56 protein-coding genes and 1 pseudogene (1 of these 57 cut by a window edge) are annotated in these 56,158 nt (G+C 72.6%); 30 read left to right on the top strand and 27 right to left on the bottom strand.

The window, feature by feature from the left end; all coding sequences use genetic code 11:
* Positions 1-185, bottom strand: the 5' end (the start) of a protein-coding gene (locus RM446_RS20380; RefSeq protein WP_311546983.1) for a metal-dependent hydrolase family protein. 1,045 nt of this gene lie to the left of the window's left edge; only the first 185 of its 1,230 coding nucleotides appear in the window; its start codon is at positions 183-185; the stop codon falls past the left edge of the window.
* 84 nt (positions 186-269) lie between these two features.
* Between RM446_RS20380 and RM446_RS20375 the strand changes: the two genes are divergently transcribed.
* The 4 genes from RM446_RS20375 to RM446_RS20360 all read left to right on the top strand — a co-directional run bounded on the left by RM446_RS20375 (position 270) and on the right by RM446_RS20360 (position 4,401).
* On the top strand, positions 270-1,184 hold the full coding sequence (locus RM446_RS20375; protein WP_311546982.1) for a MurR/RpiR family transcriptional regulator: 915 nt from the start codon (positions 270-272) through the stop codon (positions 1,182-1,184).
* Between the two features lie 115 nt (positions 1,185-1,299).
* Positions 1,300-2,733, top strand: coding sequence for a sodium:solute symporter family protein (locus RM446_RS20370; protein ID WP_398695587.1), 1,434 nt, complete (start codon positions 1,300-1,302; stop codon positions 2,731-2,733).
* Position 2,734: 1 nt separating this feature from the next.
* Positions 2,735-3,460, top strand: coding sequence for an HAD-IA family hydrolase (locus tag RM446_RS20365; RefSeq protein ID WP_311546980.1), 726 nt, complete (start codon positions 2,735-2,737; stop codon positions 3,458-3,460).
* 104 nt (positions 3,461-3,564) lie between these two features.
* Positions 3,565-4,401 (top strand): alpha/beta fold hydrolase, encoded by an 837-nt coding sequence (locus RM446_RS20360; RefSeq protein ID WP_311546979.1) that lies wholly within the window; start codon positions 3,565-3,567, stop codon positions 4,399-4,401.
* 68 nt (positions 4,402-4,469) lie between these two features.
* Here RM446_RS20360 and RM446_RS20355 read toward each other — a convergent pair whose 3' ends face one another.
* From RM446_RS20355 to RM446_RS20320, 8 genes and pseudogenes are all read right to left on the bottom strand, one after another.
* A complete protein-coding gene (locus RM446_RS20355) occupies positions 4,470-5,138 on the bottom strand; it encodes a bifunctional DNA primase/polymerase (RefSeq protein WP_311546978.1) in 669 nt (222 codons plus the stop codon).
* A 97-nt stretch (positions 5,139-5,235) separates the two neighbouring features.
* Positions 5,236-6,219 (bottom strand): porphobilinogen synthase, encoded by a 984-nt coding sequence (gene hemB / locus RM446_RS20350; RefSeq protein WP_311546977.1) that lies wholly within the window; start codon positions 6,217-6,219, stop codon positions 5,236-5,238.
* A gap of 15 nt (positions 6,220-6,234) precedes the next feature.
* On the bottom strand, positions 6,235-7,920 hold the full coding sequence (locus tag RM446_RS20345) for a bifunctional uroporphyrinogen-III C-methyltransferase/uroporphyrinogen-III synthase (RefSeq protein ID WP_311546976.1): 1,686 nt from the start codon (positions 7,918-7,920) through the stop codon (positions 6,235-6,237).
* 167 nt (positions 7,921-8,087) lie between these two features.
* Positions 8,088-9,029 (bottom strand): hydroxymethylbilane synthase, encoded by a 942-nt coding sequence (gene hemC, locus RM446_RS20340; RefSeq protein WP_311546975.1) that lies wholly within the window; start codon positions 9,027-9,029, stop codon positions 8,088-8,090.
* 2 nt (positions 9,030-9,031) lie between these two features.
* On the bottom strand, positions 9,032-10,501 hold the full coding sequence (locus RM446_RS20335; protein ID WP_311546974.1) for a glutamyl-tRNA reductase: 1,470 nt from the start codon (positions 10,499-10,501) through the stop codon (positions 9,032-9,034).
* 106 nt (positions 10,502-10,607) lie between these two features.
* Positions 10,608-11,300, bottom strand: a complete 693-nt coding sequence (locus tag RM446_RS20330) for a redox-sensing transcriptional repressor Rex (protein ID WP_311546973.1) — start codon at positions 11,298-11,300, stop codon at positions 10,608-10,610.
* 242 nt (positions 11,301-11,542) lie between these two features.
* Positions 11,543-11,803: pseudogene (locus RM446_RS20325) on the bottom strand (glutaredoxin family protein); the annotation flags it as partial.
* Positions 11,804-11,847: 44 nt separating this feature from the next.
* A complete protein-coding gene (locus RM446_RS20320) occupies positions 11,848-12,108 on the bottom strand; it encodes a MoaD/ThiS family protein (protein ID WP_311546972.1) in 261 nt (86 codons plus the stop codon).
* A gap of 107 nt (positions 12,109-12,215) precedes the next feature.
* Here RM446_RS20320 and RM446_RS20315 point away from each other — a divergent pair, with 107 nt between their 5' ends.
* From RM446_RS20315 to pstB, 7 genes are all read left to right on the top strand, one after another.
* Positions 12,216-12,983 (top strand): winged helix-turn-helix transcriptional regulator, encoded by a 768-nt coding sequence (locus RM446_RS20315; RefSeq protein WP_311546971.1) that lies wholly within the window; start codon positions 12,216-12,218, stop codon positions 12,981-12,983.
* 266 nt (positions 12,984-13,249) lie between these two features.
* Complete coding sequence (locus RM446_RS20310; RefSeq protein ID WP_311546970.1) at positions 13,250-14,410, top strand: hypothetical protein; 1,161 nt, start codon at positions 13,250-13,252, stop codon at positions 14,408-14,410.
* A 110-nt stretch (positions 14,411-14,520) separates the two neighbouring features.
* Positions 14,521-15,528, top strand: coding sequence for a mycothiol synthase (gene mshD / locus RM446_RS20305; RefSeq protein ID WP_311546968.1), 1,008 nt, complete (start codon positions 14,521-14,523; stop codon positions 15,526-15,528).
* A gap of 296 nt (positions 15,529-15,824) precedes the next feature.
* Positions 15,825-16,937: a phosphate ABC transporter substrate-binding protein PstS gene (gene pstS, locus RM446_RS20300; protein WP_311546967.1), complete on the top strand. Its 1,113-nt coding sequence runs from the start codon at positions 15,825-15,827 to the stop codon at positions 16,935-16,937.
* Between the two features lie 235 nt (positions 16,938-17,172).
* Positions 17,173-18,144, top strand: a complete 972-nt coding sequence (gene pstC, locus RM446_RS20295) for a phosphate ABC transporter permease subunit PstC (RefSeq protein ID WP_311546966.1) — start codon at positions 17,173-17,175, stop codon at positions 18,142-18,144.
* On the top strand, positions 18,141-19,250 hold the full coding sequence (gene pstA / locus RM446_RS20290; protein ID WP_311546965.1) for a phosphate ABC transporter permease PstA: 1,110 nt from the start codon (positions 18,141-18,143) through the stop codon (positions 19,248-19,250). The genes pstC and pstA overlap by 4 nt, the downstream gene beginning before the upstream one ends.
* Positions 19,251-19,304: 54 nt before the next feature.
* Entirely contained in the window at positions 19,305-20,084 is a 780-nt protein-coding gene (gene pstB, locus RM446_RS20285) for a phosphate ABC transporter ATP-binding protein PstB (protein WP_311546964.1), read from the top strand.
* Positions 20,085-20,267: 183 nt separating this feature from the next.
* Here pstB and RM446_RS20280 read toward each other — a convergent pair whose 3' ends face one another.
* Together RM446_RS20280 and RM446_RS20275 are read right to left on the bottom strand one after the other, a co-directional pair.
* Entirely contained in the window at positions 20,268-21,272 is a 1,005-nt protein-coding gene (locus tag RM446_RS20280) for an inorganic phosphate transporter (RefSeq protein ID WP_311546963.1), read from the bottom strand.
* 39 nt (positions 21,273-21,311) lie between these two features.
* A complete protein-coding gene (locus RM446_RS20275) occupies positions 21,312-21,929 on the bottom strand; it encodes a DUF47 domain-containing protein (protein WP_311546962.1) in 618 nt (205 codons plus the stop codon).
* 549 nt (positions 21,930-22,478) lie between these two features.
* On the opposite strand from RM446_RS20275, the gene RM446_RS20270 reads away from it, so the two are divergent.
* The 3 genes from RM446_RS20270 (at position 22,479) to purM (ending at position 25,619) form a co-directional block, all read left to right on the top strand.
* The gene (locus tag RM446_RS20270; RefSeq protein WP_311546961.1) at positions 22,479-22,979 is read left to right on the top strand and encodes a sterol carrier family protein; all 501 of its coding nucleotides are present in this window, start codon (positions 22,479-22,481) and stop codon (positions 22,977-22,979) included.
* Between the two features lie 10 nt (positions 22,980-22,989).
* A complete protein-coding gene (gene purF, locus RM446_RS20265) occupies positions 22,990-24,465 on the top strand; it encodes an amidophosphoribosyltransferase (RefSeq protein WP_311546960.1) in 1,476 nt (491 codons plus the stop codon).
* A 98-nt stretch (positions 24,466-24,563) separates the two neighbouring features.
* The gene (gene purM, locus RM446_RS20260) at positions 24,564-25,619 is read left to right on the top strand and encodes a phosphoribosylformylglycinamidine cyclo-ligase (RefSeq protein WP_311546959.1); all 1,056 of its coding nucleotides are present in this window, start codon (positions 24,564-24,566) and stop codon (positions 25,617-25,619) included.
* 141 nt (positions 25,620-25,760) lie between these two features.
* Here the strand turns inward: purM and RM446_RS20255 are convergent, their stop codons facing one another.
* The gene (locus tag RM446_RS20255) at positions 25,761-26,021 is read right to left on the bottom strand and encodes a DUF3073 domain-containing protein (RefSeq protein WP_311546958.1); all 261 of its coding nucleotides are present in this window, start codon (positions 26,019-26,021) and stop codon (positions 25,761-25,763) included.
* Between the two features lie 395 nt (positions 26,022-26,416).
* Here RM446_RS20255 and RM446_RS20250 point away from each other — a divergent pair, with 395 nt between their 5' ends.
* The 3 genes from RM446_RS20250 (at position 26,417) to RM446_RS20240 (ending at position 29,781) form a co-directional block, all read left to right on the top strand.
* A complete protein-coding gene (locus RM446_RS20250) occupies positions 26,417-27,352 on the top strand; it encodes a hypothetical protein (RefSeq protein ID WP_398695567.1) in 936 nt (311 codons plus the stop codon).
* A gap of 675 nt (positions 27,353-28,027) precedes the next feature.
* On the top strand, positions 28,028-28,231 hold the full coding sequence (gene bldC, locus RM446_RS20245; RefSeq protein ID WP_017621302.1) for a developmental transcriptional regulator BldC: 204 nt from the start codon (positions 28,028-28,030) through the stop codon (positions 28,229-28,231).
* A 266-nt stretch (positions 28,232-28,497) separates the two neighbouring features.
* Positions 28,498-29,781: an ROK family transcriptional regulator gene (locus RM446_RS20240; RefSeq protein WP_311546957.1), complete on the top strand. Its 1,284-nt coding sequence runs from the start codon at positions 28,498-28,500 to the stop codon at positions 29,779-29,781.
* Positions 29,782-29,933: 152 nt separating this feature from the next.
* Here the strand turns inward: RM446_RS20240 and RM446_RS20235 are convergent, their stop codons facing one another.
* On the bottom strand, positions 29,934-30,293 hold the full coding sequence (locus RM446_RS20235) for a YkvA family protein (protein ID WP_311546956.1): 360 nt from the start codon (positions 30,291-30,293) through the stop codon (positions 29,934-29,936).
* 166 nt (positions 30,294-30,459) lie between these two features.
* Here RM446_RS20235 and RM446_RS20230 point away from each other — a divergent pair, with 166 nt between their 5' ends.
* The 4 genes from RM446_RS20230 (at position 30,460) to RM446_RS20215 (ending at position 34,383) form a co-directional block, all read left to right on the top strand.
* Positions 30,460-31,356 carry an N-acetylmuramoyl-L-alanine amidase gene (locus tag RM446_RS20230; protein WP_311546955.1) on the top strand — a complete coding sequence of 299 codons (897 nt, stop codon included), beginning with the start codon at positions 30,460-30,462 and terminating at the stop codon, positions 31,354-31,356.
* A 193-nt stretch (positions 31,357-31,549) separates the two neighbouring features.
* Positions 31,550-32,146 (top strand): hypothetical protein, encoded by a 597-nt coding sequence (locus RM446_RS20225; RefSeq protein ID WP_311546954.1) that lies wholly within the window; start codon positions 31,550-31,552, stop codon positions 32,144-32,146.
* A 163-nt stretch (positions 32,147-32,309) separates the two neighbouring features.
* Complete coding sequence (locus RM446_RS20220) at positions 32,310-33,086, top strand: DivIVA domain-containing protein (RefSeq protein WP_311546953.1); 777 nt, start codon at positions 32,310-32,312, stop codon at positions 33,084-33,086.
* A gap of 541 nt (positions 33,087-33,627) precedes the next feature.
* Positions 33,628-34,383 carry a M48 family metallopeptidase gene (locus tag RM446_RS20215; RefSeq protein ID WP_311546952.1) on the top strand — a complete coding sequence of 252 codons (756 nt, stop codon included), beginning with the start codon at positions 33,628-33,630 and terminating at the stop codon, positions 34,381-34,383.
* Between the two features lie 76 nt (positions 34,384-34,459).
* Here RM446_RS20215 and RM446_RS20210 read toward each other — a convergent pair whose 3' ends face one another.
* Positions 34,460-35,098, bottom strand: a complete 639-nt coding sequence (locus RM446_RS20210; protein WP_311546951.1) for a TetR/AcrR family transcriptional regulator — start codon at positions 35,096-35,098, stop codon at positions 34,460-34,462.
* Positions 35,099-35,524: 426 nt separating this feature from the next.
* On the opposite strand from RM446_RS20210, the gene RM446_RS20205 reads away from it, so the two are divergent.
* Positions 35,525-35,797, top strand: coding sequence for a DUF6504 family protein (locus RM446_RS20205; protein WP_311546950.1), 273 nt, complete (start codon positions 35,525-35,527; stop codon positions 35,795-35,797).
* An 84-nt stretch (positions 35,798-35,881) separates the two neighbouring features.
* On the opposite strand, the gene RM446_RS20200 is transcribed toward RM446_RS20205, so the two are convergent.
* From RM446_RS20200 to RM446_RS20155, 10 genes are all read right to left on the bottom strand, one after another.
* A complete protein-coding gene (locus tag RM446_RS20200; RefSeq protein ID WP_311546949.1) occupies positions 35,882-36,193 on the bottom strand; it encodes a hypothetical protein in 312 nt (103 codons plus the stop codon).
* A gap of 78 nt (positions 36,194-36,271) precedes the next feature.
* Positions 36,272-36,742, bottom strand: coding sequence for an NUDIX hydrolase (locus RM446_RS20195; RefSeq protein WP_311546948.1), 471 nt, complete (start codon positions 36,740-36,742; stop codon positions 36,272-36,274).
* 42 nt (positions 36,743-36,784) lie between these two features.
* Positions 36,785-37,417, bottom strand: coding sequence for a class I SAM-dependent methyltransferase (locus RM446_RS20190; RefSeq protein WP_311546947.1), 633 nt, complete (start codon positions 37,415-37,417; stop codon positions 36,785-36,787).
* A gap of 109 nt (positions 37,418-37,526) precedes the next feature.
* Entirely contained in the window at positions 37,527-37,898 is a 372-nt protein-coding gene (locus tag RM446_RS20185) for an STAS domain-containing protein (RefSeq protein WP_311546946.1), read from the bottom strand.
* A gap of 342 nt (positions 37,899-38,240) precedes the next feature.
* The gene (meaB, locus tag RM446_RS20180) at positions 38,241-39,281 is read right to left on the bottom strand and encodes a methylmalonyl Co-A mutase-associated GTPase MeaB (RefSeq protein WP_311546945.1); all 1,041 of its coding nucleotides are present in this window, start codon (positions 39,279-39,281) and stop codon (positions 38,241-38,243) included.
* A gap of 34 nt (positions 39,282-39,315) precedes the next feature.
* Positions 39,316-41,544, bottom strand: a complete 2,229-nt coding sequence (scpA, locus tag RM446_RS20175; RefSeq protein WP_311546944.1) for a methylmalonyl-CoA mutase — start codon at positions 41,542-41,544, stop codon at positions 39,316-39,318.
* A complete protein-coding gene (locus tag RM446_RS20170) occupies positions 41,541-43,457 on the bottom strand; it encodes a methylmalonyl-CoA mutase family protein (RefSeq protein WP_311546943.1) in 1,917 nt (638 codons plus the stop codon). The genes scpA and RM446_RS20170 overlap by 4 nt, the downstream gene beginning before the upstream one ends.
* 145 nt (positions 43,458-43,602) lie before the next feature.
* Positions 43,603-45,156, bottom strand: a complete 1,554-nt coding sequence (locus tag RM446_RS20165) for a hypothetical protein (RefSeq protein WP_311546942.1) — start codon at positions 45,154-45,156, stop codon at positions 43,603-43,605.
* Between the two features lie 115 nt (positions 45,157-45,271).
* The gene (locus RM446_RS20160; protein ID WP_311546941.1) at positions 45,272-45,898 is read right to left on the bottom strand and encodes a YigZ family protein; all 627 of its coding nucleotides are present in this window, start codon (positions 45,896-45,898) and stop codon (positions 45,272-45,274) included.
* A 129-nt stretch (positions 45,899-46,027) separates the two neighbouring features.
* A complete protein-coding gene (locus tag RM446_RS20155) occupies positions 46,028-47,590 on the bottom strand; it encodes an SLC13 family permease (protein WP_311546940.1) in 1,563 nt (520 codons plus the stop codon).
* 220 nt (positions 47,591-47,810) lie between these two features.
* On the opposite strand from RM446_RS20155, the gene RM446_RS20150 reads away from it, so the two are divergent.
* Together RM446_RS20150 and RM446_RS20145 are read left to right on the top strand one after the other, a co-directional pair.
* Positions 47,811-47,942, top strand: a complete 132-nt coding sequence (locus tag RM446_RS20150; RefSeq protein WP_311546939.1) for a hypothetical protein — start codon at positions 47,811-47,813, stop codon at positions 47,940-47,942.
* A 63-nt stretch (positions 47,943-48,005) separates the two neighbouring features.
* The gene (locus RM446_RS20145; protein WP_311546938.1) at positions 48,006-48,620 is read left to right on the top strand and encodes a superoxide dismutase family protein; all 615 of its coding nucleotides are present in this window, start codon (positions 48,006-48,008) and stop codon (positions 48,618-48,620) included.
* Positions 48,621-48,688: 68 nt separating this feature from the next.
* Here RM446_RS20145 and RM446_RS20140 read toward each other — a convergent pair whose 3' ends face one another.
* Together RM446_RS20140 and RM446_RS20135 are read right to left on the bottom strand one after the other, a co-directional pair.
* A complete protein-coding gene (locus RM446_RS20140; protein WP_311546937.1) occupies positions 48,689-49,420 on the bottom strand; it encodes a YidC/Oxa1 family membrane protein insertase in 732 nt (243 codons plus the stop codon).
* 670 nt (positions 49,421-50,090) lie between these two features.
* Positions 50,091-50,396: a hypothetical protein gene (locus tag RM446_RS20135; RefSeq protein ID WP_311546936.1), complete on the bottom strand. Its 306-nt coding sequence runs from the start codon at positions 50,394-50,396 to the stop codon at positions 50,091-50,093.
* A gap of 247 nt (positions 50,397-50,643) precedes the next feature.
* Here RM446_RS20135 and RM446_RS20130 point away from each other — a divergent pair, with 247 nt between their 5' ends.
* The 4 genes from RM446_RS20130 to RM446_RS20115 all read left to right on the top strand — a co-directional run bounded on the left by RM446_RS20130 (position 50,644) and on the right by RM446_RS20115 (position 53,208).
* Positions 50,644-50,964: a phosphatase gene (locus tag RM446_RS20130; protein ID WP_311546935.1), complete on the top strand. Its 321-nt coding sequence runs from the start codon at positions 50,644-50,646 to the stop codon at positions 50,962-50,964.
* A gap of 232 nt (positions 50,965-51,196) precedes the next feature.
* Positions 51,197-51,964: an alpha/beta fold hydrolase gene (locus tag RM446_RS20125; protein WP_311546934.1), complete on the top strand. Its 768-nt coding sequence runs from the start codon at positions 51,197-51,199 to the stop codon at positions 51,962-51,964.
* Between the two features lie 186 nt (positions 51,965-52,150).
* Complete coding sequence (locus RM446_RS20120; protein ID WP_311546933.1) at positions 52,151-52,843, top strand: fluoride efflux transporter FluC; 693 nt, start codon at positions 52,151-52,153, stop codon at positions 52,841-52,843.
* Complete coding sequence (locus RM446_RS20115; RefSeq protein ID WP_311546932.1) at positions 52,840-53,208, top strand: fluoride efflux transporter FluC; 369 nt, start codon at positions 52,840-52,842, stop codon at positions 53,206-53,208. Before RM446_RS20120 ends, RM446_RS20115 begins: the two co-directional genes overlap by 4 nt.
* Before the next feature lie 88 nt (positions 53,209-53,296).
* Here RM446_RS20115 and RM446_RS20110 read toward each other — a convergent pair whose 3' ends face one another.
* A complete protein-coding gene (locus tag RM446_RS20110; RefSeq protein WP_311546931.1) occupies positions 53,297-53,941 on the bottom strand; it encodes a class II aldolase/adducin family protein in 645 nt (214 codons plus the stop codon).
* Between the two features lie 333 nt (positions 53,942-54,274).
* Between RM446_RS20110 and RM446_RS20105 the strand changes: the two genes are divergently transcribed.
* Both RM446_RS20105 and RM446_RS20100 read left to right on the top strand, forming a co-directional pair.
* Entirely contained in the window at positions 54,275-55,801 is a 1,527-nt protein-coding gene (locus RM446_RS20105) for an aldehyde dehydrogenase family protein (protein WP_311546930.1), read from the top strand.
* Positions 55,802-56,004: 203 nt separating this feature from the next.
* Positions 56,005-56,158, top strand: a 154-nt coding sequence (locus RM446_RS20100) for a lycopene cyclase family protein (RefSeq protein WP_311547031.1), incomplete at its 3' end; no start/stop codon positions are given.

The following is a 56,158-nucleotide window of genomic DNA, read 5'->3' as shown; positions in this document are numbered from 1 at the left end:
TCGACGAGGCCGGGCACCAGGTGCCGCCCGGCGGCGTCGATCTCGTCGGCCGACTCCGGCGCCCGGAGCGCCCTTCCCACCTCCTCGACGCGGCCCTCGTGCACCAGCACGTCGGCCCCGCGCGCTTCGCCTGTCGCGGCGTCGCATACCACGCCGCCACGGATGATGAGAGTGTTCGAGGTCATGAGTTCCCTTCCCGCAGCCCTGCCGGGCTCTCGGCTGTCCGCATCCTGCCAAGCGCCGCCTTTGAATGCAATAGTTGTTGCATCATGGTGGACATGAGTAGCGGCGAGAGCGGGACGGGAGCGGCGCGCCGGCAGGCGCTGCCCGGCTGGCTGACGTCGCGCCTGGAAGGCAGGCGGCCCGCCGCCGGCGCCCGGCGGGTGCTTGCGGCGATCGCCACCCAGCCTCGGCAGATGTCCTATGCCAGTACCTCGGCGGCGGCCGGCGCGGCCGAGGTCAACGTCGCGACGGTGGTGCGCACCGCTCAGCAGCTGGGCTTCAGCGGCTGGCCGGCGCTGCGGTCGGAGATCCGCTCGCGCTACCTGTCGGGGCTGTCGGCCTCGGAGGTGCTCAGCGAGCACAACGAGGACGCCGGACAGGGCCCGGCGTGGTCGACGCTGCGGCGGGACCTGCACAACCTGCAGGACCTCGCGCGGCTGCTGGACGAGGAGCAGATCGAGCGGGTGGCCGGGCTCATCAACCGGGCGGGAACGACGCTGGTCCTGGGCTCGGGCAGCTTCGGGGCGCCCGGCCTGCAGCTCTCCCACCTCGCGCAGACCATCGGCCACGACGTCCGGTTGCACCGGATCGGCGGGACCGCCCTGTTCAACGCGGTCTCGCTGCTGCGGCGGGGCGACTGCCTCGTGGTCTTCCAGCTCTGGCGCACTCCGCACGAGCTGCTGCACGCCATGCAGGTGGCGGCCGAGGCGGGGGTCTCCGTCGTCCTGGTCAGCGACCAGGTCCGCGAAGACCTGACCGAACTCGCCGACGAGCTGGTGGCGATGCCCAGCGAGGGCGCCAGCATGTTCCCCTCGCTCGTGGCCGCGACCACGGTCGTGCAGTCGGTCGTCGCCGCCCTTGTGGCCGGCGATCCGGCCGCCGCCGCGGACTGGAGCGACGGGGTCGAGCGGCTCTGGTCGCGCTACGGCCTCTTCCCCGATTCCGAAGATCGTCTGCAATAACTATTGCGTTCTGGCGGTCGGAGCGGGTTTCATGGCTCCACCCGACGACGGGTTCCCCCTGGCCAGCCGGGTCACGCGCCCGCCCGGCCGTCCTTCGACCGCCCCGGAGGCGTCCATGCAGACGACCCATGTGCTCGTTCTCGTTCTCTACCTGCTCCTCATGGTGGGGATCGGCGCCTGGTTCAGCCGTTCGAAGGAGGTCTCCACCGGGGACGACTTCGTCTTCGCCGGCCGGAACCTGCCGCGCCCGGTCATGATCGGCACGCTGCTGGCCACGTGGGTGGGTTCGGGCACGATCATCGGCGGTGCCAGCTTCGCCTACAGCTACGGCCCCCTCGCCTCGATCTTCTTCCTCGCGGGCACACCGGTGGGCATCGCCGTGCTCTACGGCCTGGCGAGCCGCATCCGCCAAGGGGCGGCCTACACCGTCCCCGAACTGCTGGAGCGCCGCTACGGCGTATCGGTCCGGATGATCGCGGCCGTCATCACCGTGCTCGCCTACACCGGCATCACCGCCTACCAGTTCACCGGCGGCGGCCAGATCATCAGCGTGATCACGCCGCTCTCCCCCGAGCAGGGCGCCGTGGTCGTGGCGCTGCTGGTGACCTTCCTGGCGGTGGGCGGCGGCCTGAAGTCGGTCGCCTGGAGCGACTTCCTGTCCGCGCTGATCATCGTGGCGTGCCTGCTCGCCGCACTTCCGCTGGTGCTCGGCACAGACCTCGGCGGCGTCGGCGAGTACTGGCGGGACCTGCCCGACGACTACCGGACCCTCAGCGGCGGCCTGGGCGCACTGCAGCTGCTCGGCTACTTCCTGCCGCTGTTCCTGCTGATCCTCGCCGACCAGAACATGTACCAGCGGCTCGGCGCCGCCCGCGACGGGGCCGAGGCGCGCAGGTCGACCGGCGGGTTCTTCCTGTCCAGCTTCCTGGTGACCGTGCCGGTCGCACTGCTGGGTTCGGCGGCGTTCGTCCTGATGCCCGGCATCGAGCCGGACTCCGCGGTGCTGTCGCTCGCCGGCGAAGGGTACCTGCCCGTCCTCATGGGCGGCCTGCTGCTGGCCGGCGCACTGGCCTTCATCATCACCACCGGCTCCTCGTTCCTGCTCTCCGGCGCCGGAAACGTCGTCTACGACGTGACCCGGCGGCTGCTCGGTGTGCAGATGGACGACCGGCGGCGGCTGCTGGTCCACCGCCTGGCCGTGCTGGGGATCGGGGCGGTGGCCTACGTGCTCGGCCGGTTCTTCCCGACGGTGCTGGAGCTGCAGATGTACTCCTACACCGTCTACGGCGTGGCCCTCGCACCGCCCGTCCTGGCGATCTTCCTGTGGCGGCGCGCCAGCAAGTGGGGCGCGCTGACCGCCATGCTTCTCAGCACCGTCGTCACCATCGTGTGGGAGCAGCTGGGGCAGCCCTACGGCGTGAACTCGGTGCTCGTCTCCCTGCCGGTGTCGCTGGTCACGCTGGTCGCGGTCAGCCTCGTGCTGCCCGACAGCGGTGTCCCTCGGACCGAGATGGCCGCCGACGCCGAAACCGCCGACCCGAAGGACTGAGATGACCCTCGACCTGACCGCGTTCCGCGTCCTGAGCTTCGACTGCTACGGCACGCTCATCGACTGGGAGCAGGGCATCACCGCCGTCCTGGCGGACTGGGCCCGCGAGCAGGGCCTGGACCACGGCGGCGAGGAGCTGCTGGAGAGCTACGCCGGCCACGAGGCGGCGGTGATGCGCGAGCACCCGGCGTGGCTCTACCCCGACGTGCTCGCCGAGTCCTTCGTCCGCACGGGATCCTCCGCGGGCGCCGAGGTCGGCCGCGACTGGGCCCGCAGGCTCGGCGGCTCGGTCGGCGACTGGCCCGCCTTCTGCGACTCGGCCGAGGCCCTGGCGCGGCTGCGCCGCCACTACGACCTGGTGATCGTGAGCAACGTGCACCGCGAGGGGTTCTCCGGCAGCGACAAGCACCTGCGCGGCGGCTTCACCCGGATCGTCACGGCCGAGGACGTCGGCGCCTACAAGCCCGCCGACCCCCACTTCGAGGCGCTGGACGCGGTGCTCGACGAGCTCGGCTGTGGGCGCGAGCGGCTTCTGCACGTGGCTCAGAGCCTCTTCCACGACCATGTGCCGGCCCGCCGCCGAGGGCTCGCGTCGGTGTGGATCAACCGGCGCCACGACCGGCCCGGCTGGGGAGCCACTCCCGAGCCCGCCGACGAGTGGCGCTACGACGCCGAGTTCCCCTCCATGGCGGCCTTCGCCGACGAGGCCGACCGGCAGCACGCGTAGCGGCCGGGGCGGCACACGCCGGGGAACGAGCCGTCCGGACTACCCGCCGCACATTCCTGTATCCCTGGAGTGAACACGCCGCACACCCGGGAGGGGCGATCACCATGGGACGCATCAAGGTCGGCAGTGAGAACAGCACCGACATCGAACTCCACTACGAGGACAAGGGATCCGGTCGGCCGGTGGTGCTGATCCACGGCTACCCGCTGGACGGCGACTCCTGGGAAGGACAGGTACCGGACCTGCTGGACGCCGGATACCGGGTCGTCACCTATGACCGGCGCGGCTTCGGCAAGTCCAGCCGCCCCGCGACCGGATACGACTACGACACCTTCGCCGCCGACCTGAACATCCTCCTGGAGACCCTCGACCTGCGCGACGCGGCCCTGGTCGGGTTCTCCATGGGCACCGGCGAGGTCGCCCGCTACCTGGCCTCCTACGGCTCCGCGCGCGTGGCGGAGGCCGCCTTCCTGGCCTCGCTGGAGCCGTTCCTAGCGATCACCGACGACAACCCCGACGGCGCCGCCCCCATGTCCTTCTTCGAGGGTGTCGCCGCCGCGGCCAAGGAGGACCGCTACGCCTTCTTCACCGGCTTCTACCAGGACTTCTTCAACCTCGACGAGAACCTCGGCGACCGCGTCAGCGAAGAGGCCGTCCGCAACGCGTGGAACGTCGCGGCCGGCTCCGGGCCCATCGCCGCGGCCGCCGCCCCGCTGACCTGGCCCACCGACTTCCGCGCCGACATCCGCCGGATCGACGTGCCCGCCCTGATCGTCCACGGAACCGCCGACCGCACCCTGCCCATCGACGCCACCGGGCGCCGCTTCGCGAGGGCGCTGCCCGACGCACGCTACATCGAGATCGAAGGCGCGCCGCACGCGCTGCTCACCACACACACCGCTGAGGTCAACGACGCCCTCCTGGGGTTCCTCGGCCGGTGATCCGCGGGTGCCGGGCGCGGGGCCGCCGCGCCCGGCGCCGGCCCGCCGCAGCGGTCGGCCGCCCCGACCTAGGACGGCAGGAACTCCTCGCAGGAGTCGGAGAGGATGTCCAGCACGGCGATGGGGTCGGGCAGCGACGGCGCGCCGGCGGCGTCCGGTGCCTCCGGTGCGCGGATCCAGGCGACGGGGTTGCCCGAGGGAAGCCGCGAAGGGGCGGCCAGCACGTAGCTGTCGCGGCAGTGCCAGCGCAGCCCGGGGGTCTCCTCGATGCTCTCCGGTACGCAGTCCAGGTGGCAGGACCACCACTCGTCCTCGTCGGCGGGCGAGCGCGTCGCCACGAAGAACAGGTAGCGCTGGGCGTCGACGGCGGCCACCGGACCCGCTTGCAGCCCCGCGCGCCCCATCCGGGCCAGTGCCATGACGCCTGCACCCGCCGGCACGTCGAAGACGTCGAAGACCCGGCCGGTGGGCAGGATGACGTTGGCGCCGCTCGCGGCGCTCCACCACCGGGTGATGACCTCGCGGTCGGTGGTGGCCTCCAGCCCCCACGTCGCCGAGACCGGGTGCGCTCCGGGGTCGGGGCAGCCCACGCGGTCGCAGCCGCAGGCACGCCCGCTCGACCCCGACGGCGCCGCGCCGCGGCACACCGGCCATCCCAGGGCCGCGTAGCTCAGCGCCGCACTGAGCATGCCGTCCGACGAGCGCCGGCGCCTACGCCGCTGCAGGACCTCCGCCACGATTGCTCCCCGTTCGTCTGATCGCCGGTCGATTCCCGTGGTGCTTCCCGCATCCCCGGCCTCGACCGCGATCCGGGGGAAACGGTGTGTCCCCCGCTCAGCGGAGCAATCGTGCGGCCTCGGTCGCCCAGTAGGTCAGGATCTGCCCGGCACCTGCGCGGCGGTAGGAGAGCAGCGTCTCCAAGATCACCCGCTCGCGGTCCAGCCAGCCCTTCTCGACGGCCGCCTCGATCATCGCGTACTCGCCGCTGACCTGGTACGCCGACACCGGTACGTCCACCCGGTCGGCCACGGCGGCGACGATGTCGAGGTAGGCCAGCCCGGGTTTGACCATGACCATGTCGGCCCCCTCAGCGATGTCCAGCTCCGCCTCGCGCAGCGCCTCGCGGGCGTTGGCGGGGTCCTGCTGGTAGCCGCTGCGATCGCCGAACTGCGGCGCCCCCTCGGCCGCCTCGCGGAACGGTCCGTAGAAGGCGGAGGCGTACTTGACGGCATAGGAGAGGATCGCGACGTCGGTGTAGCCGGCTCCGTCCAGCGCCGCGCGGATGGCGGCCACCTGGCCGTCCATCATCCCGCTGGGGCCCACGACGTCCACGCCGGCGGCCGCCTGGGCCACGGCTATCGCGGCGTAGCGCTCCAGGGTGGCGTCGTTGTCGACCTCTCCGGAGGGGGTGAGCAGCCCGCAGTGCCCGTGCGATGTGTATTCGTCCAGGCACAGGTCCGCCATGACGACGACGTCTCCGCCGAGGTCGGAGGAGAGGTCGCGCAGGGACCGCTGCACCACCCCTCCGGGGTCGTCGGCCGCCGAACCGCGCTCGTCCTTGAACTCGGGGATGCCGAACAGGATGATCCCGCCGACGCCGGCCTCAGCTGCCTCCCGGGCTGCCTTGCGCACGCTGTCGCGGGTGTGCTGCACGACCCCCGGCATGGACGAGACGGGGTTGGGCTCGCTGATGCCCTCTTTGACGAACATCGGCAGGATGAGTTCCTCGGGCCGCACGCGGGTCTCGGCGACCAGCCGGCGCAGTGCCGGTGTGCGGCGCAGGCGGCGCGGGCGCGCCACCGGGTACTGGGCGTTCATCCTAAGCTCCCCTGGTCACACGGTCTTGCGGCGCCGACCGCGGCGCTTCTGGCTGGGCTTGAGAGCGGGCTTGCCCGCCGCGACGGCTTCGGCTCGCTGTGCCGCACCGTACTCCGCCAGAGCCTCCGCGAGGGCCGAAACCGAGGCTTTCGGCGCCGTGACGTCCACACGCAGCCCGAACTCCCGGGCCGTCTTAGCGGTCTCCGGGCCGATGACCGCGATCACCGTGGTGTTGTGCGGCTTGCCGGCGATGCCGACGAGGTTGCGCACCGTTGAGGACGACGTGAACAGCACCGCGTCGAAGCCGCCCCCCTTGATCGCCTCGCGGACCGGGGCGGGCGGGGGCGCCGCGCGCACGGTGCGGTAGGCGGTGACGTCGTCGACCTCCCAGCCGAGGCCGGACAGCCCCGACGACAGGGTCTCGGTGGCGATGTCGGCGCGCGGCAGCAGCACCCGCTCGATCGGGTCGAGCTCGGCGTCGTAGGGCGGCCACACCTCGACCAGTCCAGCGCCGGACTGGCTCTCCGTCGGCGGCATGAGGTCGGGCTGGATGCCGAACTCGCGCAGCGACGCCGCGGTCTGCTCGCCGACGGCGGCGACCTTGACCCCGGCGAAGGCGCGGGCGTCGAGGCCGTACTCCTCGAAGCGCTCCTTGATCGCCTTGACGGCGTTGACGGAGGTGAACGCCACCCACTGGTAGCGGCCGGTGACCAGGCCGCGCACCGCGCGCTCCATCTGCTGAGGCGTGCGCGGCGGCTCGACCGAGATGGTGGGCACCGACTCGGGAACCGCACCGAAGCCGCGCAGCTGGTCGGCCAGCCCGGAGGCCTGCTCTCTGGTGCGCGGCACCAGCACCCGCCAGCCGAACAGAGGGCGACCCTCGAACCAGGAGGGCTCCTTGTCGCCGGTCACACCCTTGCCCATCAGAAACAGCGCGGGGGCGGTGACGTTGTGGCCCTTGGCGTCGGCGGCCTTGATGTCGGCGGTCAGCCGCTGAAGCGTCGAGGAGACCGTGGTCTGCTCGGTCGTGGATCCCATGCGCACGACGGCGACCGGGGTACTCGCGGGCTTGCCGGCGGCGATGAGCGTCTTGCACAGCCGCTCGAGCCCGGGCCCGCTGTGGCGCGCGTCGGTGCCGTCGGGAGCGTCGGGGAACATCACGACGAGGCTGGCGTCGCCGTGGGCGAGGCGCTCCCAGTCGAGGCCGGTGTCGCGCCCGTCGACGATGCGGGCCTCGCCGATGTCCTCGGGCAGCAGCGGGACGCCGGCGAAGGCGGGGACGGCGGTGGCGGCGGACAGCCCCGGCACGATCTCGTACTCGACGCCGGCCTGGCGGCAGGCCGACGCGAGGTCCGCGCCGCGGCAGCCCAGCAGCGGGTCGCCGCTGTAGAGCCGTACCACCCGCTTGCCCTCGCGGGCGTGGCCAACGGCGACGGCGTCGATCTCGCCGCCGCACTCGGCCGGGTCGATGACGGAGACGTCCTCGGAGCAGTGCCGCAGCAGGGCCTCGCGGTGCTTGGCCAGCTCGGGGCCGGGCTCGCGCAGGTTGACGACGACGTCGGCCTTGGCGAGCGCCGCCGCGCCCCGCAGAGTCAGCAGCTCGGCATCGCCCGGACCCGCACCCACCAGGGCCACGTGCCCGCGCCGGGTCGGACCCGATCCGTTCGGCGGCGGCTCCTCGTTACCACTCTGCGGATTCACTGTGCGATCGCTCCTTGCTCTTGCCCTCCGGCGCCCGCGTGGAGCGCCGCGCCGCAGGGCCGCCCCGTCGCCGGGGGCCGGTCGGGCGGCGCCGTCCCCGCGCTGCGGCGGCACGGCCCGCGTGGTGCCCTGCGGACTCCTACTCTCGTCCTCTCGTTCCTCGGCCGCTAACCCTCCGCCGCGTCGGCGACGATCCGGTCGGCCCCTTCGCCGATCATCTCGCGGGCGAGCTCGCGCCCCAGTGAGGACGCGGCCGCGACCGCGTCGCCGCCCGTGTCGACCGAGCGCTCGCGCCGCACCTCCTCGCTGCCGTCGGGTGCCACCACGGCGGCGCGCAGACGCAGCCTGCCGTCGTGGACCTCGGCGTAGGCACCGACGGGGGCGGCGCAGCCGGCCTCCAGCTCGGCCAGCACCGTGCGCTCGGCGGTGACGGCCGCACGGGTGGCGGCGTGGTCGACGGCGGCGAGGTAGGCGAGGTCGCCGTCCGCGCGGGAAGCCAGGCACTCCACCGCGAGCGCCCCCTGGCCGGGGGCCGGAAGCATCTGCTCGGGCCCGAAGACGTCGGTGGCGTCGTCGAGGCGGCCGACCCGCGCCAGCCCGGCGTAGGCCAGCACGACGGCGTCGACCTCGCCCTCGGCGATCCGGCCCAGGCGGGTCCCGGCGTTGCCGCGGATGGGAACGTAGGTCAGGTCCGGGCGCAGCGCCGCGAGCTGGGCGACGCGGCGCGGCGAGCCGGTGCCGACGACCGAGCCGGAGGGCAGATCGGAGAACTTGCGTCCGTCGCGGGCGCAGAGCGCGTCGCGCGGGTCGTCGCGATCGGTTATGGCGGCGAGCGCGAGCCCTTCGGCCGGGGCCGTGGGCAGGTCCTTGAGAGAGTGCACCGCGAAGTCGATGCCGCCCGAGAGCAGCTGCTCGCGCAGGCTGTTGACGAAGACGCCGGTGCCGCCGAGCTGGGTGAGGTGGGCCTGGGTGACGTCTCCGTAGCTGGTGATCAGCTCCAGCTCCACCCGCCTGCCCGTGCGCTCGGTGACGGCGTCGGCCACGGTCTGCGACTGGGATGTGGCCATCGGGCTGCGGCGAGTGCCGAGACGGGCCGGGCGGTCGCTCACGGTCACCCCTCCCGCCCCTGCTCGCCGGGCGTGCGCTCGACGCGGCTGACGGCGTCGGCCGTGGCGGGGTCGAGGTCGAACAGCTCGCGCAGCGCGGCCTCGTAGGAATGGCCGTCGGGGCCGGCGGCCAGCTCCTTCACACGCACGGTGGGCTGGTGGAGCAGCTTGTCGACGACGCGGCGCATGGCGTAGGTGACCTCGCCGCGGGTCTTGTCGTCGAGCTCGGGCAGGCGGCCCTCCAGGCGGCTCAACTCCGACTCCATGAGCGTGCGGGCCTTGTCGCGCAGGGCCACAACGGTCGGTGCGACGAGCTCGGCGCGGCGCACGCTCTGGTACTCGTCCACCTCCTCGTCGACGATCCCGCGCACGAGCGAGATGACGCCCGCGCGCTCGGCCGACTCGTCGCCGCGTTCGGCGACCGCCTGGCGGAGGTCTTCGATGTCGACGAGGTCGACGCCCGCCAGCTCGCGCACGCCGGGATCGATGTCGTGGGGCAGCGCGAGGTCCAGGAACACCAGCGGGCGCGCGGTGGATCGGGCCCGCTCGACCCCCTCGCTGTCGAGCACGAGCCCCTGGGCGCCGGTGCAGGAGATCACCAGGTCGACGTCGGACAGGACCTCGGCTGCGGAGTCGAAGGGCACGGCGCGGCTGCGGATGGGCTCGTAGGCCTCGGTCAGGCACTCGGCCAGGCGCTCGGCGCGCTCGTGCGTGCGGTTGGCGACGGTCACCTGTCCGGCACCCTGGCGGGCCACGGTGTTGGCGGCGAGCGCACTCATCGACCCGGCGCCCAGGACGAGCACACGCAGGCCGGTCAGCGGTCGGGGGTGCGGCGTCGCGGCGCCGACCTCGTCGGCGGGGTCGCCGGACTCGGCGAAGCCCGCGGCGGGGCAGGCGGCGGCCGCTGCCTCCGACGCGGAGGCCGCCTCGGGGGCGGGCGCGCCGATCCGGCGCAACGCGACGTCCAGGCCCAGGCCGACCATGTCGGCGCCGGCGTGGTCGAGGTGGGTGTCGGTGTGGGCGCGCTTGCCCACACGCAGCGCCCGCTGACCGAGGTCGTTGAGGACGCGGCCGAGGGTGCCGGCCTGCTGGGCGTCCTTGATCGCGTTGCGCACCTGGCCGAGGATCTGGCCCTCGCCCACGACCATGGAGTCCAGCCCGCAGGTGACGGAGAAGAGGTGCTGGACGGCGCGTTCCTCGTAGTGGACGTAGGCGTGCCGGGTCAGTTCGCTGAGGGGGACGCCGGTGTGCCAGGAAAGGAGCTCGGTGACAGCCGCCATGGCCGGGTGGAACTTCTCGACGTCGGCGTAGATCTCGGTGCGGTTGCACGTCGAGACCATCAGCACCTCGTTGACCGAGGGCGCCGAGGCCATCTCGGACATGACCTTCAGCCGCGCCTGCCCCTCCAAGGCGACGCGCTCCAGTAGCGCCACGGGTGAGCTTCGGTGGCTCACTCCTACGGCGAGGACACTCATCTGCACTCCAATGCGGGCTGCATCGCGCTGCTCCGTACCTGCGGCGCCTCCCGCACGAGCGGGCGCGCCCTCTGCTGTGGCCCTGCTGCCCCCGGATCCGCCGCGTTCACGCAGGTCCCTTCCCGAACGGGTCAAGGCCGGCGTATCCGTCGGCCTTGCGCTGTTCGTGGAAGGCCAGGATCTGCAGCTCGATCGACAAGTCGACCTTACGCACATCGACGCCCGGAGGCACATTGAGTACCACCGGCGCGAAATTGAGCACACTGGTCACTCCGGCCTGGACGAAGCGGTCGCAGACCTCCTGGGCCGCCCCCGCCGGCGTCGCGATCACCCCGATCGCGACGTTCTCTCTGCCGACAACGTCCTCCAGCATGTCGATATGCCCGACCGACAGCCCCGCCACGGTGTCCCCGAGCGCGCCGGTATCGGCGTCGAGCAGGGCCGCGATGCGGAACCCGCGGGTACCGAACCCCCCGTAGTTGGCCAGTGCGCGGCCCAGGTTGCCGACTCCGACGATGGCCACCGACCAGTCCTGGGTGAGACCAAGCTCACGCGATATCTGATAAATGAGGTACTCGACCTCGTATCCGACGCCGCGGGTCCCGTATGAGCCCAGGTGCGAGAGGTCCTTGCGCAGCTTGGCCGAGTTCACGCCGGTGGTCTCCGCCAGGTGCTCGGAGGAGACCGTGAGGATGCCGCGGTCGTCGAGCGCCTGGAGCGCGCGCAGGTACACGGGAAGGCGTGCGACGGTCGCCTCCGGGATTCCCCGCTCGCGGGGCCGTGGTTCAGGGGGGGTCACTGGCGTGCGCTCCTGGACGGCGATCGTCGCTGCCGGATCGAACGGCCCGGCCGCCATGGGCCGCGGCGGCCCCGCGGGCTCGGTCGCCATCCCCGGCCGGACTGGACTTGCGCCCTCAGATTACGCCCTTGTGAATACGCGCACAAAGTGGGGTGCCAGCCCTCGGGAGGGACCGTGTCGGCCCACCTCCCCGGGCTTGTACGCAGACGGGACTCCGCCGCCGGCGGGCCGTACGCGCGGGTCAGCGCCTCGCGCAGCCGCCGCTCGTCGACCCGCCAGAAGTCGTGCCGAGCGCCGTCGACGAAGGTCACCGGGATCTTGTCCCAGTAGTCGTCGCGCTCGGCCTGCGGTGCCGCGTCGAGGTCGCGCACCTCCACCGAGGCGCCCACCTCGGCGCAGACGCGCTCGATGACCCCGAGCGCCTCATCGCAAAGATGGCAGCCGGACCTGCCCAGCATGGTCACCGTGCGCCCGGCGGCCGCGCCGCCCGCGCCATCGGCCATTCCCCTCTCCCTTCTCGCCACTGTGTCCGCGATCCCGCCGGCGCTCAGCCGCCGGCGAAGGGCGGCAACACCTCGATGACATATCCCTCGTTCAGCGGCACTCCGGCGTGTGGACGCGCGCCCACGGGGTATTCGTCGACAACGAACGACGAGCGGTCGAGCACCCGCAGCAGCCGCTCGTCATCGCTATGGGCGGTACGCACCGACTCCAGCACTTCGGCCAGGGTCGAACCGGTCACCGGCTCCTCGGACTTTCCTGCGGCTTCTTTGGCCGCGGCCCAGTACCGGATGGTTCCGTTCGCCATCGGTTGATTATCCTTGTTGGTCTCGGAGGCAATCACTTCATTATTTCTCCGCCGGGGGCAATGGGGCCTTCGACCACCGCATTGCGCGGGTTGACGGGAAGAGACGCATGAGTCATCTGCTCCTACTCACGAACTCCAACGAACCGTCGGATCATGTTCTGCCCGCCCTCGGACTGCTGCTGCACTCGGTCCGGGTCTCGCCGGCCGAGGCAGGGGCGCTGCTCACCACCGGGCCCGACCGCTCGTCCAACCAGCCCGTCGACGCCATTCTCGTCGACGCCCGCAGCGACCTCGCATCGGCGCGCAACCTCTGCCGCCTGCTCGACACCACAGGGCTCGACTGCCCGCTGATCGCGGTCCTCACCGAGGGCGGCCTTGCCGCGCTCACACCCGACTGGCAGGTGCGCGACTTCCTGCTCACCACGGCAGGTCCCGCCGAGGTGGAGGCACGGCTGCGGTTGGCCGTCGGCCAGGCCGACGTCGGCTCCGACGACCCCGACGAGATCCGCCGCGGCGACCTGGTCATCGACGAGGCCACCTACATCGCCCGCCTGCGCGGCCGCATCCTCGACCTCACGTTCAAGGAGTTCGAGCTGCTGAAGTTCCTCGCCCAGCACCCGGGCCGGGTCTTCACCCGCGCGCAGCTACTCCAGGAGGTGTGGGGCTACGACTACTTCGGCGGCACACGCACCATCGACGTGCATGTCCGGCGGTTGCGCGCCAAGCTGGGCAGCGAGTACGAGTCGCTGATCGGCACCGTGCGCAACGTCGGCTACCGCTTCGTGCCCGACACCGCGGCCCGCTCGTCGACGGGAGCGGAGACCGCGGCGCATCCGGAGGAGGACGCCGCCGCTGCGGCCGCGCCCCACGGCTGACCGGGCGGCGGCGTGCGCCCGGTGCCGCCGCCCGGCGGGCGGCGGCACGGGACGCGGACGGGCGCCGGCGGACGGCGTGGCCGATGCGCCCGGCCGTGCCCGGAACCTGCGGACGCGCCGTGAATCGTCGCCGCACCGGTCTCGTCCCGACGCTCCCGATTGTTTAGGATGCGAGGCAGTCGGCGTGCAGTGACCGCTCCCATGCTCCCCGTGGTCACCGTGCCGATCTCCGCCACCGCGGCGTCCCGACCAAGGAGGCCACGCCCATGCCCAGCGGAAAGCGGCTCCCGCCCGCCCGCTACGCCCTGCCGTTGCGCCTGGCCGCCGCGATCCCCCTCGGCACGCTCTTCGTCGGCTCCGGCCTGGTGGGACTGCCCGGCCCGGCCGCGGCCGCCTCCGACCCCGCAGCGCCCGTGCTCTCCTTCGACCCCGCGGCGGTGGCGGTCGAACCCGGCGAGACCGCCGAGACCGTCCTGCGCATCGATCCGGGCGATGCCGAAGGCACGGTCTGCCTGTACGACCTGATCCTCAGCAACGCCGGTTTTTCGGCTTCGGGCCCCGACCGGGCGACGCCCCCCGCCACCGCTGAGATCAGCGGACAGACCGGGAAGCAGGCCGACGTCCGCGCGTCGATCGCCTACACCGAGGTCGAGGAGAACGCGCCCTGCCCCGAGGAGCCGGACGAACTGCTGAAGTCCACCACCCAGGACGCATTCGCGGTGACCGTCGAGTCGGAGTCGCCCGACCCTTCTCCCACCACGTCGCCCGACCCCGAACCCACTCCCTCACCGACCGGCTCGCCCGACCCTTCGCCGACCGGCTCGCCCGACCCCTCACCGACCGGCTCGCCCGACCCCTCACCGACCGGCTCCGCCGACCCCTCACCGACCGGCTCCGCCGACCCCTCCCCCAGCCCCACGGGCCCGGGCCCCACCTCCAGCGCGACGGGCGGGAACCAGGACGGTGACGGCGGCGGCCCGGAGCCGGAATCCGGCGACGGCGGTGGCGGCGGCTCCTCGAACGGAGGATCGGACGGCTCCTCCGGGAGCGACTCCGGGGGATCCGGGGGCGGCGGCGCCACGGCCCCGCCGCACAGCCCGGTGAGCACCGGCGGCGAATCCGACCCCGGCGCAGGCGCCGGGGCCGACCTGCCGGAGCTTCCCACAGGCGCCCCCGACCTGCCCGGGCTCGACTCCCCTTCGGAGGACGGCCCTCTGGCCGACCTGCCCTCGGTCGAGCCCGGCGAGCGCGACTCCGCAGGCACCACCGAGGTCGCCGCGCGCGAGCAGGCCCCCGCCTCGATGGTCACGCCCGCCGTGCTCGTGCTGTTCCTGGTCCTGCTGCTGCTGTTCTCCACGCCGCTGGCCCCTTCCCGGCGCGTGCGCATCGGCCCGAGCACCTACAAGGGCCGCCGCCGCAGGCACTGACCGCCGCGGGCCGCCGGTCCGGATCGATCCCCGCTCGGCGGACGCGCCGCAGAGGTTCCCACCCGCCGGGCGGGCCGCGCGCTCGGCCGCCCCGGGACTAGGCTCGTGCCATGACCCACGTGCGCACCACCGAGTCCCTGTCGCCCGATGAGGCCGCGGCCGTCGTCGCTCTGGCCGAGGCGGCCGGCGCGCACGACGGTGTGGCGCCGCTCTCCGAGCAGACCCTGCTGCGGGTCCGGCGCGGCGCACCCGCTGGAGCCGCGCGCTTCCACCTGGCCGCGGAGGCGCCCTCGACCGCCGACCCCGCCGCCGGCGGCGGTCCGGCGGGGGGCCTGGCGGGCTTCGCCTTCGCCGCGCGCACCGACGGCGAGCCCGACTCCGCCGAGTTGGTGGTCGCGCCCCAGGCGCGGCGCCGCGGGAACGGCGCCGCGCTGCTGCGCTCGCTGGCCGACGACGCACCCCGCGACGGGCTGCGCGTATGGGCGCACGGCCGCACGGAGGGCGCCGTGGCGCTGGCCCGCACAGCGGGCTGGACCCAGGTGCGCGGGCTGCTGAAGATGCGCAAGCGGATGCGCAGCGACGAGCGCGGTCCTGCCGAGGCGCAGCCCCGCGGCGGCGCGGCGCTGCACGAGCCGGTGCTGCCCGACGCCGTCGGCCGCCAGGTCGTGGTCCGCACGTTCCGGCCGGGCGACGACGAGCAAGCCTGGCTGAAGGCCAACGCCGCCGCGTTCGCCGACCACCCGGAGCAGGGCGGAATGACCCTCGCGGACCTGCGCGAGCGCGAGGAAGAGGACTGGTTCGACCCCGCGGGCTTCTTCGTCGCCGAGGACACCGCCACGGGGGCCATGGCCGGGTTCCACTGGACCAAGGTGCACGCCGACGGCGCCGGGCTGGCCGACGAGGCGGTGGGCGAGGTCTACGCGGTCGGAGTCGACCCGGCCTGGCAGCGCACCGGGTTGGGGCGCGCGCTGACGCTCGTCGGCCTGCGCCACCTGCACGAACGCGGCCTGCCGTGGGTCCTGCTCTACGTCGACGAGGAGAACCGGGCCGCCGTCCGGCTCTACGAGTCGCTGGGGTTCTCCGTTTGGGACGCCGATGTGATGTACGCCGCACAATGAGCCGAGCGCACCGCACACCCGCTTCTACCTGCGATGCCGCAAACACAGGGTGATGGGTCGCACATCCGCGGTGATGCTTCCTGATCACACTCGGCGTGTCGGCGTGACCTGAATGCGGTTCACCCCATAGCCATCGGCGATCCGCCGTTCCTTCGTGCAGTCTCACGCCCCAGTTCACCCTGCGTTCACCCTACTTGGGAGATCTGGTCACTTCGCGTGCCTACCTTCGCATTTGGCGAGGTCATCGACTGGGCTCGCCCAATGGTGACGAAGTCCAGAGGAAGGACATCGGGGCTGTGAAGCTCTCCAAGTACAGCCAGTTCGCGGGGATCGCCCTCGCCGGCGCTCTTGCACTCACCGCCTGCGGCAGCGACCAGGCGGTCGACCCCCAGAACCAGCAGGCCGCCGGTGACGTGGACTGCGTCGACGGCGGCGGCACACTCTCGGGGGCGGGCGCCAGTTCCCAGGAGAATGCGATGGCGGCGTGGAAGGCGGCATGGGAGGGCGCCTGCGCGGAATCGATCGTGCAGTACGACTCCGTGGGCTCCGGCGCCGGCCGCGAGCAGTTCATCAGCGGCGGCGTGTCCTTCGCCGGCTCCGACGCGGCGCTGGACGAGAACGAGACCAAGGACGCCACCGAGCGCTGCAACGGCTCCGAGGTCGTCAACCTCCCCGCCTACATCGCGCCCATCGCGGTTGCGTTCAACCTCGACGGCGTCGACTCGCTCGACATGAGCCCCGAGGTCATCGCGCAGATCTTCGACCAGAAGATCACCAAGTGGAACGATGAGGCGATCGCCGAACTCAACCCCGACGCCGACCTGCCCGACCAGGAGATCGTCCCGGTCAACCGCGCCGACGAGTCGGGCACCACCGAGAACTTCGCCGCCTACCTCTCCGAGGCCGCCGGCGGCTCCTGGCCGCACGAGGTCAGCGGCAACTGGCCGATCGAGCCGGTCGAGGCGGCCCAGGGCTCCAGCGGCGTCACCCAGGCCGTCGAAGGCGGCCAGGGCACCATCACCTACGTCGACGCCTCGCACGTCGGAGAACTGGGCACCGTGAACGTCGGAGTCGGCGAGGAGTTCGTCGAGTACAGCCCCGATGCCGCCGCCGCCATCGTCGACGCCTCCGACCCCCGCGAGGACAACACGGAGAACGACCACGCGATCGACCTCGACTACACCACCGACGAGGCCGGTGTCTACCCGATCGTCCTGGTCTCCTACCACATCGCCTGCATGGAGTACCAGGAGCAGACCGACGCCGACCTGGTCAAGAGCTTCCTGAGCTACGTGGTCAGCGAGGAGGGCCAGCAGGCCGCGGCCGACGAGGCCGGCTCCGCGCCGATCAGCCAGGACACCCGGGAAACCCTGCTGGGCACCATCGAGAAGATCTCCGCGGGCTCCTGATCGCCGTTTCGCAGACCTCCTCCGCCGTGGCGGGGCGCGCAGAGTGCGGGCCCCGCCGTCGGCGGTTTCGGCATGTCCGGGGCGCGCATACTCCCACGGCGGACTACACCGGACCGCGTTCCGGGCCGTCCCGCGACGACCAGCACAATGACTTCCGGCGGCGCGTGCCGGCACGGTCGGCCTGCGCTCCATTCGCCCGGTGGCGATCCATGACCGAATTCGACCGGAGCCTTACATGACAACCACGGACTCGTCTCAGACGGCCGGCGCCCCCAAGGGCAAACGCCGACTGGGCGACCTCGTCTTCGCCAATTCCGCTCGCGGGGCGGGGCTGCTGATCCTGGCGATCCTGGCGGGTGTCGCCGTCTTCCTGATCGTGCAGTCCCTCAGCTCAATCACGGCCAACGAGGCCAACTTCTTCACCAGCACCGAATGGAGCCCCGAGGCCGGCCCGGGTGAATCGGTGCGGTTCGGTGTCGCCTCGCTGGCCTTCGGCACCGTCCTCGCGGCGCTGATCGCCCTGGTGATTGCCACGCCGATCGCCATCGGGATCGCACTGTTCATCGTCTACTACGCCCCGCGCCGCCTCGCCGCCCTGCTGGGCTACGTGGTGGACCTGCTGGCGGCCATCCCCAGCGTCGTCTACGGCCTGTGGGGCCTGATCTACCTCACCCAGGAACTCCAGCCCTTCTACCGGTTCCTGACCGACTATCTGGGCTGGATCCCGCTGTTCGCAGGTCCGGTCTCCTCCACCGGCCGGACCATGCTCAGCGCGGGCATCGTGCTCGCCGTGATGATCCTGCCGATCATCACGGCGATGTCGCGCGACGTGTTCGCCCAGGTCCCCCAGGCCCACCGCGAGGCCGCGCTGGCGCTGGGCGCGACGCGCTGGGAGATGATCCGCATCGCGGTGCTGCCCTTCGGCCGGCCCGGCGTCATCGGCGGCGCCATGCTCGGCATGGGCCGGGCGCTCGGCGAGACGATGGCTGTCGCGATGATCCTCTCCCCGTCGCTGGTCATCTCCCCCTTCCTGCTGCAGAGCGGCAACCAGACCATCGCCGCGCACATCGCGCTGCAGTACCCGGAGGCGACGGGCACCGGCGTCTCCGCGCTCATCGCCGCCGGCCTGGTCCTCTTCGCGATCACCCTGGCCGTGAACATGGCCGCCCGCTTCGTCGTCTCGCGGCGCAAGGAGTTCACCGAATGACCACCACGACCGAGCAGACCGCCACCGGCAGCCCCGGCGACGGGCCGAACCTGAAGGCGACGGGCCTCTACACCCGGACCCTGCCGCCGTACTTCCCGTTCGCCCTGCTCGCGGGATGCCTGATCGTCGTCGCGGGCGCCTTCCACCTTCTCGGCGCCTTCCACCCGGTACCGGTCGCCGTGGTGGCGGGAATCGCCTACCTTGCGTCGATCGCGGCCGTCTCGGCGACGGTGGAGAACGGGCGCCGGGCGGCCGACCGGCTCGTGACCGGCATCGTCTACTGCTGCTTCATCGTCGCCATGGTGCCGCTGGTTTCGCTCCTGGCGACCGTGCTGGTCTACGGGATCAAGCGGTTCGACCTGTACTTCCTCAGCGTCTCCATGAACGGCGTCATCCCCAGCATGGACGCCGGCGGCGTCTACCACGCCATCGTGGGCACGCTGGTGATCACCGGCGTCGCCACCGCGATCTCCGTACCGGTCGGGCTGATGACGGCCGTCTACGTCGTCGAGTACGGGCGCGGCCGCCTCAAGCAGGCCATCACGTTCTTCGTCGACGTCATGACCGGAATCCCCTCGATCGTCGCGGGCCTCTTCGTGGTGGCCCTGTGGATCCTGCTCTTCGGTCCGGGCAACACCAACGGCCTGGCCGGCGCGATCGCCCTCTCGGTGCTGATGATCCCCGTCGTGGTGCGCTCCAGCGAGGAGATGCTGCGGCTGGTCCCCAACGAACTGCGCGAGGCCTCCTACGCGCTCGGGGTGCCCAAGTGGCTGACCATCGTGAAGGTCGTGCTGCCCACCGCGGTGGCCGGGCTGACCACGGGAATCATCCTCGCTCTGGCCCGCGTTATCGGGGAGACGGCGCCGCTGATCCTCACTGCCGGAATGGCCTCGACCCGGATCAACGCCAACCCGGTGGACGGCGACATGATGAGCCTGCCGGTCTACATCTACAAGGCGGTCCGCGACATGGGCCTCTCGGGCCAAGCCGGAGCCTACGCCGAGGAGCGCGCGTGGGCGGCGGCGCTGACCCTGATCCTGGTGGTCATGCTGCTGTTCCTCGCGGCACGCCTGGTGTCGCGCTTCTTCTCTCCCCACACCCGGTGACGCCGCACCCGACACGACCACCACGTTCAACCTGACTCACCTGAGGATTCTCCAGTGGCCAAGCGAATCGACGTCTCCGACCTGAACGTCTACTACGGCGACTTCAAGGCGGTCGAGGACGTGACCATGACCGTCGAGCCCCGCTCGGTGACCGCCTTCATCGGCTCGTCGGGCTGCGGCAAGTCGACGTTCCTGCGCACCCTCAACCGCATGCACGAGGTCACCCCCGGCGCCCGCGTCCAGGGCAAGGTGATGCTGGACAACCTGGACGTCTACGACCCGTCCGTCGACCCCGTCGCCGTGCGGCGCGAGATCGGCATGGTGTTCCAGCGCGCCAACCCGTTCCCGACGATGTCCATCTACGACAACGTGATCGCCGGGGCGAAGCTGAACAACCAGCGGATGAACAAGCGCCGCGCCGACGAGATCGTCGAGCGGTCGCTTCGCGACGCCAACCTCTGGGAGGAGGTCAAGGACCGGCTGAACAAGCCGGGAGCGGGCCTCTCCGGCGGCCAGCAGCAGCGGCTGTGCATCGCCCGCGCCACCGCGGTCGAGCCGACCGTGCTGCTCATGGACGAGCCGTGCTCGGCGCTGGACCCGATCTCCACGCTGGCGATCGAGGACCTGATCGCCAAGCTCAAGGAGAACTACACGATCGTGATCGTCACGCACAACATGCAGCAGGCCGCTCGCGTCAGCGACCGCACGGCCTTCTTCAACCTGGCGGGCACCGGCCAGCCGGGACGGCTGATCGAGATGGGCGACACCAACAAGATCTTCACCAAGCCGGACAAGAAGGAGACCGAGAACTACATCACCGGCCGCTTCGGGTAGGCGCGCAGGGATCGCTGCCGGCGGGCTCCGGCGGGGCGGGGCTCCGCCGGAGCCCGCCCGCCGTCCGCGCCCGGATCGCCCCAGACCCCCGAACCCGCCGATCTTGTAGCCATCGTGAAGGAAATCGCTTTCCATTTGCGATGGCTAAAAAATTGGCGGTGCTGCGCCGGCTCGGCCAGCCGGTCAGGTCGGCAACGCGGTGCTCAGCAGCACGTAGGCCGCGCCGGCCACCACGGCCGCGCCGGGCACCGTGGCCAGCCAGACGAGCACGATGTCGCCCGCCACGCCCCAGCGCACCGCCGACAGTCGGCGCGTGGCGCCCACACCCACGATCGCCGAGGTGATCAGGTGGGTGTTGGAGATCGGCACCTGCCAGATGAACGAGGTCGCGTAGGAGACCGCGGCAACGGTGCTCTCGGCGGCGAAGCCGCGGGGCGCGTCGAGCTGGATCACCCGACGGCCCAGCGTCCGCATGATGCGCCAGCCGCCGGTCAGCGTGCCCAGCGCCATGGCGCCCGCAGCGGCGCACACCGTCCACAGCGGAACGTCGTAGGTGTCCTGGTAGCCGGTCGTGACCAGGGCGAGCACCACGACGCCCATGGTCTTCTGCGCGTCCTGCAGCCCGTGGCCCAGCGCCATGGCGGCCGCGGAGGCGCTCTGAGCGATCTTGAACCCGCGGGTGATGCGCCGCACGTTGGTCCTGCGGAAAAGCCACAGGATCGCCAGCATCGCCGCGTAGCCGAGCAACCCGCCGATCAGCGGCGAGGCGATCATCGGCAGGACGAAGTCCGACGCCACGCCGCCCCACTCCACTGTGGTCGCCGAGGCCATCGCCGCGCCGATCATCCCGCCCACCAGGGCGTGGGAGGACGACGAGGGCATGCCCTTGTACCAGGTGGCCACATTCCAGGTGATCGCGCCGACCAGCGCCGCGAGCAGCACGGCCGCCCCGCCGGCGCCCTCGGGCGGGTGGATGATGTCGCGGCTGATGGTGCGGGCGACCCCCTCGCCGAGGAAGGCCCCGATCACGTTCATGACCGCCGCCATGATCACGGCGGCGCGCGGGCCGAGCGTCCGCGTCGAGACGGCGGTCGCCAGGGAGTTGGAGGCGTCGTGGAAGCCGTTGGTGTAAGCGAATACGAGGGCGGCGAGGAGGACGGCGCCCAGAGTCACGGAGTCGAGTGGCACGTCAAAGCCAAGCGTACGGTCGCGGGTGCGGCGGGGAGGTCAGGATTCCTTCACCGCGATGCTCTCGACCGTGTTGGCGACGTGTTCGAATGCATCGGCGGCGGTCTCCAGTTCCTCGATGACGTCCTTCAGCTTGAGTACGGTGAGGGCGTCGTACTCCCCGCTGAACAGCTTGGCCAGCAGGCGGCGGTAGATCTGGTCGGCCTGGTTCTCCAGCTGGTTGATCTCGATCCAGTAGCGAGTGAGGTCCTTCATCGAGCGCAGCCGGGGCATCGCCTCGGCTGTCAGCTCGGCCGCGCGCTCCAGAACCTCGATCTGGTCGATGATTCCCTTGGGAAGGCGGTCGAGGCCGTAGAGACCGACCAGGTCGACGGCGGCGTCCATGGAGTCCATGACGTCGTCCAGAGACGACGCCAACCGGTAGATGTCCTCGCGGTCGAAAGGGGTCACGAAGCTCTCGTTGAGCCTCCGCATGATCGCGTGGGTGCGCTCGTCGCCGGCGTGCTCGCAGGCGCGCATCTTCTCGGCGATGGCATCGCGGTCAGCGCCCTCGCTGATGAGCTCCACCAGCAGGCGTGCGGCGATGACGAGGTTGTTCGCGGAGTCGGCGAACATCTCGAAGTAGCTGTCATCACGCGGGGTCAGGCGCAGACGCACATCTATCTCCCGAAGTGCGGTGATCGTCCTCAGGGATGTTATGGGCACCAGTCCGGCACGGGGGCCGCGGCTGCACGGCAGACGCGACCGCGCGGCGCCCCCGTACCACGACCCGGGGGCGGCTGGTGTCCCTTGTTCAGTTGGACCGCGTCAGCGGCTGAGAAAGCCGACGTAGTGGAGCATTCATCCTATCCTCGCCGCCCCGGCGCACCGCTGAGCGCCGTCTGCGACCCCGGTATCCGACACCTCGGGAGAGGACCCCGCGGACGCGACGCGAATCACATGCGGGCGGACGCGGTGCCCGCCGCCCGTTCCGCCGCGTCACCGCTGCGGAACGGTGTGTTCATGCCCTGGTCCCCGTGTCGTCCCTCGACCGACAGTTTCCCTGGGTCCGGGAGATTCGGCAACCTTTCGTGCCCGAAGCCGCCGCCCTCGGGTGACGGCCGGACCCGGGCCGGGACGCCCGGTCCCCGCGGCCGCTGCACGGCCGACCGCGCGGGCGCGACCGCCGCGGGCATGGCGCGCCCCGGGCTGCCTATCCTCGGGTTCATGCCCGCCAAGCCCACGGCCGCCCAGCGGCGCCACGCCGCGCTGCGCGCGGGCCTCGACACCCAGCTCGCCGCGCTCGGCGAGGCGCCCTACTCCGGCCGCGACCGCCCCGCGCTCGTCCTCGCCGCCTGCGCCGAGGCCGTGCTGCGCGCACGCCACGCCGGAGCCGCCCCCGAGCGGGCCGCCGTCAAGGCGGCGGTGCGCGGCACGCTGGCCGAGCTGGCCGAGCGCGCGCCCGGCCACAGCCTGGAGGTGCGGGTACCGCCCTATGGAGCCGTACAGGTCGTCGAAGGGCCCCGGCACACCCGCGGCACGCCTCCCGGCGTCGTCGAGACCGACCCGCTGACCTGGCTCGAACTGGCGGTCGGTACGACCACGTGGCAGGAGGCCGTGGACGCGGGCGCCGTCAGCGCGAGCGGCGTCCGGGCCGATCTCGCGCCGCTGCTGCCGCTGTGGCCTCCCCGCGCCCCGGTGGACGCAGCTCCGGTGGTCAGCGACTAAGCTGAAGGACGTGGCGCAACCCGACGGCCGGCTCACCACGGATCTCGACCCGCGCGAACGCGCTCCGCAGGACGCCTGCGGGGTCTTCGGGGTCTGGGCGCCCGGCGAAGAAGTCAGCAAGCTCACCTATTTCGGCCTCTACGCATTGCAGCACCGCGGGCAGGAGTCCGCGGGCATCGCCCTCAGCGACGGCGAGCGCATCGTGGTTTACAAGGACATGGGACTGGTCTCCCAGGTCTTCAACGAGGCCACCCTCGACTCCCTGCAGGGACACCTCGCGATCGGACACTGCCGCTACTCCACCACCGGGTCGCCGGTGTGGGAGAACGCGCAGCCGACCTTCTACACCGCGCGGGAAGGCGGCCTGGCCCTCGGCCACAACGGCAACCTCATCAACACCCCCGAGCTCGCCGCGATGCTGCCCGACGAGCGCCGCGGCGCCACCACCGACACCGAGGTGCTCACCGGCCTGCTGGCCGACAACCCCGACCGCAGCACCGAAGAGGCGGCCATGGAGCTGCTTCCCCGGGTGCAGGGCGCGTTCTCGCTGGCGTTCATGGACGAGAGCACCCTCTACGCCGCCCGCGACCCGCAGGGCATCCGCCCGTTCGTGCTGGGCCGGCTGGAGAGCGGCTGGGCCGTGGCCAGCGAGACCGCCGCGCTGGACATCGTCGGCGCCACCTACGAGCGCGAGATCGCGCCCGGCGAGCTGCTGACGATCGACGAGCGCGGCGTGCGCTCGCAGCGCTTCGCTCCGGCCGCGCCCAAGGGCTGCCTGTTCGAGTACGTCTACCTCGCCCGGCCCGACACCACCATCGCCGGGCGCAACGTCAACTCCAGCCGCGTCGAGGTGGGCCGCCGCCTGGCCAAGCAGCACCCGGCCGAGGCCGACCTGGTGATCCCGGTGCCGGAGTCCGGCACCCCCGCGGCGGTGGGCTACGCCGACGGCAGCGGCATCCCCTTCGCCCAGGGCCTGGTGAAGAACTCCTACGTGGGCCGCACGTTCATCGAGCCCAGCCAGACCCTGCGCCAGCTCGGCATCCGGCTCAAGCTGAACCCCCTACGCGAGGTCATCGAGGGTCGGCGGCTGGTCGTGGTCGACGACTCCATCGTCCGCGGCAACACCCAGCGGGCGCTGGTGCGCATGCTGCGCGAGGCCGGCGCCGCCGAGGTGCACGTCCGCATCTCCAGCCCGCCCGTGATGTGGCCCTGCTACTACGGGGTCGACTTCGCCACCAAGGCCGAACTGGTCGCCGGGAACCTCTCCACCGAGGAGATCCGCGCCTCCATCGGTGCCGACTCGCTGGCCTTCGTCGAGCTGGACGAGCTCGTCGAGGCCACCGAGGTGCCCAAGGACCGGCTCTGCCGCGCCTGCTTCGACGGCGTCTACCCGATCGAGGTCGACGAAGGCGCCCGCGGCAAGTACCTGCTGGAGAAGTCCTGCGGCAACGCCACCGAGCGGCCGCTGGCGAGCGGTCGGCGCTGAACCGAGTCCCCAGCCCGCTGCAGAGCGGGCGCCGGTCCGCACGGGCCGTGCGGCGGGGGCCGCCGACCGGACCACCGCAACGAGTTGAGAGGTTTCGCGTGGCAGAGGGTGCCAGCAGCACGCCGGCGTACGCGTCCGCCGGTGTCGACGTCGCCGCCGGCGACCGCGCAGTCGCGCTGATGAAGGAGCACGTCGGGCGGGCCCGCCGCCCCGAGCAGGTCGCCGACCCCAGCGGGTTCGCCGGGCTCTTCCGGCTCGACACCTCCCGGTACCGCTCGCCGCTGCTGGCGACCTCGACCGACGGCGTGGGCACCAAGGTCATGATCGCCCAGCGGTGCGACCGGCACGACACCGTCGGCCTCGACCTGGTCGGCATGGTCGTCGACGACCTCGTCGTCTGCGGCGCCGAACCGCTGTTCATGACCGACTACATCGCGTGCGGCAAGGTGGTGCCCGAGCGCGTCGCCGAGCTGGTCAAGGGCATCGCCGAAGGCTGCCGCCAGGCCGGGTGCGCGCTCTCCGGCGGCGAGACCGCAGAGCACCCCGACGCCATGCGCCCGAACGAGTACGACCTCGCCGGCGCCGGCACCGGCATTGTGGAGGAGGACGCGGTTCTGGGTCCGCAGCGGGTGCGCGTGGGCGACGCCGTCATCGCGATGGCCTCCTCGGGGCTGCACTCCAACGGGTACTCGCTGGTGCGCCGCGTGGTCGACGAGGCGGGGCTGCGGCTGAACCAGCACGTGCCCGAGCTCGGCGCCGAGCTGGGCGAGGAGCTGCTCAAGCCGACCCGCATCTACGCGAAGGACTGCCTGGCGCTGGCCGGGTCGGTCGAGGTGCACGCCTTCGCCCACATCACCGGCGGCGGGCTGGCCGCCAACCTGGCGCGGTCGCTGCCCGAGGGGCTCGACGCCGTCGTGGACCGGACGACCTGGTCTCCGCCCGCGGTGTTTGCTTTCGTCGCCGAGCGCGGCGCCGTCGGGCAGGCCGACATGGAGGCGACGTTCAACATGGGCGTGGGCATGGCGGCCCTGGTGCCGGCCGCGTCGGCGCAGTCGGCTCTCGCGCTGCTGGAGCAGCGGGGAGTGCCCGCCTGGCACGCGGGCTCGGTGGTCGCCGGAAGCGGGACGGCGCGGTTGGAAGGCGCCTATGCGTGAGGCCGCGGCGCGTTTGGGGGCGCGAACGTAGCCGGTTCGCGCCACCGCGGCGGCGCGAACCGGCTGGTCTCAGAGCACGTTGTGCGTGTCAGCGGGCTCAGACCCGGTCATCCGGATGTCACCGGCTCCGGAAGCGACGGGTCAGCGGAGGCTGTCGGAACGGCCGGACTCTTCTCCGACCGACTTTCCGCCGCCCGGATACTCCTCGGCGAGGTCCGCATAACGGTCGACCAGGTCGTCGTAAGGGTCTTCGTGAGGCTGGTCCGGCGAATCCGGCGCTGCCCCGTCATCCTCAGCGACACCCAGCTCTGCCCGCAGCTGATCGAGGTCGGTGTGGCCGGAGTTGTACTTCAGCCTCCGAGCGACCTTCTGCTGCTTGGCCTTGGCTCGGCCGCGCCCCATGGCTCGACCCCCTCAACGATTGGGTTCGGACAAACCCCAGATCACTAGCAAAACCGCAATGCCGGGCTGACGGCCGTCACCGCACTGACGACAGGCGCCAGCTTACGTACGGATACAACCGTACCCGGTTTGGCCCGTACCTGCCTACGCCGCCCATCCCTAACAGGCGGCCAGAGGCGGGCACACGAGGCGGACTGTGCGACCCGGGCGTGTCGGTGCCGACCCCCGGCGGCCGATGCCGCCGCGGGCGGGTCCGACCCGCCCGGTACCGCGGACTCCTCGTCCGGTGAACGACGCGGCGTACCGCGGTTGTTCCCCGCATCGCGGGGCACGTCCGCGTATCGGCGGCACGTCCCCGCATGCCGCACGCGACGATCTGTGCCACGATTCCTGGCGTGCTGCCCAACCTGCCCTACGCCGCCTACCTCCGCGTCTACCAGCCGCTCATCGCGTTCTCCAACCGCGAGAAGGCCTATTGGCGGGCCTACGCCGCGTCGTCGCGGCGGCCCCGCCGCAGCGACGCCGTCGCGACCGAGCACTCCGAGAGCCTGCGCCGGCTGGTCTCCGCTCCGCCCGTTCCGGTTCCCGAGCGCGAGAGCGGCGACGCCTACGTCCGGCGGCTGGGTGGCGAGGTGTACGTCTGCCCGTGGCAGACCCGGTTGCGGTCCTGGCTGGGCCTGCGCGACTTCCGTACCGAAACTCCGGCACGGCTGAGCGCGGCCTTCATACCCGAGCCGGTCGCCGAGGCGGCCGAAGAGCGCTTCGAGCAGTGGCGCGAGCGCGGCGAGCCGATGCGGACGCAGATTCTGACCAGTACCTGGACCGTGCCCCTCGCTTGGTTCTCGCCCTTCGACGCCGAGGAGCGCTGCCTGGTGCTGGGCGGCGAGGAGCAGCAGCCGGCCGACGCGGCCGACCCTGACTCCGCCGATCGCGGGCTGCGCGGCGAGCGGGCCCGCCACCCGGCCGGCGGTGCGCGCCCCGCGCCGCGAACGCTGCTGTACGTGGCGCGGATGGCCGAGGCCCGAGAGCGCCTGGAGCGCGCGATCGCCCTGCTGCGCGAGCACGTCGGCGACAGCACCTCCCTGTCGGAGGCCGAGGGGCTGCAGGACTGGCTTCTGGGGGTCGCCCACCCCCGCGCCCTGCTGGAGCTGGACTACGGCGGCCTGGTGCACCTCGTCGGCGACGAGAGCCTCCGCCAGGACCAGTCGGTGGCCGAGGTGGGCGCAGCCCTGACAGGGCTGGAGACCGGCGAGCACGAGCTCGCGGTGGCGATGTACCAGCGGGTCTCTCGGCGGTGGAAGGAGATGGAGGCCCTCAAGCACGCCAACTGAGGGTCACGCCTTCACCACGCGCTCAGAGGGGCCGATCGGCTCCGCCGCCACGCCGAGCGCCAACCTGGCGGCCAGGTTTTTCACCCAACGCGTTCGGCCAAGCGCGTTCTGACAGGCGGATATGTCTAGACGAGTTTCACAGTTGGCATCAACAGCTCCGAAACAGGGCATAATACTCCATACAGATCGACATAGACTGTATCGAGCCGGTCACCGACTGCACTCTGCGTAACCGGAAAGCCAGGGCACACCGGGGATGTACGTGACAGGGGAGTGGTGTCGATGGGAGAAGACACCTACGCCCCTGACACCGGCCGCGCCGATGAAAGGCCAGGCCAGAACCCGAGCACCGACACCCGTCGCGTGCGGCGCCCCGAGTTTCAGTCGGGCCGTCTCTAGCACTTCCGGTTCACCGGATCGAGAAAAACAGGGCCGGAGAACGAAGTTTTGACCGAATACGCCACATGCCACTAAACGTGTCGCTAGAATCACTCAGCGTGACGCGACTCATGGGCGACTTTGCGACCTCCCATCCGACAAAGTCGCGTTAAGTGGTCGCGTAATCACCTCGGGTGATGCCAATATAGACCTACGAGGGCAATATTGGACATCCGGGCTAAGTGCCAGGATAAGGCTCAGGATCGGCACACAGATCCAGGAGGAGAGGCCGTACACATGTCAACTCGCACGCCCGAGGCGGAGCCCCTGTTGACTCCTGCCGAGGTCGCCACCATGTTCCGCGTGGACCCCAAGACCGTCACACGCTGGGCAAAGGCGGGCAAGCTGACCTCGATTCGGACCCTCGGTGGCCACCGTCGCTACCGCGAGACCGAGGTCCGCGCTCTGCTGGCGGGTATCCCCAACCAGCGCTCGGAGTGATCTCCCCGGCTTGTGCCGTATCCGGGGGGATGGAGCGGGGAGCGCGCGCCGACTCCCCGACCGCTGAGGGCGGGCCGCAGTGCGGCCCGCCCTCCCGCCTGCCGGGGCCCGCCCGCGCGTATCGTGCCTGCTGCGCACGGTGGGGACCTTTGCTGCGGAACCGACGCTGTCGGTATCTTCACGGTGGAGCCGCGCAGCGTCTCGACCCCGCGCCACCGCACCGTGCTCCGACGCCGAACAGAAGACGAAGGCGGGAGGGAGGCCACATGCGGGACACGCGTGTCGGCCCCACCGGCTTCCACGACGTCCGCGAGACCAACCTGGGCGTGGTCCTGCGGGCCGTGCGTACACTGGCCCCCTGCTCCCGCGCCGCGGTGGCCGCCGCGACCGGGCTGAACAAGACGACGGTCTCCAGCCTGGTCGCCGACCTCATCGCGCGCGGCCTGCTCCGCGAGACCGGCGAGTCCTCCGAGCGCCGGGTCGGCCGACCGGGAGTGATGCTCGCGCTGGACGACCGGACCATCGCCGCGGTCGGCGTCGAGGTGAACGTCGACTACCTCTCCGTGGTCGCCGTCGACCTGCTGGAGCGCGCCCTTGTCACCCGGCACATCGCCTTCGACGCACGCTCGGCCGGCCCCGACGCATGCGCGCGGCGCATCGTCTCCGCCGTCGCGGAGGTGGCGGCGGCGCCGGCGCTGCGCCGGCGCGCCGTGATCGGGCTGAGCGTGGCGGTGCCCGGCCTCGTCGACTCCCCCAACGGCGTCGTCACGCGGGCGCCCAACCTCGCCTGGCTCGGAACCCCGCTGCGCAGCCGGATCGAGGAGCTGATGGACCGCGCCGGCTCGGCGCCCGTCCCTGTTCTCGTCGACAACGACGCGAACCTGGGCGCGGTCGCCGAGTACCGCGGCGGCCACCTCGCGCATACCGCCGACCTCGTCTACATAACCGGCGAGGTCGGCATCGGCGCGGGGGTGCTGATGAACGGAGAGCTGATGCGCGGCTCCGCCGGTTTCGCCGGCGAGATCGGGCACGTGCGCATGGTCGAGGACGGTCCCGAGTGCGGTTGCGGTCGACGCGGCTGCCTGGAGGCGCTGGCCGGAATCGAAGCCATCCTGCGCGCGGCGCTGCCCGACCGATTCCCCGGAGGCGCGCTCACCCGGGCCGACCTGGCCGACCTCGTCGAAACCGCCGTCGAGCGCGCCGCCGCGGAGGACACCGTCGCCGTCGAGGCGCTGGACACCGCCGGCGCCTGGCTGGGCCGGGGCGCCGCGACCCTGGTCAACCTGGTCAACCCCGGTGCGGTGGTGCTGGGCGGGTACTTCGTGCCGCTCGCGCCGTGGCTGCTGCCCGCGTGCCGCGCGGCGGTGCGCGAGCTGGCGTTCGCGCCCGGCGCGGGGGGATGCACCGTGGAGCCCTCCGAGCTGGGGCTGACCGCGGCCGCGCGCGGCGGTGCGGTGGCGATGGTCGACGCGATGGAGAGCGGGCGGCTGCCGCTGCCCGCGCCGCCGAGAAACGGCGCCGCGGCGGCGGCCGACGAAGGCGCCTCGTGACTCCTTCGCGGGCGCCGCGCCGTCCGCGTGCGCGCTGAGCCGCATACGGCCGCGATTGCGGCGACGCGCTGCGACGCGGGGGCGGGCGCCCCACCCCCAAGCGGCGCCCGGTCCGGCGGTTCGGGCCGGGCGCCTTCAGCGGGGCAGGGGGGTCAGCCGACGACGTGGCCCTGCACGTACTCGTCGCGCCGCTCCCACTCCAGGTAGCGCTCGGACTCGCCCATCAGGCTCGTGGCGAGCCAGACGGCGACGCCGACGTCGTCGGCCAGACCCAGCACCGGCACGAACAGCTCGGGCACCAGGTCGATCGGCGAGGCGACGTAGACGAGCCCTAGGACGAACACCAGCAGTCGGGTAACGGTGAGGCCCTCGTATCGGCCGCGCAGGCGCGACATCATCATGCGCGGAAGCGCTGCGGCGCGCTCCCCCAGGCCGGGCGCACCCGGCCGGGCGTTGTGCTGCACGGCCTGCCATGCCGCGGCCCCGGCGGCGGCGCGGTTGCTCTTGCGCATCGACTCCACCTCGACTTCGTGTGGCTCGGCGGTGCGGCCGAACGGCCCACCTCCGCACTACTCACGATATGACGCGTGCACGGAAGCGAAAGTTCCGGATACCGGCTAGGTTGGTCTCCGCTTCCCCTTCCCCACACTCCCCGACTCAAGGACGCCGTAGACCATCATGCGTACGAAACCCGCCGCACCGGGGGCGATTCCGCTGATCGCACCACTCCTGGCGGCGGCCGTCCTCACCCTGCCCGCCTGCTCGGCGGTGAGCGGAGGCAGCACGCCCGACCCGTCCGCGGCACCCCCGCCCTCCGCCGGCGGATCGGGCTCTTCGCCCTCCGACGACCGGGGCTCGGGGGATGAGGGCCCGGCTTCCGCTCAGGGCCCGCTGGGGGGCATGACGGTCGTCGTGGACCCCGGCCACAACGGCGGCAACGCCGACGCCGCCGAGGAGATCGCCGAGACCGTCGACGCCGGGCACGGAAGCAAGGCCTGCGACACCGTCGGCGCCGAGACCGACGACGGCTACACCGAGCACGCCTTCAACTGGGACGTGTCCGAGCGGCTTCGAGGCGTCCTGGAGGAGGACGGCGCCGAGGTGGTGTTCACTCGCAACGACGACGAGGGCGTCGGCCCGTGCATCACCGAGCGCGCCGAGATCGGCAACGAGGCGGAGGCCGACGCGGCGATCTCCATCCACGCCGACGGCGGCCCGGCGAGCGGGCGGGGCTTCCATGTCATCGCACCGGGCGACCTGGAGGGCTACACCGACGACATCGCCGAGCGCTCGCAGCGCCTGGCCCTGGACGTGCGCGCGGAGTTCGAGGAGGGCACCGGGCAGCAGCGCGCCGACTACATCGCCGAGGACGGCCTCGACCACCGCACCGACCTGGGCGGCCTGAACCTCTCCGACGTACCGAAGGTGTTCCTGGAGGCAGGGAACATGAGCAACCCCGAGGACGCCGCCGACCTCTCCGACCCCCAGTGGCGCGAGAAGGCCGCAAAGGCGGTTGCGGCGGGGATCAGCCGCTACCTGCAGGAGGAGCAGGGCGGCGGGGACGAGGAGGAGTAGTCCGCCTCAAGCAGCCTCAAGCACACGTTGGCCCTCTCGCCGGTTCGCGCCCGGAACTGCCCGGCCGCGAATCGGCGGCGGCCTGCGGATCGGGCGGCCGCGGCTTGCTGAGGCGTCGGCGGGGGCGGATGCGGCCGGAAGCGGAAGCGCGGGCGGGTGTCGGAGGTGCCATGCCTTGCCCGATAATCGCGTAATGACCGATTCATCCCCCGAATCCCGGCCGACCGCACCATCGAATCCGGCGGAAGCGGCCGACCTACCCCTCGAGTTCGACGTCGTCCGGCGCGGCTACGACCGCCGGCAGGTTCTGACCCTGCTGGAGACGCTGCAGCGGAGCCTCGACGACCCCGCGGCCCCCGGTGCGGTCACGCCCCGGGAGGCGCGCGACCGCGCCGCGTTCGACATGGTGCTGCGCGGTTTCGACCGCGCCCAGGTGGACGCCGCCTTCGAACGGCTGCTGGAGTCGCTGGCGGCCGTGCGCGGCGAGGACGGCGGCGGCGCCGCGGCGGGCGAGGTGCGGGCGGAGCGTGCGGACCCCGTCGCGTTCGACCGGGTCCTGCGCGGCTACGATCCCCTCGCGGCAGCGGAGCTGGTCGACGCGGGCGCCAAGGCGCTGCGAGGGCTGCGCGGCGGCGAGAGCGGCGCCGCCGCCGCGCGTGCGGCGGCCGACGCCCTCCGCGACCGGCGAGACGCGCTTCCCCGCGCCCTGCGCGGCTTCGACCGGCGGCAGGTGGACAGGGCCGTCGACGCCGTCTGCGAAGAATTGGAGCGCGGACCCCAGCCCCGTTGAGCTTGCAGCCATCGTCAAGGAGAGGATTTCCATTCGCGATGGCTGCAAGATCGACGGTGATCGCGCGCGGCGACGCCGCACCGCCCCGGCGCGTCCGATTCCGGCAGGCCTGAGCGGAGTGGTCTTCTCCCACGTTCCGCCGAGGAATCGGCACAATGTAGCCATGCCTCTGACACCGGCTGACATCCGCAGCAAGCAGTTCAACACGGTGCGCTTGCGCCCGGGATACAACGAGGAGGACGTCGACGCCTTCCTCGATCGGGTGGAAGCCACGCTCGCCGGCCTTCAGGGAGGTCCGCGCAACGCGCCGCCCATGACCGCGGAGGAGGTGGACGGCGCGAAGTTCCGGACCACGCGGCTGAGCCCCGGCTACGACGAGGACGAGGTCGACGCCTTCCTCGACGTCGTCTCGGCGGAGCTTCGCAGGCACGGCCTCGTTCGCGCCTCCGAGGCGGCGTGGCCGGGTCCCGCGGGGCCCTACGGACAACGGCCGCAGCAGGGCCCCCAGCCGCCGCACGGGCCGGGCCCCCTGCACGGCACCGGTCCCGGCGGCGGTCCCGTTCCACCGCCTCCGGACCCCGGCCCGATGGCGCCTCCGCCTCCTCCGGGCAGCGGCCCACCGCCCACCGGACCGCCTCCCTCGGCGCAGGGCGGACGGCCGCCGATGCGCCCCGAGGACATCCGCAACCAGCAGTTCTCCACCACCCGGCTCACCACCGGCTACAACGAGGAGGAGGTCGACGCTTTCCTGGACAGCGCCGAGGCGACGCTGGAGGCGCTGATGCACGGCCACGGCGATCGTGCGCCGCTGACCGCCGCCAAGGTCGACCGCGTCAAGTTCTCCACCACGCGCGCCCGGCCGGGTTACGACCCCGCGCAGGTCGACGCGTTCCTGGACTTCCTCGCCCAGGAGTTCCGGCACTACGAGGACACCCGGTAGCCCGGGCCGGGGCAGGGGAGCACGGCGGCGCGACACGTCGAACGCCGCGCTCTGCTGCCCCGGCCCGCCGCGACCGAGCAGCACCGGCAACCGACCGTGCCCGCTGTTCGCCGGTGCGATCCGCGCAATCCGCTCCTCCGAAAACCTCGCCTTCGGACACGCTCGAATCGCCGAGCCTTCCATCCGATACAGAAAGTAATATGCGATAACTTGACGCACACGCGCGTGTCGCGACAGGCACGGCGATCCGGAGGAGGGCAGGACCATGACGCAGACGGCGGCCTCCGGCGACGGTCAGCGCCGCCTCCCGCAGCGGCGCTCCGCCGCTCGTAAACGCGCACCGCGCGCTGCCGCCGCCCGCGCGCCCGCGCAGCTCGTCCGGCGGGACCAGCAGCTGCGGCCACCGCGGACGGGCGCAGGTTCCGGACACGCGCCGGCGCAGCCGCCGGTGCGCCCTGCCCCGGTGCCGGCCGGTTTCGGTCCCCCTGCCGGTGATGCGGCGCCGAACGAGCCGCTGTCCGTCTCCCGGCACCCCTGGGAGGTGCCGCTGACTGTCGCGGCCGCGCTGGTCACCTGTTGCGTGATCGGCGCCGCCGTCCACACGGTGTGGACGGGCGAGGGGCCGGCGCTCTGGGCGGCCGGGCTCGTGCTCGCGGGAATCCCCGGCGGCTGCTGGGCGGCGGGCGGTCTGCGGCACGCGCGCCGGCGGGCGCAGTCGGTCCGCATCTCGCCCACGCAGTTCCCCGACGCCGACCACGCCATCCGTCGACTGAGCGTCGGGATGGGGCTGGCGGCCATACCCGACGTCTACGTCTACCCGGCCGCGAGCGGAGGGCCGCGGCCCTGGGGCGTAGGACACGGTCGGCGCGGCTACGTCGTGGTGCCCGGCGACCTGTTCGACTCCGACGGCCGGCTGCGCGACCCCGATGCCCTGCGCTTCGTCGCCGCCCACCAACTGGGCCACATCGCCGCCGGCCACGCGTCGTTCGGACTGCGGGCCGCGACGGCCGCCGCCCGGCTGGTGCCCGTGCTCGGCGCCGCGCTTTCGCGCGCCATGGAGTACACGGCGGACAACCACGCGCACGCGTACTGCCCCGAGGGGGTGCACGCCGTGCGCCTTCCGGCGGGCGGAGCCCGCCTGTACGCGCAGGTGAACATGAGCGAGATGGCCGAGCGCGCACGCACCGACCGGGGGCCGTTCGTGTTCCTCTACAACCTGCTCTCCAGCCGGCCGGCCAACACCAAGCGGATGGCCGCCCTGCGCGACCGCTCCCGCCCGGGGCGCCTCTTCTTCTGACCGGCGCACCGGACCGGGCGGCCCCCAGGGGCTCCGGTGGCAACGGCCCCCTGCCTGGGCCTGCGTGGTCAGCCGCTCAGCCGCCGGGGGCGGGATCGGCCGGGCGGAGCTCGGCCAGGAGAAGCTCGGCGAAGTAGGTGCCGACCTCCGATCCGGTCAGCTCGCCTCCTGCGCGGTACCAGGTGCTGAGGTGGTGCACGGCGCCGAAATACTGGGTGACGGCGATGTCGGCCGGCACGTCGGTGCGGAACACGCCTTCGCGCTGGCCCTCCTCGATCATGCCGCGGAAGCGCTCGTGGTACCGGCGCCGCTCCTTGCGCACGGCCGTCATCCGGTCGTCGGAGAGCATGTGCAGCGACCGGAAGAAGATCCGCGTGTCGTCGAGGTTGTCGACGGTGGTGTGCACGACGTCGACCGCGGCGTTGCGCAGCCGCTCGCCGACCGGGCCCTCGGCGCCCGCGAACGCGTTCAGCCGCTCCGTCTGCATGGCGAGCACGCGCTGGTAGATCGCGTAGAGCAGGTCCTCCTTGGAGGTGAAGTAGTGGTACATCGCCCCCTTGGTCACTCCGGCGGCCGAGACGAGTTCCTGCACCGAGGTGCGCTCGAAGCCCTGCTCGGCGAAGAGCCGGGTGGCCACCGAGAGCAGCCGGTCGGGAACCGCGGGCCCGCGGCCGGGTGCGGTTGCCGACCGCTCGGAGCCGTCCGTGTTCTGCATGCGCCTTCCCGTCTGCCGAGTCCTGCGCACAGTGGCGCACGTTCCAGCATAGGCATACCATCCGGTCGGTCGCTGGACGCCCGCCGGGCCGCGCCGCGAAGAGCGATCGGACCGAGAGCGCTCCCACGCGAAGCGGGGCGGGCACGCCCGGGGACCCGCAGGGGAACTCCGCACCGTCGCGCCGTTTGCCTCCCCGCAGGCCCGCCGCCGCACCCGGCCCGCGGGCGACACGCTGAAGCGCGGCCGCCGCCCGGGCACCGGTGCCGCGACGAGACGGCAGGCCATCGGAGCTCCTGCGGGCCACCGAACCCGCGACCGACAGCGCGCCGCCCGGCACCGGAGCCCGGCGCGGCCCTAAGGTGGTGGCCCGCCGCGACACACCGCCGGCAGCTGTCGATTCGTACGCATGTTCGATATACTGGTGGAGTGAGTCTCTACAACGAACGGATCGACGTCAGATCGACCACCGGCGGCCACCCGGCGTTCTTCGCCTGGCGCGACCGCACCTACCGTGTCCGGCGCATCATCGGCGCCTGGGGCGCGCCGCATGAACGCGCCGCCCGCACCGCCACGACCGCGGCCGCCGACATGCGACTGGTCCGCGTCGCCGCCGAGTCTCCCGACGGAGAGCTGAGCATCGCCGACATCAGCTGCGACAACACCACCGGCGACTGGACCATGCGCCGCCTGTGGGGCTGATCCGCCACACGCCCGGCCGCCACGCGCAGAGCGGCCGGGCGGCGCTGCCGCCGGTGGCCGTCGGCGCACCGGCACGGTATGCGGTCACACGTCCAGTTCGGTCTGCCCCCGGCCCGCCCGAGCGGAGCTGCGCCCGCCGACCCGTCTGAGGCAGCGGCGGCAGGTCACCGGATACTCGGCCGGGCGCAGGCGCAACGGGTCGGCGGCGGCCCGGCACACGACCGCGGGAACCCGCACACCCACCCACGTCGTTTCCTCGACCGCGTGGACCACCGAGGACGCGCCGATCGTCGCCCTGCCGCCCGACAGCTCGCGCCTGCGCCGCGCCAGGACCGCGGCGAGATGCTCGACGTCCGCCCCGGACGCACCGGGATCCTCCTTGGCCGCTCCGCTCATGGGACCAGGATCGCGCACCGCGCCGACAGCCGGGGAACGACCGTACTGCACGAGGGCCGTGGCGCCCCGTACGGGCCGCTAGGGCGCGGCGTAGTACGCCGGCCCCTCCTCGCGGGCGTGGGCGATGCGGCGCATGACCCGCTCGTTCATCGGGGGCAGCCGGTCGGGGGCGAACCAGCCGACCTCGAGCGACTCCTCCTCGTCGGGGCGCGCGCTCCCGCCCACGGGGCGGCACCGGAAGGTGACGTCCATGAACTGCACGCGGTCGCCGTTTCCGTAGGTGAACGGCGGCTCGGTGACGACGCTGGCGATCCGCTCGGGGGCCACGTCGACGCCGGTCTCCTCGGCGACCTCGCGGACGAGCGCGGCGGCCGGCTGCTCGCCGGGCTCCAGGATGCCGCCGGGAGTGCTCCAGAACCCGTCGTCGGCGCGCCGGTGCAGCAGTATCTCTCCCGACTCCGCCACGACCACGGCGGTCACGCCCGTCAGCCAGAGCAGTTCGTGGCCCACGTGCTTGCGCAGGCGAAGGATGAAGTCGGGTGTGGGCATGGCATCGAGACTACCCAGCGGAGCCGCCGGTGAACGCAGCACTCACCCGGTGAGCGGGCGCCGGTAGACGAGCGAGTAGCGCCAGAAGAGCAGGCGCCGCACGCGCGCTCCGGGCAGGTGGCGCCCCGCCGCGAGGCGGACCCGGCACAGGCTCATCCGGGGCTCGCGCATCGCAACGGGCGCCTCGGACGCAGGGCTGGGAATACCGGTGAAGGCGCGGGCGGCGAGCAGGCCGGCGCCCATCGCCCATTGCGGAGCCAGAGCGGCTGCGCCGGCCGCGTGGTCGGCCGCGGTCTCCTCGCGGTAGAGCCCGAGGACGGCGAGGACGCCGCCCGGTGCGAGCCCATGGGCCATCGCCCGCACCGACTCGGCGAAGTCCATGTGGTGAAGGCTGGCGACGGCGGAGACGAAGTCGTAGGCGCCGACCGCGATGCCGTAGTCCGCAAGGGCCGTTTCGGTGTACTGCACGCCCAGCCGCCGCGGTGTGCGCTCACGGGCCTCGGCGATGACGCCTGGGTCGGGATCGATGGCCTCGACGCGGGCGCAGCGGGCGGTGAGGCGGCGGGCGAAGCGCCCGGTGCCGCATCCGACGTCGAGCGCGCGCACGCAGTGGTCGGGCACGTGGCGGAGCAGATGGTCGTGGTAGTGGACGTTGTGGTCCCACGAGAAAGGCAATGACGCTCCGAGTGCGGCGCGGGCCGGTCGGCAGCACGGCACGGCGGCGGCCCCGGTTTCCCGGGGCGCCGCGCGCCGCGGCGCGGTCGTCCATGGCGGTGCGGGGGGTTCAGCCCGCCTGCTGCTTGCCCTCCAGCAGCTCCATGGCGTTGACGGCCGCCGATACGGAGTTGTGGACCGGAACCTGCCGGTGCAGGCCGACGAGGCGGACGACCTTGGTCACCCGTTCGTTCGGCGCGGCCAGCGCGAGGCTGCCACCGTGCTCCTTCACGGCCCGATAGGCGTTGATGACGACGTTCAGGCCGCTGGAGTCCATGAACTCCAGCCCCGTCAGGTCGAGGATCAACCACGGACCGTGCTTGTCGATCGCGGACAGGACATGTTCGTGGAGGTCGTCGGCGGTCGCGATGTCGAGGTCGCCCTCGACGCTCACGATCACGCTGTGGTTGTCGACCCGGGTGCTCAGCCCAAGCCTGTGCACGTTCACTCCTCCCAGCCCCACGTGTCGATGAGGGGTTCCCCTTGCTCACCCTACGGAAAACAGCGGATTTCGGTAGGGGTCCACCGCGTTCTGTTGCGACGGCGGCCATGAGCGGGAGGGTTCGCGACCCGGCCGGACGCCGATGAACAGGACCGCCGGAGAACAGCCCCTGTTCCCGTAAGCCTTCGAACACATACGGTATTAGGCCTGCCGCCCTACGGGAATGCCGTCTCGCAAGTATCTTCTCCACGAGCAGGGCGTTCCAGACCCGGGGTCATTGTGGCCTGTTTCACTCCCCTCACACAACGCCGCATTCACAGGCCAGGCGGAGGATGTGATGAATCATTCCCTTCGCCCCGATTCGTCCTCGCCCAGCGACGCGGCGCTCCCCGCTCCTCCTCCGACGCCGAAGTCGCCGAGGATCCGCTCGGCCGCCAGCGTCGGGGTGAGTTCGCCGGCGCGCACACCGGCTTCCAGGCGCGGACCGTCCTCGCGCACGCGCGGGTGCGCGAGAAGGCTGTCCATCAAGCGGTCGCGCACCTGCGCCCACATCCAGTCGACCTGCTGGCGGCCACGGCGCCGGTCGAGCTCTCCGGCCTCCTCCAGTGTCGCGCGGTGGTCGAGAACCGTCTGCCAGAAGCCGTCGAGCCCGTCGCCGGTCAGGCCACTGCAGGTCAGCACGGGAGGGCGCCAGGCCGGGTGCACCGGCTGGAGCATGTGCAACGCACGGGACAGTTCGCGTGCGGCCGTACGGGCTTCGGCCTCATGCGGGCCGTCCGCCTTGTTCACCGCCGCCAGGTCGACCAGCTCCAGCACGCCTTTCTTGATCCCCTGCAACCGGTCGCCGGTGCGTGCCAGGGTCAGAAAGCAGAAGCAGTCGACCATGCCGGCCACCGCGACCTCGGACTGACCCACTCCCACGGTCTCGACGAGCACGACGTCGAAGCCCGCGGCCTCCATCAGCACCATGGTCTCCCGGGTGGCGCGGGCGACCCCGCCCAGCGTGCCCGCCGTCGGCGACGGACGCACGAACGCCTGCGGGTCGACCGAGAGCCGGGCCATGCGGGTCTTATCGCCGAGGATGCTGCCGCCGGAGCGGGTGGACGAGGGGTCCACCGCCAGCACCGCGACACGGTGCCCCTGTCCGGTAAGGCGCGTGCCCAAGGTGTCGATGAACGTGGACTTGCCCACGCCGGGTACCCCGGAGATGCCGACCCGGTGTGCCTTGCCTGCGTGCGGCAGCAGCCGCACCAGGAGCCGCTGTGCGAGCTCGGCGTGGTCGGGCCGGCGCGACTCGACCAGCGTGATGGCGCGCGCGAGCGTCGGGCGGTGCCCGGCCAGGACCCCCTCGGCGTAAGCGTCGACATCGACGGTGCGGCTCATGCGGGCCCCTCGGCGGGCTCCCCCCGTACCCGGCTCACGACCGGTGGCCCAACTCGGCCTCCAGGGTCTCCAGCAGGCCCACCGCCGCCTCGGCGATGACCGTGCCCGGCGGGAAGATCGCCGCCGCCCCGGCCTCGTACAGGGCGCCGTGGTCGGCCGGGGGGATCACGCCGCCCACCACGACCTTGATGTCGGGACGGCCCAGGGATTCCAGCTCGGTCCGCAGCGCAGGCACCAGGGTGAGGTGGCCGGCGGCCAGCGAGGAGACGCCCACGATGTGCACATCGGCCTCGGCGGCCTGGGCGGCGACCTCGGCCGGTGTCTGGAACAGCGGCCCCACGTCCACGTCGAAGCCGAGGTCGGCGAACGCCGTCGCGATCACCTTCTGCCCGCGGTCGTGGCCGTCCTGTCCCATCTTTGCGACCAGGATGCGCGGTCGGCGGCCCTCGTTCTCCTCGAACGCGCGCACGCGCCCGGCCACCTCGGCCATCGCGGTCTCGGCGTCGGCGGACGAGCCGGCTTCCTCGCGGTACACACCCTGGATGGTACGGACCTGCCCGGCGTGGCGGCCGAAGACCCGCTCCATCGCCGCGGATATCTCGCCGACGGTGGCCTTGGCGCGGGCGGCGTCGACCGCGGCGGCGAGCAGGTTGTTCTCCAGGGTCGCGCCGCCGGACTCGGCGGCGGCAGCGGCGCCGAGTCGGTCCAGCGCGGCGGTCACCTCGGCGTCGTCGCGCTCGGCGCGGAGGCGCTCCAGCTTCTCCAGCTGCTCGGCGCGCACCCGGGAGTTGTCGACGCGCAGCACGTCGATCTCGTCGTGGGTGTCGGGCCGGTACTTGTTGACGCCGACCACCGGCTGGCGGCCGGAGTCGATGCGCGCCTGGGTGCGGGCAGCGGCCTCTTCGATGCGCATCTTGGGGATACCGGCGTCGATGGCGGCGGCCATGCCCCCGGCCCGTTCGATCTCGTCGATGTGGGCCATGGCGCGTTCGGCCAGCTGGGCGGTGAGGCGCTCGACGTAGTGGCTGCCGCCCCAGGGGTCGATGACCCGGGTGGTGCCCGACTCCTGCTGCAGCACCAGTTGAGTGTTGCGGGCGATGCGCGCCGAGAAGTCGGAGGGCAGCGCCAGTGCCTCGTCCAGCGCGTTGGTGTGCAGCGACTGGGTGTGGCCCTGGGTCGCGGCCATCGCCTCGACGCAGGTGCGCACCACGTTGTTGAACACGTCCTGGGCGGTCAGCGACCACCCGGAGGTCTGGGAGTGCGTGCGCAGCGACAGCGACTTCGGGTCGTCCGGGCCGAAGGAGCCCACCAGCCGCGCCCACATCCGGCGGGCGGCCCGCAGCTTCGCGACCTCCATGAAGAAGTTCATGCCGATCGCCCAGAAGAACGACAGGCGCGGCGCGAACGAGTCGACGTCCAGGCCCGCCCGCCGGCCGGCGCGGATGTACTCGATGCCGTCCGCCAGCGTGTAGGCGAGCTCCAGGTCGGCCGTGGCCCCGGCCTCCTGCATGTGGTAGCCGGAGATCGAGATGGAGTTGAACCGCGGCATGCGCTGCGACGTGTAGGCGAAGATGTCGGAGATGATCCGCATCGACGGCTGCGGCGGATAGATGTAGGTGTTGCGGACCATGAACTCCTTGAGGATGTCGTTCTGGATGGTGCCCGCCAGCCGGTCGGGCGCCACCCCCTGCTCCTCGGCGGCCACGATGTAGAGCGCCATCACCGGCAGCACCGCGCCGTTCATGGTCATCGACACGCTCATGCGGTCCAGCGGGATCCCGTCGAAGAGCTGGCGCATGTCGTAGACGGAGTCGATCGCCACGCCCGCCATGCCGACGTCGCCGGTCACCCGCGGGTGGTCGGAGTCGTAGCCGCGGTGGGTGGCGAGGTCGAACGCCACCGAGAGCCCCTTCTGCCCCGCGGCGAGGTTGCGCCGGTAGAAGGCGTTGGACTCCTGGGCGGTGGAGAAGCCCGCGTACTGGCGTACGGTCCAGGGCTGGTTGACGTACATGGTCGGGTAGGGCCCGCGCAGGAACGGCGGCACGCCCGGGTACTCTCCCGCCAGGCCCAGGCCTTCGCGGTCGGCCGCGGTGTAGAGCGGCTTGACTCCGATGCCCTCGGGGGTGTCCCAGGTCAGCGAGTCCGGGCTCTTGCCGGTGGCCTCCTCGAACGCGCGCGCCCACTCGCCGGCGTCCCCGCAGCCGGCATCCGCGGTCCGCTCGGCCGCGGCGCCGGGACCGATGCGGCTGAAGTCGGGAATCATCGGGCCACCCCCAGAGCGTCGTGCAGGTCTGCCAGCAGGCCGAGCGCATCGCATCCGGCGAAGCAGAAGCCGTCGACGGCGGCGCCCTCAGGCGCGGCCGAGTCGGGCCCCGCCAGCAGGACCCGGTCGGCGCCCGCCTCCTTCAGCGCGGTGGCGGCCGCCACCGCGTGCTCGGCGTAGAGCCGGTCGGTGCCGCACAGGCAGGCGATACGCGCTCCGCTCTCGCGGAACGCTGCGGCGGCCTCGTCGGCCCCGCCGGTCGAAGTGCCGCCCGCGGGCTCGATCCCGCCCGCCCGCAGCAGGTTGCCGGTGAATGCGGCCCGCGCGGTGTGCTCGGCGACCGGCCCCAGCGTGGCGAGGAACACGCGGGGCCGCGCGCCGGTGGCGGCCAGATGGGCGTCGGAGCGGTCGCGCAGGTCCTCGAACTCCTCGGCGTAGCGCCGCGCGGGAAGCGCGTTCGCTCCCGGCCGCCCGTGCCCGGCGGCCCGGGGCAGCGGATCGCGCGCAACGGCGGGTTCGTCGAGGTCGGGGAACTCGCTGACGCCGGTGATCGGATCGCGCCGGTGGGCGATGGCGTCGCGGCGCCGCCGCCACACCCCGCCCACGCGCTCGGCGACCAGACCGGTGGACAGCGCCTCAACCATGCCGCCGGCGGCCTCCAGTTCCTGGAAGAACACCCAGCCCGCGCCGAAGAGGTCGCCGGTCAGGCGCTCGACGTAGAACGAGCCGCCCGCGGGGTCGACGACACGGGCCAGGTGGGACTCTTCGGCCAGCAGCGTCTGGGTGTTGCGGGCGATCCGCTGGGCGAAGCCGTCGGGCAGGCCCAGAGCGGAGTCGAACGGAAGCACGGTCACCGCGTCGGCGCCGGCCGCCCCCGCGGCGAAGCACGCCAGCGTGGAGCGGACCATGTTGACGTGGGGGTCGCGGCGGGTGGCCATGGCGGCCGAGGCCGCGGCGTGCTGGTACATGGCGGGGCGCTCGGCGGCGTCCAGGCCGCAGGCCTCCAGAACCCGGTCCCACATCGCGCGCGCAGCCCGCAGCTTGGCGATGGTGCCGAACTGGTCGGCGCTCGCGGCGAACCGGAACTCCAGCCGCCGCGCGGCTTCGGCGAGCTCCAGCCCGGCGCCGGTGAGCGCCCGCAGGTAGGCCACGCCGGCGGCCATGGCGGCGCCCAGCTCCTGGGCCTGCGAACCGCCTGCCTCGTGGTAGGGCGTGGCGTCGGCTGTGGCCAGCCGCAGCCGGGGGTGGCGCGCGGCGAGCCCTGCGGCGGTGCGCGCGGCGGAGTCGAGGTCTGCGGGCGCGCCGGTACGGGCCGCGTGGCTCAGCGGGTCGATGCCCGCCCCGCCGGCGAGGGAGCTCTCCGGCAGCCCGCGGTCGGTCCAGGCGCGCACAAGCCCTTCGGCCGCGGCCTCGTAGTCGGCTCCGGCGTCCAGCGTGACGGGGCAGAGGTCGAGGTGCACGTCGGCCAGGACCTCGCCGATCGCGTCGACGGGGATGCCGCCCTCGCCGCACACCAGCCACAGCGCTCCCACGCCGTTCTCCAGATCGGCCAGGACCGCCCGGCGGGTCCGGTCGGGGCGGGGGTCGCGGTGCTGCTGGCGGACCTGCCAGGCTTCGGTGACGCCGCCGTGCGGGCGGGAGCCGCGGGTGAAGGGCGCGAGCCCCGGGTAGCCGGAGGCGGGGTCGTCGCCGTCCGTGTACAGCGGGCGGACGGTGATCCCGTCGTAGGTGGCGGTGGCCAGTGCCGCCTCCGGCTCCGCGGGGTCGGGGACGGCTGCGGGGTCGGCCTTCAGCAGCACCTTCTCGACCAGCTCGCGCCACTGCTGGCGGGTGGCCTCAGGGAAGTCTGTCGGCGCCAGGCCCGCGGCGCCCTCCCCGTGCGCGGTCCGGCGACCGCTCTCCGGCGTTTCCATACTCCGGATGTTAGGCAACCGGGCTCCGGCCCGGCCAGAGCGGGGCGGGGCTGTGGAAAAGCCGGACCGCAGCGCGGGGCGCGCACCGCCCCCGGCCCCACGGCGGGACCGCCGCAGCGGCCGCGCCCTCGCCGCTGCCGGGGCGCTATCCGGTCGGGCCCGTGTCCTCGGCGCCGGGCCCCTCCGGGGGTGGGAAGACGAAGCGCTGGCGGTCGCTGACGACGATGCTGTACCCCTCTCGCGTGACCGCCTCCACGTAGGCCCCGAGCCCTTCGGCCACGACGTCCTTGTCCATCGCGTCCAGCACGACCTGGACGCCCGAGCCGTCGCCCCCGCCCGCGTCGCCGTAGACGTAGCCGCCCATGGCCAGGGCGGGCGAGATGGACTGCTCGAACTCGTCCTCGAACCGCCACCGGATCTCGCCTGCGGCCAGGTCGACGGCGATCAGCGGGGTCTCGCCGGTGGCCTGCGGCAGCAGTACCGTGCCCGTCCGCGGCTCGTACAGTGCCCCCGGCAGGGGAGGCGGTGCGAACTCGTCGCTCGACGGGTTCGCACCCGGTTCGGAGAGGCTCCACAGCAGCTCGCCGGTGTGCAGGTCGTGCAGCGACAGCACGGACGGCTCCTCGGGCACCGTCCAGCGCACGAGGACGGCGGTGCGCATGGGCGCCTCGCCGGTTTCGTCCTCCGGAGCCGCGCCTCCGGTCTCCGCGCCGCCGTCCGCCGGCGCGGACCCCGAGGGGGAGGGGGAGCCGTCGCCCTCCGGCGGAGACGGCGCGTCGGGCGATCCCTCGTCCGGAGGCTCCTCGGTACCGCCCTCGCCGCCCTGCTCGGCCGGGATCTCGTAGTCGCCGACGACCTGCGGGCGGGGGCGCTGGACGTCGGTGCCTCCGGCGAGCTCCGGGTCGTCGCCGGCGATGCTCCACAGCAGGCCGCCCGCATCGTCGTCGGTAATCCCGCGCGCCTGGAGCAGTCCGGCGCCGTCGTCGAGCAGGAGCACGCCGTCGCGGGAGGCGACCGGAACCCCGTTGCGGTCGGGGTCGGGGGCGGCGGACGTCTGGTCCTCGGCGCTGTCGTCGGCGTTCCCGGAGCCCGCTCCGTCGCCCCCGCCCTCGGGCGGGGCCGCGAAGGTGTACTCCCACAGCTCCCCCTCACCGGGGATGGAGACCGTGTAGTCGCCGTAGGGCTCGTCGGCGCTCCACCCGGCGGGCCGGCGCACTACGGAGCCGCCGACGAAGGTGTCGCGGCCGCCCGACCCCTGCCACAGGGTCTCGCCGTCGTCGCCGATGATCCGCGTGCCGCCGTCGCGCCCCTCCACGACCAGCACGGGAGACCCGTCGGAGTCGGAGCCGTACCGCTGGATGTGGCGCTCGCCCTGCCACAGGGTCTCGCCGTCCTCCGCGCCCAGCAGCACGTGGTGCTCCTCGCTGTTGGAGCTGATGAGAAACGCGTCGCCGACGGAGGAGATGCGCACGCCCATCTCGTCGTCGAGGACGGACGGCCCCTCGGCGCCGGGGCCGTGCAGGTGGCGCAGCGGTTCGCCGCCGACGCCGGGAGGTAGTTCGCCCTCGAAGGCCGTAGGCAGCGGCCGCGGCGAGTCGTCGGGCCGGTCCGGCTCGTCCTCGCCCGTGCAGGCGGTCCCCGCGACGAGTAGCGCGACACCGGCGGCCGCTGCCAGCGGCGCCCGTCGCCAGGTGCGCATGAGCGGTCACTCCCTACGACGACATCATGTACCGGAATCCTAGACCGCCGACGGCGGGCCGACACACCCGAATACCGCCCCCCGTACGGCCGGGGCGGGCGCCGGGCGACGGCGGTCACTCTTCCGGTGCGACTTCGACGGTGGTGCTGCCGTTCACCTCGTAGTCGGCCTGCCCGCCGGTGGCCTCGGCCAGCCACGCGCCGAACCCGGCGAGGGCGGGATCAGCCACCGCGACGTCGAATTCCGCACCCGCCCCGTAACGCACGTCCTGGACGCGGTAGCCGGAGTCGCGCAGCTCGCTCTCCAGCCTGCCCGCCAGCACGTAGTCGGCGCTGACGGTGACCACCCGCAGCGTGCGCCGCTCCAGCAGCCCGACCTCGTCGAGCGCCGCGGCCACCGCGCCGCCGTAGGCGCGGATCAGCCCGCCGGCGCCCAGTTTCACCCCGCCGAAGTAGCGAGTGACCACCGCGACGGCGTCGGTCACGGCGCGGTGGCGCAGCACCTCCAGCATGGGCACCCCCGCCGTACCCGAGGGTTCGCCGTCGTCGCTGGAGCGCTGAACGCCGCCGTCGGCGCCGAGCACGTAGGCCGTGCAGTTGTGCGCCGCGTTCCAGTGCGCCCGCCGGCGCTCGGCGATGAACGCGCGCGCCTCGTCCTCGTCCCCCGCCCGCGCCAGGGCGCAGATGAAGCGGGACCTCTTGATGTGCAGCTCGTGCTCGCCGCCGCCGCTGATCGTTTGCATGTCCGTGCCGATCGTAGAGGGGGCGCGCGCCGGTGCGGAGGCCGGTCGGACGGGCACCGCCTGCGAGCGGTGCCGGGCGCCCCGTCCTCCCTTCGGGGCGCCCGGCACCGGGCCGGGAGGTGCGCGGCCTCACCCGCCCAGCGAGAACACCCAGTACGCGACTCCGTACATCGTCGCCATGATCAGGACCAGGGCGCAGATGTTCAGCCAGACGCCTGCACGCACCATCTGGTCGATGCGGATGTAGCCGGAGCCGAACGCGATCGCGTTGGGCGGGGTGGCGACCGGGAGCATGAACGCCAGCGACGCGGCGAGCGCAGCGGGCACCACCAGCAGCAGGACGTCCAGGTTCATGCCCACCGCCACACCGGCCAGCACCGGCAGGAAGATGGTGGCCGTCGCGGTATTGCTGGTCAGCTCGGTCAGGAGCAGGACCAGGGCCGCCACGATCAGCACCACCAGCCACGCGGGCACGGCGCTGAGCAGACCCACCCGCTCACCGATCCAGTTGCTCAGGCCGGACTCCTCGAACTGCACCGACAGCGAGATGCCGCCGCCGAACAGCAGCAGGATGCCCCAGGGCAGCTGGAGCGCCGTCGGCCAGTCGAGCGCGGCGACGCCTTCGCGGGGCCTGACGGGGATGACGAAGAGGGCGACGGCCACCGCCATGGCGATGCCGGCATCGGAGATGTCGGCGATCCACGGCAGGGTGTCGGCGATCGCCGCGGTGTCGGCCAGCAGCGGGACACCGACCCAGGAAGCGGCTGCGAAGACGAAGACCGCCAGAACCGTCCACTCGCCACGCGACATCGGCCCCATCTCGTGGAGCTGTTCGCGGATGAGCTGCCGCCCGCCGGGCAGCGTGCGGATCTTCGGCGGGTAGATCACCCGGGTCAGCAGTAGCCACGCCACGACCAGGAACACGGCGGCCAGCGGCAGGCCGACCATCATCCACTCGCCGAAGCCGATGTCGATGCCGTGGTTCTCGGAGAGGTAACCGGCCATGAACGCGTTGGGCGGGGTGCCGATGAGGGTCGACACCGACCCGATCGAGGCCGAGTAGGCGATGCCCAGCATCAGCGACGTGGCGAAGTTCGCGTCGCCCTTGCCGTCGCCGAGCTGGTTGACCAGGCCCAGCACCGACAGTCCGATCGGCAGCATCATGACGGTCGTGGCCGTGTTGCTGACCCACATCGTGATGAAGCCGGTGGCCAGCATGAACCCGGCGATGAGCATGACGGGGCTGGTGCCCACCGCGGCGACCACCGTCAGCGCGATGCGGCGGTGCAGGTTCCACCGCTGCATCGCCATGGCCAGCATGAACCCGCCCATGAACAGGAAGATCACGTCGTTGGCGTAGGGCGCCGCCACCTCGGCGATGTCGGCGCCGAGCAGCACGGGGAACAGCACGAGCGGCAGCAGCGCCGTCGCGGGAAGGGGGATGGCCTCGGTCATCCACCACACCGCCATCAGCGTCGCGACGCCCGCTGTCACCTTGCCGGCGTGCTCCAGCGAATCGGGCAGGAGGAAGTACACGGCCAGTGCCAGGACGACCCCGGCCGCCAGACCGGTCCTCTTGCGCGGCAGACCGCTCTCGGCCTCGGCGGCGTCACCGGGGGAGGTGAGCGAGTCGCCGCCGACCGGCCCTCCGGCGGCGGCCGGTGTCGAGCCGGGTTCAGTCGGTTTCTCCATGATTTCCTCGGATCCGTCACACACGTGTCGTGTTTCACACGGTTTCTACCTTCGCCTCGGCTGGCGAACCCCGGTTCCGGTATCGAAGCGACAACGAAGCGCACACCGTGGCCGCTGGGGCCGGGGCGCCCTCGGCGACCGGGCGGCAGCCCGTAGCGCTGGAAACGACGCCCGGTGGACGGCCGCGGCCCACCGCCCGCCGGGGTCGCACAATGGGGGCATGACCGGATCCGGTATCGACGCCCTGGGTCTCGCCGAGCCGCTGCGCCGCAGGCTCTACGACTACGTCGCAGATCACGGGGGCGAGATCAGCCGCGCCCCGACACCCGCGCATCGCCGCGATTCCACGTGATGTCGCAGTCACTTTGGGTAGCGTCTCCCTGAAGGCGACCGCGCAACTACGGAGGGTTCAGACGTGTCGGTGACCCGAGCCATCTTCGGCCTGGCGGCCGCATCGCTGCTGACCACGGGATACGGAACACCGGAGGGCGACGCCGGGGGCGCCGCCGAGCCCTCGTTCTCCGCCGGCCGGACGGCCGAAGCCGGGGGCCCCGGCCTCGCCCGCTTCGGAGGTGAGTTCACCGCCTACTCGCCGCGGGCCGCGGCGGTCACCTACGACGGGCAGGCCGTGCCGACGGGCTCGACCGTGAGCGTCAGCGCCGTCCAGCACCCGGCCGGGACCGACTTCACGCTCGCGGTGAGCGGCCTGCAGCCCGAGGAGACCTACGGCGCCCATCTGCACACGCAGCCCTGCGGCAGGAAGCCCGCCGACGCGGGCCCGCACTATCAAGACGAGCCCGCGCCTCCGAAGAGCTCGCACGACCCGGAGTACGTCAACGACGACAACGAGGTCTGGCTGGACTTCACCACCGACAGCGACGGCGCCGCCACCACCGCCGCCGACGTCGAATGGCAGCCCCGCGAGGGCGAGGCCGACTCCATCGTGATCCACTCCGACCACACCCAGACGGCCCCGGGTGAGGCTGGGGCGGCGGGAACCCGTCTGGCCTGCGTGAACGCGCCGCTATAGCACAGCGGCCGCGGCGGCTCGCGGCCTCCGACGCGTGCGGGCGGCACTGTGCGGCGCCGCCCGTCCTCTCATCCCGAGACGAGTCGCCGCAGCGCCAGTCGCTCGGCGACGGTCCAGGCGGTCGTCGTCGCCAGGTACAGCCCGGCAGCGAGGGGCACGACGGCGGCCGCCGCCACCGTGGCGAACGGCAGGAACGACATCATCCGCGCCCCGGGCAGCGCCGGCGATCCCGATTCGGCCGCCGCGTCCATCGCCGGAAGGGTCAGCCACCGGCGCGAGGCCCACGCGGCCGCGGCGATGACGCCGAGCAGCACGGCGAAGACGGCCCACCCGGAGCCGGCGCCGCCGGCGATCACGTCTCCCAGCGCGGAGCCGAGCGGCACGCCGCCGAGGGTGTGGTCCAGCAACCCGTTCGCCCCGCCGCCGGCCGCAGGGCTCACGAACACCCCGTAGAGCACGGCGAAGACCGGCAGCTGAGCCATCGCGGGCAGGCACCCGGCCAGCGGCGACGCCCCCTCGTCCGCGTAGACCTTGCGCTGCTCGGTGACGAGCCGCTGCGGATCCTTTCGGTGGCGGCGCTGCAGTTCCCGCATGCGCGGCGCGAGCCGCGCGCGCGTCTTCTCGGCGCGGACCTGGGAGACGCTCAGGGGCAGCAGCGCCAACCGGACGAGCCCGGTCAGGGCGACGACGGCGAGGGCCGCTGCGGCCGGACCCGCGACGGGCGCGAGCACCCCGGTGAGCGCTGTGACGGCGGTATAGGCCACCCCGACGGCGGCGGCGATGGGCGGAAGCGTGTACATGGTGCAACCTCGGTTCTGTGTCGCGAAGGTCGACGGTGTCGCGGGCCGGAGAGCAGGGCCCCGCCGCTTCGCACCGCGCTCACCGAACCGCGACTCGCGGCGTAGAGCGCACGCACTCCGGACCGGCCGCGCCGGCGCAACGGGCGCGGCACGGGTGGGAAACGGCGCCGGGGCGGGACGGCACGAGCGCGCCAGGGGGCGGCGACTCGGCTCGGAGGCCGGGCCCTGCACGGCGCAGACCGGATGCGGTCCGCCGCCGTGTTCTCAGCGGCGATCGGCGATGGAGGCCGACGCGGTGCGGCGGCCCGGGAGCGGACTCCCCGACGTGCCGTGCTTCCGACGTGTCCGGTGCTCCCGACGCGTCCGCGGCCGACACGCGCGTGGCGCGCCCGCCGGCGCCGCAGCGTCCGCTGTCGGCTCACCCGGCCGAATCGGCGGAGCGGAACACGGCCCGGCGGTCGGCCGGTCGCGGAAACGGCCGCGAACCGGCCGCCGCGCGGCCCTGCCGGTGGGACCGTCTACGCCCGTCGCATGCGGCGCGCGGACCCGCCCTTCAGATGCGGCGAGAAACGGGAGCACCTGGAGCAGCGGAAGGGGGGACCGGCGGAAGACGAGGAGAAGCCGCCCGGCTCACAGGCGAGTCCCGTCGCGCAGTCGTCGGCGCGGACGATCAGCCGATCGCCGCGGCGCGTCCCGGAGCCCTCGGGAGCGGCTTGCCCGGGGTGTCAGGCGCGCGGACGGGAGGTTCGGGGGCCCGCTGCGCGCTGCGCAACAAGTGGTCGCAACGACTGTCGTAGGCCGTGTCCGACGCGGCATGAACACCTGCCCGGCAGACGGCCCGCACCAGCGCTGCGGCCAGAACGACGATCGCCAGCGCGGCGAACGCACCGAGCGCGGGACCGGCGAACGGGAGTTGCGGCCACGCGATGTCCGCGCCGAAGTGGAGCGCATGCCCGAGCGCATAGTCGGGGCGCATCGCCACTCCTTCCTCCGCCGCTGGACCGGGTGAGGCGGGCGGGCTTCCGCCCGCTGTGCCCGCCTTCGTCCCCGCAGCTTATACGGAGCACCGAGCACATCCGGTGGTGTGTCGGCCGAATACGGCGACACACCGCACGGAATCCACGATCGTCACTTTCCGTTTTGATTAATTACTCCTAGTGAGCATCGTCGAGTGAGCATTGTTCGTCTCACCTCAGGGACCCCGAGGAAGCGAGAGCCCCGCCGTGCCGATCCGCCCTGCCAACCTCGCCACCATGTCCGCCACCATCGCCGGGGCCCGTTCCGGAATGCGCTCCGAGAGCGACGAAACCGTCAAGCCCGTGACCGTGACCTTCGAGTCGGGGCACCGCCAAGTGGTCGACTCCGGCGGTTGCCGGGCCCTCGATTCCGAGCAGGGCGGAGTCATCGCCATCGAGACCGACGACGACGCCCGCTACGCCCTCTTCGCCGGAACCTCCTGCCAGGGAGGCCGCGCCATCACCTCGGGCCGCGGATCGACGACCTTCAGCCAGCCGGTCCTCGCAGGCGCCATCGTTCTCGGGTAAAGGGCCGACCGAGGCCGGCGGACCCCGTTGATCTTGTAGCTATCGTCACTGGAAATCGTTTTCCTTCACGATGGCTACAAGATCAACGGGGTCCGGCGCCGCGGACTGGCGACGCACCGCCCCTGCACCGGCACGGAGCCGGATTCCGACGAATTCATCGAATGACCTGGAAACACGCGGAGCGACACGCGTGGCCGATACGCTTGCCACCTGGAGAACCGGGAGGTCGCGCATGGCCGTCGTTGCCCTCCACTACCGCTTTGACGGACCGCGGCACGGCCCCGTCGTGCTGCTGCTCGCCCCGCCGGGAGCGAAGTGGACGGTATGGGAGCCCCAGATGCCGGAACTGACGCGCGAACTGCGTGTTCTTCGCGTCAACCACCGCGGCCACGGCCGTTCGCCCGCTCCCGACGGCGACTACTCGATGGACGACCTCGGCGCGGATCTGATCGCCTTGCTCGACGAGTTCGGCCTGGAACGGCTGTCGGTCGTGGGAGCGGGGGTCGGCGGCATGCTCGCGACCTGGTTGGCCGCCGCCCGCCCGTGGACCGTCGCCCGGCTGGGCTACGTGGCGGGTACCGCCGCCGTGCCGCCCGGCGGGCCGTGGAGGGCGATGGCGGACCGCGCCCGCGCCGCCGGGATGACCGCCGTGGTCGACGAGGCGACCCGGTGCTGGTTCACCCCCGGCTTCGCCGAATACCGCCCCGACGTGGTCAAACGACTGGCCGAGGAGTTCACCGGGGTGGCGGCGGCGGGCTTCGCGGGATGGTGTGCCGCGATCGCCGGGCTCGATCAGCGCCGACTACTGGCGCGGGTGCGCGCGCCCGCGCTGGTCGTCGCCTCGGCGCACGACCCCCTGCTGCCGCCGGGCCGCGGCCGCGGGCTGGCGCGCGGGCTTCCGGGCGCCCGTTTGGAGTCGGTCTCGGGCGCGGCCCACCTCGCCGGGATCGAGCGCGCCGACCGGGTCAACGAACTGCTCACCGAGCACCTCGTGTACTGACACCGGCTGCCGCACTGCCGCCCCGCCGTTACCACCGTGCCGGGACATCACGTCTAGAATGGAGATGCGAGAGGACGGCCGTGGCGGTGGGACCCGCCACAACCCCCGGCGTGCGGGCGCCGGGCAACCGCGGCGCAGCCGCCGATGGTCCCTACCAGGTGAAACACGCGCTGGTAGGAGTGGACTGTGCCCGAACGCCCCGAACCCTCCGACTCGTCGGCCTCCTCGGCCTCGCCCGAGGGCCGCGAACCGGACACCGGACCCGGCGGCCCCGCGGACGCCGCCGACGGCGCCGACGGCGCCGACGCATCCTTCCGCACCGCCTCGACAGCCGAGCCGGCGCACCGCGAGATCGTCGACCCCGACGTCGACCTGCACATCTTCGGCCAGCGGCGCGAGTTTCGCGACGCCCCCTGGTCGGTACTCGCCGCCGTCGCGCTCGGCGGCGCCTTCGGCGGAGCCGCCCGCAGCGCACTCGGCCTGGCGCTGCCGCACGCCGCCGGCGGCGTCCCCTGGGCCACCCTCACCGCAAACGTGTCCGGGTGCCTGCTGATCGGCGTGCTGATGACGGCGGTCGCGCACCTCTCCGCCGACACGGGCCCGTCGCGGCTGCTGCGCCCCTTCGCCGGGGTCGGCCTCATCGGCGGCTACACCACGTTCTCCGCCCACGTCGGCGACGTGCGGGACCTGCTGGAGAGCGGTGCGCCCGCCGCCGCGCTGGGCTACATCGCCGCGACGCTGCTGGGCGGCCTCGCCGCCGTATGGGCCGGTGTCGCGCTGACCGAGCGCCTGCTGGACCACCGCCAGGCGCATGGGCGGGCGTCCGCGCCGAGCGGCGGACGCGGCGGCAGCCGGGGGAACGCGGAGGTGGCGTCGTGACGATCCTGCTCGCCGCGCTGGGGGCCGGGATCGGCGCCCCGCTGCGCTACCTCACCGACCGGTTCGTCCAGCAGCGCCACGACTCCGCCTTCCCGTGGGGCACGCACGCCGCCAATGCGACGGCGTGCCTGCTGCTGGGGCTGGCCGGTGGGCTCGCGCTGCCCGACTGGGCGGCGGCACTGATGGGCACCGGCGTGCTGGGCGCCCTGTCGACCTACTCCACGTTCGGCTATGAGACCTTCGCGCTGCTGCGCGAGCGCGAACGGTTCCTGGCCTTCGCCAACGTCGCGGCGTCCCTCGCGGCGGGTCTAGGCGCGCTGCTGATCGGCCTGGCCGTCGCCGCGTCGCTCACCGGCGGGGGCTGAGCCGGCGCCCGGCCAAGGCCGGACGCGAGCCCGAGCGGCCACACCCGCCCGACACCCGCCGCAACCCGCCGGGGCCCGCCGCGGTGGTTCACAGGATGTCCGGACCCGCCCAGGCGTAGGAACCGCGCGCACGGACGTCGGCGAGCTCGTCCTCGGTGAGCACACGGGGCTCGCCCAGGCTGCGCGCACGGATGTAGACCCCGCACAGCCACTCCAGCAGCCGCGCGTGCTCGAACGCCTCGACGGGGTCGGCGCCCACGGCCAGTCCGCCGTGGTTGGCCAGGAGCGCGGCGCGCTTGCTCTTGAGCGCCTTGACCAAATGGTCGGCCAACTCGCCGGTGCCGTAGGTGGCGTACTCGGTGACCGGGATCGCGCCGCCCAGGCGCGCGGCGCTGTGGTGGACGGGCGGAAGCTCGGCCAGCGCGGCGGCGACGACCGCCGCGTGGTCGCCGTAGGCCTGCACGACCGCGCCCGCGTCGCCGCTGCGGTAGGCGGCGGCGTGCAGGGTGGTCTCGGCTGCGGGCTCGCGACGGCCCTCCAGCACACCGGCGTCGATCGACAGCACCGGGCAGTCCGCGGGCTCGACCTTCTCGAGGGGCACTCCCGCGGGCGTGACCGCGACGAGTGAGCCGCTGCGCACGCTGACGCTGCCGCCCTCGTGCCGGGCGAGCCCGCACTCGGCGAGCCGACGGGCGGTCAGGCACACGTCTCGGCGTTCTTGCTCCAGCAGCATTGGTCCTCGGTCTCGCGCGTGAGGGCAGGATCGGGGGCGACGACATCCGACACACTGTTAGGCATGCCTAATCTACGTTAACCCGAGACCGGGTGGTCTTGTCCAGACCACCGGGGCGAGGAGCGCCCGACCGCCGGACCGCTGCCCGCTCCGGCGGGGGACGCGCGGCTTCGCACGCTCGCCGCCGAAGCGGGCGGCGGTGGCGCGGATCACGGAAATCGACACCGATTCGCTGTATTTGTCCAGCTCAGCTACGGTACTGCGGTTGAAGTTCGATTTGTGAAGACCTTGCAACGGCCGTTTCAGGCCACTCCACTTGGGGAGGAGGGTGCCGTGATCGGACCTGACCTTCGACTACCGGCCAAGCCCTACCTGGCCGAACCCGGATCAGCGAACGCGGAAAGCAATTACATCGACGGGGCGTGGCGTGCCGCCGACACGGGCGGAACCCGCAACGTGCTCGACCCCTACGACGCCTCGGTACTTACCGTCGTCAGCGAGAGCGGCGCCGCCGACGCCGAGACCGCCGTCGCCGCCGCCCGGACGGCGTTCGACCGCGGCGACTGGGCGCGCCGCCCCGCGGCCGAGCGCGGCATGATCCTCGGCCGGATCGCCGACCTGCTGCAGCGCGACCGCGACGAGATCGCGCTGATGGAGTCGCTGGACACCGGCAAGACCGTCGAGGAGGGCGGCATCGACGTCGACGACGTCACCGCCGTGTTCCGCTACTACGCAGGCCTCGCCGACAAGGACGCCGGACGCGTCGTGTCCGCCCCCGAGGGCGTCTCCAGCCGGGTCGTCTACGAGCCGGTAGGCGTGTGCGCGATGATCACGCCCTGGAACTACCCCCTGCTGCAGCTCTCGTGGAAGATGGCTCCCGCCATCGCCGCCGGCAACACCATGGTGGTCAAGCCCAGCGAGATCACCCCGGTCACCACCTGCAAGCTGGTCGAGCTGTGCACCGAGGCCGGGGTGCCCGCAGGAGTGGCCAACCTGGTGCTGGGCACCGGCGGCGAGGTCGGGGCCGCCCTGGTCGAGCACAGCGACGTCGACCTCGTCTCCTTCACCGGCGGGCTGGCCACCGGCAAGCGGATCATGGCCTCGGCCGCCGAGACGGTGAAGAAGATCGCCCTGGAGTTGGGCGGCAAGAACCCCAACATCGTCTTCCCCGACGTCGACCTGGACACCGCGGTGGACTACGCCATGATGGCGGCGTTCTTCCACTCCGGCCAGGTCTGCTCGGCGGGCGCGCGCCTCGTCGTGCACGAGGACGTCCACGACGCGTTCGTCGCCGAGCTGTGCCGCCGCGCCGAACGCGTCCGCCTAGGCTGCGGCCGGGACGAGGGCGTGCAGTGCGGGCCGCTCGTCTCAGCCGAGCACCGGGCCAAGGTCGAGGCCGCCGTCGCCCGCGGCGTCGAGGAAGGCGCCGAGTTGGCCGCCGGCGGCCGCCGACCGGACGAGCCCGAGCTGGCCGACGGCTTCTTCTACCGGCCCACCGTCTTCACCGGCTGCCGCGGCGACATGGACATCGTCCAGACCGAGGTCTTCGGCCCCGTCGTCACCGTCGAGACGTTCCGCACCGAGGACGAGGCCGTCGCGATCGGCAACGACACCGACTACGGCCTCTCCGGCGCGGTGTGGACCGACGACCCCGGCCGCGGCGAGCGCGTCGCCGCCGGGCTGCGCCACGGCACCGTGTGGATCAACGACTTCGGCCCGTATTTCCCCGGCGCCGAGTGGGGCGGCTTCAAGCGCTCCGGCGTCGGCCGCGAGCTCGGCCATGCGGGACTCGACGAGTACCGCGAGGCCAAGCACATCTACCGCAACCTCTCCCCCGAACCCCAGCGCTGGTTCGACTGACGCCGCGGGGGCGCCGCGCAACGGCGCCGCGCCCCCGCCCCGCCCTCCGAAGGGCCGCCCGAGCGCGCGCCGGAAGAACCGCCGAGCCCACCCGCCGGCACGCCCCCGCGCCCCGCTCGCCTCCCGGAACCGACCGACGCGAATCTCCGGCCGACCCGTGCCGCCAACGGGAGCGTGCCGCCTACCGGAAAGGAGCCGCCCAGGTGTCCGCAAGCGACAGCGAGGCCGTATACGACTATGTGATCGTGGGTGGCGGGACCGCGGGCTCGGTGATCGCCAACCGCCTCACCGAGGACCCCGGCACCAGCGTCTGCGTCATCGAGGCAGGCCCCTCCGACCGCGACCAGGAACGCGTCC

The sequence above is a fragment of the Streptomonospora wellingtoniae genome (assembly GCF_031845375.1).
Classification (GTDB): domain Bacteria; phylum Actinomycetota; class Actinomycetes; order Streptosporangiales; family Streptosporangiaceae; genus Streptomonospora; species Streptomonospora wellingtoniae.
This window is presented reverse-complemented; position numbering and strand designations above follow the sequence as displayed.

What these genes read in the sequence shown, in the direction of transcription:
- RM446_RS20360 (WP_311546979.1), top strand. Translation starts at nt 3,565, where the DNA reads ATGGGACGCATCAAGGTCGGCAGTGAGAACAGCACCGACATCGAACTC.
- RM446_RS20255 (WP_311546958.1), bottom strand. Translation starts at nt 26,021, where the DNA reads ATGGGGCGCGGCCGAGCCAAGGCCAAGCAGCAGAAGGTCGCTCGGAGG.
- RM446_RS20110 (WP_311546931.1), bottom strand. Translation starts at nt 53,941, where the DNA reads ATGCTGCTGGAGCAAGAACGCCGAGACGTGTGCCTGACCGCCCGTCGG.
- RM446_RS20335 (WP_311546974.1), bottom strand. Translation starts at nt 10,501, where the DNA reads ATGAGTGTCCTCGCCGTAGGAGTGAGCCACCGAAGCTCACCCGTGGCG.
- RM446_RS20235 (WP_311546956.1), bottom strand. Translation starts at nt 30,293, where the DNA reads ATGCGCAAGAGCAACCGCGCCGCCGCCGGGGCCGCGGCATGGCAGGCC.
- RM446_RS20170 (WP_311546943.1), bottom strand. Translation starts at nt 43,457, where the DNA reads ATGGAAACGCCGGAGAGCGGTCGCCGGACCGCGCACGGGGAGGGCGCC.
- RM446_RS20240 (WP_311546957.1), top strand. Translation starts at nt 28,498, where the DNA reads ATGCGGGACACGCGTGTCGGCCCCACCGGCTTCCACGACGTCCGCGAG.
- RM446_RS20370 (WP_398695587.1), top strand. Translation starts at nt 1,300, where the DNA reads ATGCAGACGACCCATGTGCTCGTTCTCGTTCTCTACCTGCTCCTCATG.
- RM446_RS20225 (WP_311546954.1), top strand. Translation starts at nt 31,550, where the DNA reads ATGACCGATTCATCCCCCGAATCCCGGCCGACCGCACCATCGAATCCG.
- pstC (WP_311546966.1), top strand. Translation starts at nt 17,173, where the DNA reads ATGACAACCACGGACTCGTCTCAGACGGCCGGCGCCCCCAAGGGCAAA.
- hemB (WP_311546977.1), bottom strand. Translation starts at nt 6,219, where the DNA reads ATGAACGCCCAGTACCCGGTGGCGCGCCCGCGCCGCCTGCGCCGCACA.
- meaB (WP_311546945.1), bottom strand. Translation starts at nt 39,281, where the DNA reads ATGAGCCGCACCGTCGATGTCGACGCTTACGCCGAGGGGGTCCTGGCC.
- RM446_RS20135 (WP_311546936.1), bottom strand. Translation starts at nt 50,396, where the DNA reads ATGCGCCCCGACTATGCGCTCGGGCATGCGCTCCACTTCGGCGCGGAC.
- RM446_RS20315 (WP_311546971.1), top strand. Translation starts at nt 12,216, where the DNA reads ATGAGTCATCTGCTCCTACTCACGAACTCCAACGAACCGTCGGATCAT.
- RM446_RS20140 (WP_311546937.1), bottom strand. Translation starts at nt 49,420, where the DNA reads ATGTACACGCTTCCGCCCATCGCCGCCGCCGTCGGGGTGGCCTATACC.
- RM446_RS20150 (WP_311546939.1), top strand. Translation starts at nt 47,811, where the DNA reads ATGACCGGATCCGGTATCGACGCCCTGGGTCTCGCCGAGCCGCTGCGC.
- RM446_RS20365 (WP_311546980.1), top strand. Translation starts at nt 2,735, where the DNA reads ATGACCCTCGACCTGACCGCGTTCCGCGTCCTGAGCTTCGACTGCTAC.
- RM446_RS20160 (WP_311546941.1), bottom strand. Translation starts at nt 45,898, where the DNA reads ATGCAAACGATCAGCGGCGGCGGCGAGCACGAGCTGCACATCAAGAGG.
- RM446_RS20220 (WP_311546953.1), top strand. Translation starts at nt 32,310, where the DNA reads ATGCCTCTGACACCGGCTGACATCCGCAGCAAGCAGTTCAACACGGTG.
- scpA (WP_311546944.1), bottom strand. Translation starts at nt 41,544, where the DNA reads ATGATTCCCGACTTCAGCCGCATCGGTCCCGGCGCCGCGGCCGAGCGG.
- mshD (WP_311546968.1), top strand. Translation starts at nt 14,521, where the DNA reads ATGACCCACGTGCGCACCACCGAGTCCCTGTCGCCCGATGAGGCCGCG.
- pstA (WP_311546965.1), top strand. Translation starts at nt 18,141, where the DNA reads ATGACCACCACGACCGAGCAGACCGCCACCGGCAGCCCCGGCGACGGG.
- RM446_RS20165 (WP_311546942.1), bottom strand. Translation starts at nt 45,156, where the DNA reads ATGCGCACCTGGCGACGGGCGCCGCTGGCAGCGGCCGCCGGTGTCGCG.
- RM446_RS20375 (WP_311546982.1), top strand. Translation starts at nt 270, where the DNA reads ATGGTGGACATGAGTAGCGGCGAGAGCGGGACGGGAGCGGCGCGCCGG.
- RM446_RS20270 (WP_311546961.1), top strand. Translation starts at nt 22,479, where the DNA reads ATGCCCGCCAAGCCCACGGCCGCCCAGCGGCGCCACGCCGCGCTGCGC.
- RM446_RS20230 (WP_311546955.1), top strand. Translation starts at nt 30,460, where the DNA reads ATGCGTACGAAACCCGCCGCACCGGGGGCGATTCCGCTGATCGCACCA.
- RM446_RS20200 (WP_311546949.1), bottom strand. Translation starts at nt 36,193, where the DNA reads ATGAGCGGAGCGGCCAAGGAGGATCCCGGTGCGTCCGGGGCGGACGTC.
- RM446_RS20320 (WP_311546972.1), bottom strand. Translation starts at nt 12,108, where the DNA reads ATGGCGAACGGAACCATCCGGTACTGGGCCGCGGCCAAAGAAGCCGCA.
- RM446_RS20310 (WP_311546970.1), top strand. Translation starts at nt 13,250, where the DNA reads ATGCCCAGCGGAAAGCGGCTCCCGCCCGCCCGCTACGCCCTGCCGTTG.
- RM446_RS20155 (WP_311546940.1), bottom strand. Translation starts at nt 47,590, where the DNA reads ATGGAGAAACCGACTGAACCCGGCTCGACACCGGCCGCCGCCGGAGGG.
- RM446_RS20125 (WP_311546934.1), top strand. Translation starts at nt 51,197, where the DNA reads ATGGCCGTCGTTGCCCTCCACTACCGCTTTGACGGACCGCGGCACGGC.
- bldC (WP_017621302.1), top strand. Translation starts at nt 28,028, where the DNA reads ATGTCAACTCGCACGCCCGAGGCGGAGCCCCTGTTGACTCCTGCCGAG.
- RM446_RS20195 (WP_311546948.1), bottom strand. Translation starts at nt 36,742, where the DNA reads ATGCCCACACCCGACTTCATCCTTCGCCTGCGCAAGCACGTGGGCCAC.
- RM446_RS20210 (WP_311546951.1), bottom strand. Translation starts at nt 35,098, where the DNA reads ATGCAGAACACGGACGGCTCCGAGCGGTCGGCAACCGCACCCGGCCGC.